Source organism: Brevibacillus sp. B_LB10_24, from assembly GCF_046036945.1.
Classification (GTDB): domain Bacteria; phylum Bacillota; class Bacilli; order Brevibacillales; family Brevibacillaceae; genus Brevibacillus_C.
In genome coordinates, this window is sequence record NZ_JBJQOQ010000006.1 from 115,344 (window position 1) to 172,092 (window position 56,749).

Sequence of the window (56,749 nt, forward strand, 5' to 3'; positions counted from 1 at the left end):
TGCTGGGAGTCGCTGCTGTGCTTGCAGTCGGCTGGCTGGCATTTAAGCTGGTAAGGTCGCGGAAACGCTGACCGATCCGGCTTTTTTTTCGGCAAAAAAGCATTTTTCAATAGACAAACACCTAATTTTCACTCGCTAATATATTGTAATTGTACGTAAAGTTGTTGGAGGTGAGCTAATGCCCCTGGTTCAAACAAATTCTGCAGGCCTTGATCTGCTGGCCAGATTGATGAGGGCTGAGGCCGAAGGAGAAGGGGAACTTGGAATGATGATGGTTGGAAACGTCGGGGTAAATCGGATTATATCCAACTGTCTTGATTTTAAAGGAATTCGCTCTATGTCCGATATGGTCTACCAGTCCCCGGGCGGGTTTGAATCTGTGACGCTGCCTTACTTTTACCAAAGGCCCCGGGATAGAGACAGACGATTGGCCAGGCGGGTCATCAACGGGGAAGCGCAGTACCCGGCAACGAACGCCCTCTGGTTCTTCAGGCCCACTGGCGGCTGTCCAGGCACCTGGTTTAACCAGCAGAACACAGGACGGTATAAAGCGCACTGCTTTTACGCTCCAACGCCGCAAGATTGCCCCCGGGTTTTTTAAACATATGCAAAAGGAGAGTATGATACATGAACGCTTACAACCCTTATTACGGAAGCCAGGGACAACCGTTTCCGCCCTTTCCTCCGAGCCCGTTCGGCGGACCGGGGCCCCAGCAGCAGATGATCCCGCCGAGCCCGTTCGGCGGGCCGGGGCCCCAGCAGCAAATGATCCCGCCGGGTCCGAGCGGCTCCCGGATACCTGGCACGCCGTTTCCACCTGTTGAGGAGTCCTATATTGAAAATATTTTGCGGATGAACCTCGGGAAGATGGCAACCGTCTATATGACGTTCGAAAACAACAGTGAATGGAACGCCAAGATCTTCAAAGGCCAATTGGAAGCGGCCGGGCGCGACCACCTGATCCTCGTCGATCCAGACACGGGAATGCGCTATCTGCTGAAGATGATCAACCTGGACTACATCACGTTTACCGAACCGCTCAACTACGTTCCCCCCACGCTGCCGAGAGGCATCCGCTAGTGTCTGTCAAAAAAAGGGCTGTACCCGAAAGCAGTCTCCTGCTGCCGGGTACAGCCCTTCCGTCTTGCAGAGAAGCGACGGCCGGGTGATGCCTATGACTCGTATCCATCGACGACCAGATCCAATTCGCCTGTATCCGGGTGGATAATCAACCCGTGCACCGGTACGCTCTTCGGAATCAGTGGATGATTGCGGATGACCTTGACGCTGTTCTCCACGTTCTCCCTGGTGCTCTTAAATCCGGACAGCCAGCGGTTCAGATCAATACCGGCGTTCTGCAAGGTATCAAACACATTGTCCGGAATCCCCCGCTCTTTCATCTTGTTCAGCATTTCATCCGAATCTACTTGGCTCATGCCGCAGTCGTGGTGGGCGATGACGTAAATCTCTTGGGCTTGGAGTGCGTATACGGCAACCACCAGACTTCGCATGATGCTCCCAAACGGATGGGAGATCATCGCACCGGCATTCTTGACAATTTTTACATCCCCGTTGCGAAGGTTCATCGCGTGCGGCAGCAGTTCTACCAGGCGCGTATCCATACAAGTCAGGATCACCATCTTCTTATTGGGAAACTTGGTTGTCTGAAAAGGCTCATATCCCTTATTTTCAACAAACTCCCGGTTGAATTGGATAATCTCGTACAGCTGTTTCAACGTCCTCACTCCCTCGTTTGTCAGTTTCGGCAATTAAAAAACATAAACTGCTTTTTTTATTAAACCAAATCCTTTGTGCTGTGTCATTATGCAGATAGGCACTGATCTGCGGCACGACCAATGAATGGATTTTTTTCCAATGGGCACACTTACATTGATTTTGCTTGAACGGGAGTGTTATGTGATGCCCTATATTCTTTCTGTCGGTACGGCCGTTCCTCCGTTTCAAGTCGACCAGGAGGAATCGATGAGGATGACCCGCCAATTATTCGGCGGAGCTTACTCCGACATCGACCGGCTGTTGACCGTGTTCGCCAACAGCAGCATCCGCAAACGCCACTTTTCCGTACCCTCGGACTGGTTTCAAACCGATCACACTGTAGGCGAGAAAAACCGGTTATACGTGGAATCCGCCTGTCGGCTCGGGACCCAAGCGATTCAAAATTGCCTCCATAAACTCCCCCTTTCCGCGGCGGAAATTGATTGTTTGATCTTTGTATCCAGTACCGGTTTTGCCACTCCCAGCATCGATGCCAGGATCGTCAACCTTCTGGATATGAAAGAACACGTCACTCGCATTCCGATTTGGGGATTGGGTTGTGCGGCTGGAGCGATGGGAGTGTCACGGGCATTTGAGTACGTCAGGGCCTTTCCCGAAACAATGGTGCTGCTGTTGGCTGTTGAGCTATGCGGCCTTACCTTTGTCAAAAACGACCTTTCCAAAAGCAACCTGGTCGCGACCTCGCTCTTCGCCGACGGGGCCGCTGCCGTACTGATCGCCGGCGACGCCTGTGTGGACAGCTTGTCCCTCAAGCCGTTGGCAAAAATCGTCGACCGCATTACCACCACCTGGAAGAATTCTCTTGACGTGATGGGCTGGGACGTCACAGATGACGGGCTCAGGGTGATCTTTTCCCGCGACATTCCCACGCTGATCAGACAGCGAATACGGGCCAATGTGGACGGCTTTCTCGAAAGAACCGGCAAGAGCCTGACCGATATCTCCCGGTACATTCCGCACCCCGGAGGTCCAAAAGTGCTGTCCGCCTACCGGGAAGTGCTCGGTTTGCGGCCCGTCCATACCAGCCTTGCGGAAGAAGTGCTGGCGGAATTCGGCAACATGTCCTCCGCCACGGTCCTGTTTGTTCTGGAAAAAAGCTTGGAGCAGCAGTGGACGCGGGGCGAATACGGACTGGTCACGGCACTCGGCCCGGGGTTTAGTTCCGAACTCATCCTGCTGGAGTCGGGGAGGTAGCCATGTCGCTATTTTTTGTCTCCATCCTGCTGATCGTCGTTGTCCAAAGGCTGTTGGAACTCTGGCTGGCCCGCCGCAATGCGGCTTTTATACGCTCGCGTGGCGGGTACGAAATAGGAGCGGACCACTACAGATACCTCGTTGGCCTGCACGTGTTGTTTTTTCTTAGTCTCACAGCCGAAGTCGGTCTCGCCGGCCGCCCGCTGGCTGACTGGTGGTGGGCGCCGTTTTCCTTCTTTGCAGCCGCCCAGCTGCTCCGTTACTGGTGTATCCGCAGTCTTGGGCCTTTTTGGAATACGCGCATTTATATCCTGCCGGGTGCCAAACGGGTGACTCGGGGCCCCTACCGTTACCTTCGCCATCCCAATTATTTGGTGGTCGGCATCGAGCTGCTTACCCTGCCGCTTACCTTTTCGGCTTACTTTACAGCCGTTCTGTTTACGCTAGCCAACTGCTGGCTGCTCCTCGCTGTCAGGATCCCCCTTGAGGAGGACGGGTTGTCCTGAACGATTTTGGCTCCGCCAATTGTCGATTTTTCCCCCTTCATGTACAATAGGGCTAATGTACAGGCAAGGGGGACGTAAAATTGGGCAGTACCTCGGTTATCGTATTGACATTGCTCATGACTGCTGCCATGATCGGCATTATGGTCGTCTTGATTACGAAAGCTTATTCCCGAAAAGACGACTGATTTTCCTGTATTCTTATCGCCTTGCTTGGCTTTTGGCTGCTTCGCCTTTTTGGGCATGCTAATGTGTGACAACCAAAAAGGAGTGGTATCATGTCAAAGCACAACGGCGTCAAAAATGAACAAGGCAGAAAGGAAAATCCCTCCCAAACACGCGCTTCCACGACCTTGAGCAAGGAAGAAGCCGCCCTAAAGAGAAAAGAGCCCTAAGCGGCTCTTTTTTAGTGAAACTCCAAATCAATTTTTCGCTTTGTCGGCGACTGCTCTTTCGGCATCCGCACTTCCAGCACGCCGTTGCGGTAAGTGGCTTTGATACCCTCTGTCGAGACACGGGCCGGCAGGGTTACCGAACGCGCAAACCGCCCAACAAAACGCTCGCTGCGATGCATCTGGTCGTCTTTTGCCTCATGGGTCCGCTCGACGGTTCCGGAGATGTGCAGGACATTGTTTTCTACGTCTATGTTGACGTCCTCTTTCTTCTCTAGCCCGGGGATTTCACAGGATGCGACTACCTCGTTCTCTGTTTCGTACAGATCCATTTTGGGTACGCCCATCTCCCGATCGTACCCAAATCCCAGCGGATAGGGAAACAACCGGTCAAATTCGCGTCTCATCGTTTCGAAATGGCGAAAAGGCTCGTACGGCACTAAAGCCATCAATATCCCTCCTGTCAAGATGTAACAAGGTTATCTTGCGCAGCCGGATACCCATTATGCACCGGGAACTCGACACTTTTCGGCAAAAAAAACACCTTTATGGATATGGGAACCAATTTCTATGTTATAATCTTCTCTGTCAGATTTTAGCCCATTTCTAGTAGGTGATTGCACGTGCCGGCGTTTGTCAAAATTCTTACAATATTATTGGCGGCTTTTGCCTTTTTGCTCTCATTTGCCGTACCCGTTTTATTGCTGTTCGGATTTCTTTGGATAGCGGGCATTCTGTTTCCAAACCTGGCCGATAATACCGAAGTACAAGACCTGATGATCCTTGCCATCTCTTCCACAATCTTTTTATTCTTTTACGAAGTGATCGGGGAACCTGTCGTCAAAAGCGTCTTGCAGCGGTTTGACATCCCGGTCCGCCTGAAATTGATCCCCGAGATCCTCTTCGGAACGATGACAATCTACAGTTCAGCCCGTCTTTGGACACCGCATCTTACCTTTGCGCTCTCTGCCGCATTGTTTGTCGGGACACTGGATGTTACAGTCGGTTATTTTCTGGAAAATCTCTACGAAAAAAAGTGACTTCGCGTGCTCTCATCATCTACTGGCTAATTGGTTGAAGGGGGGATTGAAAACGCTTTAAGGGTTTCTGACGGAATCATTCGAAGCGAGTGAAGCAACATAGTGAGAGGACACTCGCGGTTCAGCCATTGTATTTCATGAAGGAGGGAACAAATACGTGCTACTGGAATTAATCATCATTCTTATCGCTGCCAAAGTCGCGGGTAATCTTAGCCTGCGGTTTGGACAACCTTCCGTTTTAGGCCAATTGATCGCCGGAATTATCATTGGTCCCTCTTTGTTAGGTTGGGTACATAACACAGAGGTTTTGAAGGAATTGAGCAGTCTCGGTGTGATCCTGCTGATGTTCATCGCCGGGATGGAGACCAATCTCCAGGAGTTCAAAGCCAGTGCCAAAGCCTCTACCTATGTTGGACTCAGTGGAATTATCGTCCCTTTGGTGGGGGGATACTTTTCCGCGCTTCTGATGGGATTGACGCAATTTGAATCGGCGCTCTTCGGCCTGGTCCTGTCGGCAACCAGCGTCAGTATCTCCGTCCAGACGCTGCGGGAGCTGGATCGCCTGAAAACGAAGGAAGGCATGGCAATACTTGGTGCCGCCGTATTGGATGATATCGTCGTAATCGTGCTGCTCGCCTTTACGATGAGTATTCTCGGCGGTGACGTAAGCATCACGACAGTCCTGCTGAAAATGCTGGTATTCTTCGTTGTCGGTATCTTCGCAGCCTGGAAGCTTGTCCCGTGGATTTTGCGAAAATTTTCCCATACCAATATCCCTCAAGGCATGACCGTCCTGGCCGTCATCATCTGCCTTGCCTTCGCTTACTTTGCCGAAGAGACGGGCATCTCCGACATCATCGGGGCGTATCTGGCGGGAATCGCGATATCCAGAACAGAATTCCAGGAAAAGATCATGGAACGGGTGGAAGTGCTCAGTTATTCCCTCTTCGTCCCCATCTTCTTTATCAGCATTGGGCTGAGTACAGAAATCGGCGGGCTGGATTCTCTTTGGCTCATCTTGCCGTTTGGAGTGTTAGCCATCATGTCGAAATGGATCGGAGGCGGCTTGGGAGCAAAACTGGCAGGGTTCTCCTGGAGCAGTTCCTCCAGAGTGGGCGCGGGCATGATCTCCCGGGGAGAAGTCGCCCTCATCCTGGCCTCATTGGGACTGGAGAGGGGATTCTTCTCTCCTGCCTTGTTCTCGATTCTCGTCATGGTTGTGCTGATCACGACCATCGTGACGCCGCCGATCCTAAAGATCCTGTTTCAGGACAAAAAGAAATTTGCCCAGTGAATAAGACGCGAAAGAGAGCACAACAAACGTGCTCTCTTCTTTTTTTAGCGCTCAACTGAAACCGCGCAGCAGCACCCAGACGGTTAAAGCAAATGACAAACCGCCGATGATATATGCGCCAAAGGCTCCGACAGGCAGCTTTCTCTTCCCCAGCCAGCGGCCAAAATTGATTGTATAAACCAGGATTCCTAGCGGTACAAGCGCTTCGATGATAAAAATGGCAATATGCATGCTTCACACATCCTTACCTAGGCAAAACGGGGCGCAACTGACTGCCTATTCTTCTGATCTCGACCTTTACGTCCACGTCCACGATCGCGTTTTTGAGTGCGTTCCTGCGATCAAAATGTTCTATCTCCGCAAATGTGGCAAACTGTCCCCGGGAGCGCGAGAGAATCCCGAACGGCTCGCACTGGTAGGTATGGAATACCTTGTTCATCAGCTCTTCCTGCCGTTTTTCCAGCTCCTTGCCGACCTGTTTCTCCAGCAGAGACATATTTTTGGGAGTCGTGTAGTTCACTTCGCTGTGGACGCCGATCAGCGTAGCTTCCAGCTTTTCGCTGAGGTGGATCCGAATCGGATTTGCCTTTAGATCCACCTGCAGCTTTGGCGGCCTGGCGTGTTTCAACTCCAAGGAGACAAGTTCTTTTTTTCTAAGGGGGTCGGTAAAGTGAAACTTGATCGGTGGCATTTCCCCCCGAATCATTGTCAGCATTCTTGACTCTTTCGTATCCAGCATTGCTACCAGCTTGTCCGCACTGAACAAGGCAGTCCCGGCAAAATCGACGGGATTCCCTCCCTCACGTGCAATCTCTCCGGCTACAAACGCCATCTTCTTGTCCTTGGGGATGCTTTTTTCATCCTTTGCCGCCTCCTTGTTGACGGCAATGATACTGACGACGGGATCGTCGGTTGTGGTCTCCAGCATGTAGAGAAAGGTGTGCAAGGTGGCAGGAAATGCCTGTCCGGTACTCTTCATCACAGCGTTAATCGATTGGGTTAAACGGTGAACGGACTGTTCCAGTATCGGCTTGTCCATGAGCAGCAGTTCCCTTACCTGCCCTTTGGCGATGGAAACCGTAATCGTCCGGCGAAATTCACGGTAGCGGCTAAGGGGCCGCAAATGCTTGATCAACCCTTTCCTGGCCAAAGATTCGCTAAACACAAAATTGGACATGTGGCTGAAGTCGAGTCGGCGCTCGATATTCGTTTGCAGCAGGGTAATCGCTTCAATTATCGATTTGGCCCTGACGGTAACCGGCTTCGCTCCGCTTAACACTTCCTCGCCGCTTCCGCCGCTCGTTCCTTCCTGGCCTGCCAGCTTTCGCGGAATGGAAACGCGTATCGATACGTCGATCTGGTTATCCGGTGCTTCATCGATGCCGACGGCTGCGACAAACGCCACTTCTTCCAGTTCAACTTTGTCATAGCACCCGCCGAGCAATAGCGGCATCAATGCAATAACCGGGACAAGGCAAAGCACCTTTGAATTCATCTTGGAGAAGCCCTCCTCCGCCTGTAAGGCTTGCGCAGCCTGACCCACAGCAGCAAAGCGGCAGGCAGGACAATTACCGCAAACCAACTCCAATTTATGACAAAGTGAATGTACCAGCTTAACGTCTCCGGAAAGTTTTTCGGAAAAAAGGCCAGCACGTAAACCATTAGCATGATCGCCGGGATGAGCGGCCGATTTACCGGCATCTTGCACAGGATTGCGACCAGATAGGAAGTGATCCAGATGTCAATGGCCGTCTTGATCAAGGCCATGGAGATCCAGATGAAGACATACCCGGATTCCAGGCGCTGGATAAACCTCCCGATTCTCGCCAGCCTGCCCAACTGGTACATCGGATACGGGCTCTCCAAAGCAGATTCATACGGGAACACCATTAAAAAAACAAGCGTTACTAAAGCATATAAGAAGCCAATGATAATCAGGCTCCAGTACCCGACTGCTTTGCTGTCCCGCGAATCTTGCAGGAGCGGAGACAAAATCACCAGCAGCAAAATATTGTTAAATTGCCCTGTTGTGACAAGGCTGTAGCTAAGCACGTCAGGAATGCCACGGCCCCAAAGCGGCAGCAGGTAATAAGGCCGATACCAGTTCCAGTTCAGCAGCAGCAGCGAAATGACTCCGACAATAGCAACTGGAAAGAAAATCCAGGAGATGCGAGATAAGCCTTCAACCCCCTTGTACGCACAGTAAAATGTCACCAGGACAAAGGGGATGAGGACAAACGACAGCGGCGACTGCGGCAGGACCGTTGTCACCACTGTTTCCGTAAAGAGTCTGGTTTCAATCCCTGCATCTGCAACCAGAAAAATAATGATCAATAGCAGGATGGGAACCCGCAGCCAGCCTGTCTTCAGCGGTTGATTGGTGTTCGAATCGGTAAGCACCGGCGCGATGATCGCCCAGATCACCATGCAAATCAACATGGCGATGATCGGCGTCATCCAGGCAGCCGTACCGGCATGTTCCGCAAACTGCTGGGGATCGGTCAGAAAAATGTCCGCGATCCCGCTGATCGTTACCAACGCGAATAGCTCTACCTTGCCAAGATGGCCTGTCTTAATCATCCTGATCGCGCCCCTCTTCCATGTCTGACCGAGCTTCCCTGGAGTCGTGCACGGTAGGATCCCAGATACGGGTAATCGTTTTTTCCCGGCGTTCTTTTCCTGTGTAGAGCGGCCGCGGCCGATGTGTCTCCTTATACGGCTCTACCCTTACCATCGTATCGCCGACAGGCGGTTTGAACGGGGACACTGGAGACAAGATGGGAACGCCAAACGACTTGGAGCAGGCCCACTGCATCAGCAGGGCAATCACTCCCAGGGTAATGCCGTAAAATCCCCAAAAAGATGCCATGAGGACAAAGCCAAATCTAAGCACCCTGATCCCGAGGGCAAAGCCTGTATTGGGCATGGTAAATGTAGCGAGAGTGGTAATCGCTACGACGATGACCAACAACGGGGAGACAACCCTAGCCTGAACGGCAGCTTCGCCCAGAATCAACGCCCCGACGATGCCGATCGTCGGTCCAATCACGTTGGGGATCCGGATCCCCGCCTCCAGGATCAGTTCAATGGCGAACTCCATCATGATCACCTCTAGGATCAGCGGAAACGGCACCTTTTCTCTGGCGGCGGCGATGGCCAGCATCAAATCAGTCGGAATCATCTCCGGATGGTAATTGGCGATCGCGATGTACTGGGCCGGCAGCAGCAAAGCTATGATCAAGGCGAGGACGCGCCCCACCCGGATGATGCTGGCGACAGGAGAGCGCGTGTAGTAATCTTCCGACGTCTGCATCATGGACCAGATCATCGTCGGCATGATCAAGGCAAATGAACTTTGCCCGACAAACACCGCGACAAACCCTTCCGCCAAAGAGGCTGCCACCCGGTCCGGCCGCTCCGTAGAGGTCATTTTTGGGATCAGCAGGGCGGTGCGGTCTTCGATGTACTGTTCCAACACGCCGCTGTCCTGCAGGAAATCAGCCTTGATTGCGTTGATGCGCCGCTTCACTTCGCTGACCAATTTGGGATTGGCAATGCCTTTTACGTACATGATCGCCACATCGGTCGGCGCCAGCTTTCCCACCTGTGTCATTTCCGTGATCAAGTGTTCCGTCCTCAGCCGCGAACGGACAAGACCCGTATTGGTTCGCAGATTTTCCGTAAAGGCATCGTGCGGACCGCGGATGGCTGCCTCTGCCTTGGAATCGGAGACGTTGCGGTGTTCCCAGCCCTTTGTCTCAACCACAAACGCTACGTCAACGCCGTCTACAAACACTGCGGTTGAGCCCGCCAAAATATTTTTCTTCACGTCCTCCCATCTCTCGTACTGCATCACTTGATTGCCGGGCAAAAGGGTATTTTTGACCATCTGAAAACGGGACTTGTCCAGCTTTTCTTCGGGAAGCGCGGCCAGCATCATGAGCGGCTCCAGAATGTTGTTATTGATCACCTTGCTGTCTACGAGTCCTTCTGTAAAAACGATCATCGCCTCGATCGGCGGTTGAAGCGGGATCCAAAAATCGCGAACGACGATGTCCGAGTTTTTCGGCAAATAAAAGTCTCTTTCAATCCTTTTCTTGTTGAGGGCGATCTCGGAGAAGACCTGCTGGGAATCCAGGCTTCTGGTGTCCGGCTTTTTCTGCAGCTCGCGAATGGTTTTGATGCGTTTTTTGTTCCCCTGCTTTTTCTCTTCTGGAGGAACCCTGAGTTCTTCGTTCGAGTATTTCTGAGCCTCGTCATTGGAGGGCGTCAAGTAAAAATCTTCGTCCAGAATCGTATCATCAACGGTGAACAATCTGCCAATCTTCGACCAAAAAGACACTCGCCGTTCTTCCTTTCCCTCTGCTCGTTTGATTGTAGAATTTGCCAATTGTCCGTTCCTTATGCAACAAAAAAAGCAGCCGACTCCTATTGCACAAGGTCGGCTGGCTATTTCACAGACAGACAATCAATCGAGGTGGCCCTTATACTAGTCATATGAACAAAACCTGCCGAAGGGCACTGTAAATCCAGGATTGTTCAAAAAGACGCCAAGATTTCTTCACCGTTCGTTAACAAACATTCGCACATGATTAACATTTTGCCCTCATAATAGTAAGTGGAACGACAGAATGAAGAAAGGGTCGATAATATGCGTACGTACAAGTTCCTATTTGAGACCAAGTCAAAACAGTGGATTGAAACCATCAAGGCCAATAGCATGTTTGATGCAGCCTCGAAAGCAAAGGAACTGGCCATCAGCAAATCGCAGGCGTTGGCAGCCCGCATCCAATTTTCGTTCTACCACATCAAAGCTGTTTAATATAGAGCCGCCTGCCCCCTCGCTCCCATTTACGGGAGCTTTTTTCATTCTCTCATAACCTCGTGAGCAGCTTGGCGAACAGGGCCGCCCTGACCGGGAGCTGATCGATCAGCACATGCTCGTATTCCGCATGCGGTCCGTCGCCGACGGCCCCCAGTCCATCCAGCGTTGGAATTCCCAGAGCAGAAGTGAAGTTCCCGTCGCTCCCCCCTCCGACCGCCGTTTCCGTCAAAGCAAACCCCAGCTCCTTGGCCGCTTCTTGCGCCAGGTTGAACAGCCGCTCCGTACCCTCCGTTCGCTCCATCGGCGGCCGTTCGATTCCGCCTTCCACCGTCATGATGATGCCTTCTCGGTGCGGTTTGGCTGCCGTGACGAGACTGCTGATCCGCTCTGCTTCAGCCAAGCTGGTCACCCGCAGATCGACGTGCAGCTCCGCCTGTTCGGCGACGACGTTGACGCGATTTCCCCCGTGTGCGATTCCAACGTTCAGGGTCGTGCCTTTTGAGTAGTCCGTCAAGCTGTGCAAAAACAAGATTTGACGGGCCATTTCATCGACGGCGCTAATCCCGTCTTCGTGGTGGTTGCCGGCGTGCGAGGCTCTGCCTTTGAGCTTGATCGTAAAATTGCCGACGCCTTTGCGGGCGGTCTTCAGCGCTCCGGTCTCGGCGACCGCCGGTTCGGGAACCAATACAGCCCGGCTTTTTAAGGCTTCCTGTTCGATCAGCTCCCGCGATGTGCCGCTGCCGATCTCCTCGTCGCTGGTGCAGAGAAAGACAACTTTATGCTTCAACGGGATGCCCAGGTCGCGGCAAGCCTTCAGCGCCCAGAGGGATTGGATAATGCCGCCTTTCATGTCGAAGATCCCCGGCCCGTAGGCTTTGTTGCCCTCTACGCGGTAATTCAGGCGGCCGACATCCCAAACCGTATCAAAGTGGGTGGTAATCAGGATCTGCGAGTCTCCCTCGCCGTAAGCAAAGCGGAGATGATTCCCTGTCTTCGTCTGCGGGATGACCTCATCGTCCACACCGAGACGAGATTGGAAGAGAGATTGCAAGACGGTCCCGCAGCGGTCCACTTGCTCCTTGACGTTCGAAGGCGATTCCGCCTTTACCACGGTTTCCAGGTCGGCTAATATATGCTGCTGATTTTCCTGCAAATAGCTTAAAATGTCCGCCATCTTTTCCACATCCTCCTATGCTTTTTTTTGCAGCTCACCGGCGTGAAGGGCACAGTAAGCCAGCGTTTTTACTGCGATTTTCAAGACCTGCTCGTCAATGTCGAACTTTTCGTTGTGATGACCGGCAGCCAATGTCGTGCCGAAGACGAGATAAGCGGCCAGCCCGCCGTGTTCCTGTACCCGGTTGATGAAGTATGTCGCATCTTCCGAGCCGCCGGATTGATGCCGATCCACGATCGTTTGGACTTCCTCCACTTTTTCGGCTTGGGAGCGAATAAAGGGGATCAGCTGCGTGCTGGAGACGGCACTGCCCGCCTTGCCGACGATCTCCACCTTCTCTGAAACCCCGTACATGGCGGCTGCACCCCTGATCACTTGCATCGCCTGCTCCAATATGTAGTCGTTAATCTCGTCTGTGTCGCCCCGGGTCTCCAGCTTGAATGAGGCAAGATTGGGGATGACATTGCGGCCGCTGCCTGCGTTCAGCACACCGACATTGATACGGGACGCCCCTGCTCCGTGCCGGGAAATGGCGTGCAGGTTAAGCACAGCCGCTGCCGCTGCGAGCAGGGCATTTTTCCCTTCCTCCGGCTTGCTCCCGGCATGTGACGCGACACCTGTATACTCCACATCCAGTTTTGTCGTCGCCAGGTATCCTTCCGACCCGCAGACCACGCTGCCAAGAGGGATCCCGCAGCCGACGTGGGCAGCAAAGAAGATGTCCACATCCTCTGCCACTCCAGCCTCCACCATCGCCTTGGCCCCCCTGACCCCCTCCTCGGCGGGCTGAAAGATGAGTTTGATCCGGCCGCTGAGCTCATCTTTGAGCTGCATCAGCAGCCGGGCCAGCCCCAATCCGATTGCGGTATGGGCATCGTGGCCGCAGGCGTGCATCATTCTGGCATTGACCGAGCGAAATCCCTCGGCGCTCGGAACGTGGGACAGATCGGTCGACTCGACGATATCCAAGGCGTCCATGTCGACGCGAAAAGCCACCGTTGGCCCTGGCCGGCCTGTCTCCAAAGTCCCGACGACGCCGGTAAACCCGCCTGACAGGTACGGCAGCCATTCAACCTCCGCGCCCTGCGAAATAGCCCGCTGCTCCTGCTCGGCCAGGAAATCTTGCGGAGGCACACCCATCCTGGCTTCTCCCTTTACGACCTCCGCTCCTGCCTTTACATGGTACCCCCATTCGTGCAGCATTGCCGCCACTTTGCTTGCCGTGCGGAACTCCACCCATCCCGACTCCGCGTGCTTGTGAAAGTCCCGCCTCCACTCGATCAGCGCGGGATACAGCTGGTCTGTCAGTTGTTCAATGTTTCTCGACATAACGAAATACTCCTTCTTTGCCTGACGTTTTTCCATATGGGAATATTTACGGAAATGTTCTCTATATCAAAAAAAATTCGGCCATCCTTCTCCTTTTTCCTCCTCGTATTTTGCAAGAGTTGTATTTTATATTCAAATTTTCAAAATTGACATTGTTTTCAGTGTAATTTATAGTTTTGAGTAAGCCTTTCGGAATATTTCCCAAAAGGGAGGGATCCCATGCAAGACATTTTTGCTTACATCGAACAGAATCAGGAAACGTACATCAAGTGGCTGCAAGAGCTCTGCCGCCAGCCGAGCGTCGCCGCCCAGAACCGCGGAATGAAGGAGACTGCCGTCATGGTGGAGCGCATGATTCGAGATACGGGCGGCGAAGCCAGGCAGATTGAGACATCCGGTTATCCGGTCGTCTACGGCCAGTTTGCCGGAAGCGGAAAGAGGACCCTCTCTTTTTACAACCACTACGACGTACAGCCGGAAGACCCGCTTGAATTGTGGGATTCTCCCCCGTTTGCCGCCGAGATCAGAGACGGTCGGATGTACGCCCGCGGCGTCGCTGACAATAAGGGCAACCTGATCGCCCGGCTGGCGGCTGTGCACGCTTACCTGCAGGTGCGCGGCAACCTGCCGATCGACGTCAAATTTATCGTCGAAGGCGAAGAGGAAATCGGGAGTGTCTGTCTGCCGGAATTTGTGGACAACCACCGCGAGCTGCTGCAAGCTGATGGGTGCCTCTGGGAGTTCGGTTATAAAAACGCCGACGGCCGGCCGCAGGTCAGTCTCGGCGTAAAAGGGATGTGCTACGTGGAACTGGTCTGCCGCGGCGCCAACACCGATCTGCATTCCGCCAATGCGGCGATCATCGAGAACCCCGCATGGCGCCTTTTGTGGGCGTTATCCACACTGAAAACTCCAGACGAACACATCCAGATAAAAGGGTTTTACGATAAAGTGGCAGAGTTGTCCGAGCACGACAACGAACTGCTGCAAAACATGATCTACGACGAGGCGAACACGCTGGAAAAGCTTGGCCTCAAATCGTTCCTGCTGAATCTGTCCGGCATTCCGCTAAAAGAAAAGTTGATCTTCCAGCCTACCTGTACCATATGCGGCATCGAATCGGGGTATACCGGTCCCGGCTCCAAGACCGTGCTGCCATCGGAAGCCCGCGTCAAACTGGATTTCCGCCTCGTCCCGGACCAGGACCCGCACGAAATCCTGCATTTGCTGCGCCGGCATCTGGACGAGAGGGGCTTCGCTGACATTGAGCTGGAGTCCTTTTCGCTGGAACACCCTGCACGCACCCCGCTTGACAACCCGTTGACCCGGGCAGTTGTCGACACCGCCAGACAGGTTTACGGGCTGGAACCCACCATCATGCCGATGTCGCCCGGCACCGGACCCATGTACATACTCTGCCAAAGCCTCGGCATCCCCGCAGTCTCAGTCGGAGTCGGCCATTTTGCATCCAACAATCACGCTCCGAATGAAAATATCATCATCGAAGACTACATCCAGGGAATCAAGCACATCGCTGCCATCATCGAGGGCTTCGCCCATCAACCGCAGTGAACAGGGGGATGAACATTGGAGCAGATCTTGGACAAAGCGAGAGCATTAGCGGATGAAATCACCCTTTGGCGGCGCGATTTTCATCAGCATCCCGAACTTGCCTTTCAAGAGACACGCACATCGCAGATCGTCGCTGACCATCTGACTAAGCTCGGGCTGGAGGTAAAACGCGGGGTAGGGCGCACCGGCGTCGTCGGCGTACTCCGCGGATCGGCTCCCGGACCGACGATTGGCCTTCGGGCCGATATGGACGCCCTGCCGATTCAGGATCAGAAGACCGTCCCGTACAAGTCCGGCATCCCGGGCAAAATGCACGCCTGCGGCCACGACGCCCACACCAGCATCCTGATGGGAGCAGCCAAGCTGCTCACCCGCCACTTCCGCCCCGAGCAGGGAAACATCGTCTTCGTCTTCCAGCCTGCGGAGGAAGATCAGGGCGGCGCCCAGGAAATGATCAATGACGGCTTATTGCGCGACTTTCAGATCGAGGCCATGGCCGGCTTGCACGTCTTTCCCGGCGTTCCCGTCGGCCAGATCACGGCGGTGCGGGGCGTCGGCTGCGCGGCGGCTGACACGCTGCGGATCAAGGTGATCGGCAACAGCGGCCACGCCGCCCGCCCACACCAAGCGATCGATGCGATCACTGCGACAGCCGAGGTGATATCCGCCCTGCAGCACATTCCCAGCCGCTTCGTCGACCCGCTCGATCCGGTCGTGATCACGATCGGCAAGATTCACGGCGGAACCGCCTCGAACGTCATCGCTGCCGAAGTGGAACTGCTCGGAACCGTCAGAACGCTCAACCCCAAGCTTCGCGAGCAAATGCCGAAGCTGATCGAGCAGGTCGTGGGCGGCGTGACTGGAGCGCTCGGGGCTTCGTACGAACTTGCTTACGAGTTTGGCTACCCTTCTGTCATCAATGACGACCAGATGGTAGACCTGGCGCTCAGGACCGCTGATCGGCTGCTGGGCGAAGGCAGCTCCAAAATCGTCGAACCTTCCATGGGCGGCGAAGACTTCTCCTACTACACCCATCACGTGCCGGGCGTCTTCTTCCGCCTGGGAGTGGGCAATCCGGAGAAAAACGCCGTCTATCCGCTGCACCATCCCATGTTCGATCTTGACGAAGAAGCGCTTCCCATCGGCGCTGCACTGCTGTCCGCGATGGCACTTGACTTTACCAAAAGGGGGATCACATCGTGAAACGTTTGGCATCAATCGGATTGGCAGTAATTCTGGCGCTGTCCGGGCTGCTCGCCGGCTGTACGAGCACTTCGGCGCCGCAGACGACGACAGAGCAGCCGCCAGCACAGACCGGCGGCGATACGGCATCGTCAGGCGAAAAAGTACTGACAGTCGCGAGCGGGAACGACATCGAATCGTTTGACATTCACAACCACAACAACACCTCAACCGAAGCTGTCCACGTCAACATGTTCAACTACCTGGTGAAGAAAGACCGAAACCAGCAAATCCAGCCTGACCTTGCGGTTTCGTGGGAAAACACGGATCCGACCACCTGGCGCTTCAAGCTGCGGGAAGGGGTCAAATTCCACAATGGCGATCCGTTTACAGCCGCTGACGTCAAATTCACGCTGGAGCGGGCAGCCAGAGACAATACGCTCCTGGAGTACGGCAACTACAAACAGATCAAAGAGGTAAAAATCGTCGACGACCACACTGTCGACATCATAACGGACGGACCGCAGCCCGTGATGCTCAACCGGCTCTCCCGGCTCGGTTCCGGGATGCTTCCCTCCAAGTACATCCAGGAAAAAGGCTGGGATGAATTTCTGAACAAACCGGTCGGCACAGGTCCCTACAAGTTCTCTGAATGGAAGAAGGCTGACCGCTTGATCCTGGTGAAAAACGACGATTACTTCGGAGACAAGCCCAAGTGGGACAAGCTGATCTTCCGCGCTATTCCGGAGGATTCGACCCGCGTCGCCGAGCTCTTGACCGGAGGCGTCGACCTGGCTGTCAACATCCCTCCGACCGACATGCAGCGCATCGACGACAACCAAGGCACCCACACAGCATCCGGCCCGACGCAGCGGGTTATGCAGTTGACCTTGCGCTTGACCGATGGAAAGGTGACAGCCAACCCCAAGGTCAGGGAAGCCATCGAACTGGCGATCGACAAGCAGGCGATCGTCGACAACCTCCTCGGCGGCGGCGCAACCATCACCCGTACGCGCGTCACACCAGGCAACTTCGGGGCGGATCCCGACTTGTACGGAAAACAGCTGTACGATCCTGAGCGCGCCAAGCAGCTGCTGGCGGAAGCAGGCTATCCAAACGGGATTGAGGTCGCGATGAGCTCGCCGAGCGGCCGTTACCTGAAAGACAAGGAGACTGCCGAACTGATCGCGGCGATGCTGGGAGAGGTAGGCATCAAGGTAAAGCTGGAATTTTTGGAATGGAGCAAATTCAACGAGAAGTACAAGGGCAAAACCTTCGGTGAAATATTCATGATCGCGTATGCCAACTCCATGTTCGACGGTTCGCTGGCATTTGACCGGATCTACAGCGAACGGGCTAAAGGAGAGAGCGATTACACCAACCCGGAGGTAGACAAGCTGCTCGATGAAGCAGAAACCAACATGAACCCGGAAGAGCGGACGAAGCAATACCAAAAGGTACAGCAGATCGTCGCGGAAGACCGCCCGGTGATCTATCTGTTCCAGACCAACGCCAACTTCGGGGTGAGCGATCGGATCAATTTTGAACCTCGCCTGGATGAAATGCTGTTCGCCGATGAAATCACGCTAAAATAGGATTTTCTCCGAAACAAAAGGGGGTCTCTATCTCTATGGTGAGACCCCTCTTCATTCCAAGCATCCTGTGGAGGTGAAACCGTGAGGCAGTATATCGTCAAAGCGCTCCTGCAGTTTATCCCGGTCATGTTTCTGATCACCCTGATCGTCTTCTTCCTGGTACATGTGACAGGCGATCCGGTATCGTTGATGCTCTCCGACACGGCAACAGACGAGGACCGCGAAATTCTTACCAAAGCACTTGGCTTGGACCAGCCGATGTACATCCAGTACTTCAAGTTTATGGGCAATCTCCTGCAGGGAGATTTCGGCACGTCGTTTCGCTACAATCAGCCCGCACTGCCGATCGTCTTGGAGCGGCTGCCTGCCAGCTTTGAATTAGCCATCGCCGCAATGCTCGTCGCGACCGTCATCTCCATCCCTCTGGGCATTTGGTCGGCAACCAAGCGCAACTCCGTGCTGGACGTGTTTGTCACCGGCGGTGCCGTTTTGGGAAAAGCGATGCCCAGTTTCTGGCTAGGGATTATGCTGATTCTGCTGTTTGCCGTAAAATGGAAAACCCTGCCTGTGTCTGGCCACGGTTCCTTCAAGCACCTGATCCTGCCGGCCATCACTCTCGGCACCGGCATTGCCGCCGAGATGACCCGTTTAATCCGCTCCAGCCTGCTGGAGATATTGGGACAAGACTACATTCGCACTGCCCGTAGCAAGGGACTGGTGGAGATGCTGGTCATCTACAAGCACGCTTTTCGCAACTCGCTCATCCCCGTCGTCACGATCATGGCCCTGCAGACCTCCGTTTTGATCGGCGGCACGCTGATCACCGAAACGATCTTCTCCTGGCCCGGCATGGGGCAGCTGATCATTCAAGCGGTAAATACCCGCGACATGGCCATCGTCCAGGCTGCTGTCTTCGTCATCGCCCTGCTGGTCATCATCAGCAATCTGTTGGCCGATCTGCTCTACCGCTTCCTCGATCCGCGGATCAAGTACAACTAGATGCGTATCTTTTCAACAGAAGAATAATCCGGAGGTGAACCCCTATGTCTGCATCATTGGAAACGCCTGCCGCTTCCGTCCCCATGCAGCAGACGAACAGACGGGCCGGCAAGCTGCGCCGCGGGATCCGTTCCTTGCTGAAGAGCAAAACAGGTACGCTCGGCATGTTGATCATCGTGATCTTCACCTTCATGGCCCTCTTCGCCGGTCAGCTCGCCCCGCAGGATCCGGCCAAGCAGAATGTGGCCCTGCGTTTGAAGCCGCCCATGTGGCTGGAAGGGGGAAAAGCCGACTTTCCGCTCGGGACTGACAATTTGGGCCGCGATATCCTCAGCCGAATCATCTACGGCTCTCAAGTATCGCTATTGGTCGGCATCTGTTCCGTGATCATCGCCGGGCTGATCGGCGTGCTGTTGGGACTGGTCTCAGGCTACTTCGGCGGCTGGATCGACATGGTGATCATGCGAATCGTCGATGCCTTTTTGGCAATCCCCAATATTTTGTTTACCCTCGTCATACTGTCTGTACTGGGTCCCGGTCTGGTCACCCTGATCCTGGTGCTGGGCATCACCAATTGGACCAACTACGCCCGCATCGTCCGCGGGGAAGTCTTAAGCATCAAGGAGCGCGATTTCGTCCGCGCGGCCCGCTCGGTAGGAGCCCGCGATGCCCGGATTATCTTCACGCACATCCTGCCCAATGTCGCCTCCTCGTTTATCGTCATCTCGACCTTGAGCGTGGCGACCACGATCATCCTGGAGGCATCGCTGAGCTTCCTCGGCCTGGGGATTCAGCCGCCTACCGTATCGTGGGGCGGAATGCTCAGCGATGGCAGGGATTACGTCGCGACCAGCTGGTGGATTGCCACATTTCCGGGCTTGGCGATTACCCTGACCGTCCTGGGGATCATTTTCCTCGGCGACTGGCTGCGCGACGTGCTGGATCCGCGCATGAAGCAAAAGGCAAAGTAGCGAGGTGGGACAAGTGGAAGCAAAACTGCTCGAGGTAAAAAACCTGCATACCCATTTTAAGACAGAAGAAGGGGTTGTCCCATCGGTCAATGGCGTGTCCTTTTCCGTATCCCGGGGAGAGACGCTCGCAATCGTCGGGGAGTCCGGCTGCGGCAAGAGCGTCACCTCCCTGTCGATCATGGGACTGGTCTCCCCGCCGGGTGAAATCGCCCGCGGCGAGATCCTGTTTGAGGGGCAAAATCTGGTAACTCTTGGAAAAAGATCGATGCGCAAGCTGAGAGGCAACAAGATCTCGATGATTTTTCAGGAGCCGATGACGTCGCTCAATCCGGTCTTTACGATCGGCAACCAGATCGGCGAAGTATTCCGGCAGCACCAGAGTCTGAGCAAGCAGCAAGCAAGAGAGCGAAGCGTGGAAATGCTGGAGCGGGTCGGAATCCCGCGGCCGGAAAAAATCGTCGACAGCTTTCCCCATCAACTGTCCGGAGGCATGCGGCAGCGGGTGATGATCGCCATGGCCCTCGCCTGCCACCCCGCTCTGCTCATCGCCGACGAACCAACCACGGCCCTGGATGTAACGATCCAGGCGCAGATTCTGGAATTGATGAAGCAGTTGAACAAGGAACGGGACACCGGCGTGATCCTAATCACCCACGACCTGGGCGTCGTCGCGGAGATGGCCGACCGGGTAGCGGTGATGTACGCTGGCGAGATCGTGGAAGAAGCTGATGTTTTTGAACTGTTTGCCCGGCCAAAGCACCCCTACACGAGGGGGCTGCTCGGATCGCTGCCCAAGCTGGACGAACAGCGCGAGGAGCTGGACTCCATCTCCGGGACGGTGCCAAATCCGCTCGATATGCCCGCCGGCTGCTCGTTTCACCCCCGCTGCCCGCTGGCCGGCGAAGAGTGCACAAAGCAAAAGCCGCAATTGACCAAAGTGGGTTCCGGCCACTTGGCCCGCTGTTTCTATGCTGAGGAGGGAGGAATACGCTATGGAACCAACCAGAGAGTCAGCTCAGCCTCTCCTTGAAGTCAAAGGGTTAAAAAAGTACTTTCCGTACAAGCAGGGGCCTTTCTCCCGCCAGGTCGGCTACGTACGAGCGGTCGACGGGCTGGATTTTGCCGTATACCGCGGCGAGACGCTAGGCATCGTCGGGGAATCGGGCTGCGGCAAATCAACAGCAGGCCAGCTCATCATGCAGCTGTTGGAGCCGACAGAAGGGGAAATCTGGTTTGAAGGACGAAATTTGTCAGCCCTATCGAAGGAAGAGGTGCGCAGGGCCCGCCGCGATCTGCAAATCATCTTTCAGGACCCCTACTCTTCGCTCAATCCCCGCATGAGAGTGGCGGACATCATAGCGGAGCCGTTGAAAGTGCACGGCCTGCACAAGGGGGCGGAGCTGACGCAAAGAGTCGCGGAGCTGCTTCACCTCGTCGGTCTAGGCGAGCACCACCTGCATCGCCACCCCCACGAATTTTCCGGCGGCCAAAGGCAGCGGATCGGCATTGCCCGGGCGCTTGCCCTTAATCCTAAACTGATCATCTGCGACGAGCCGGTCTCTGCATTGGATGTGTCGATCCAATCGCAAATTCTCAATCTATTAAAGAAGCTGCAAAAAGAGCTTCAGCTCACCTACATCTTCATCGCCCACGGACTGCCGGCCGTCAAACATATCAGCGACCGCATCGCCGTCATGTACCTGGGCAAGATCGTAGAGCTGGCCGATCGCGACTCTCTCTTTGCAAGTCCGCTGCACCCGTACACCCGGGCCCTGCTCAACGCTGTTCCCGTACCTGATCCGACGAAGCGAAAAGAGCGGATCATCCTGCAGGGAGATTTGCCCAATCCAGCCAATCCGCCTGCCGGATGCCATTTTCACACCCGCTGCCCGCATGCCCAGGAGATCTGCCGCAGCAAACCTCCTGTTCTGCAGTCTCACGCTGACGGGCACCTGGTGTCATGCCACTTCCCATTACTTGAAAAGGCGCCTGTCGAAACCGCATAAATCTGAGACCGGGGCCAAAGGCGCCCCGTTTTTTTGACGGTTTTTGCAAAAAGAGAACTAGTTTCTTCTCTATCATTTGTGTAACATAGAACGTAAATTTATTTTCAAAGGTGGAATCATGAAATGACTCAAGCGGCAGCCACATTTGCACGACCTCAACTGGCGGATTGTATTCCTGATCTGGTAGCTTTTGCAAGAGGAGAGAAAAAAGCTACCCTCTATATCCGCAATGGCACCCTGGTAAATGTGGTATCTGGCGAAATTCTGCCCCATACCTCCGTAGCTGTAGTCGGCACCCGCATCGCTTATGTCGGTCCTGATGCCCCAGAAATGATCGGGGAGACAACGCAAGTCATAGACGCCGAAGGCAAGTACATCGCACCCGGCCTGTTGGACGGACACTGCCATATTGAAAGCAGCATGCTATCGGTTACGCAATTTGCCAATGCGGTGCTTCCGCTCGGAACGACAGGCGGCTTTTTCGATGCCCATGAGATATCCAACGTTCTCGGACTGCCCGGCCTGCGGATTATGCTGGACGAAGCCAGACAAACACCGATGGCCGCCTACATGCAAGTAGCTTCCTGCGTTCCGTCAACCAATTCCATGTTTGAAACCTCAGGGGCGGAATTCGGGCCGGCAGAGGTAGCCGAGGCGCTGACTTGGGGACCTGATATGATCGCATTGGGAGAGGTGATGAACTTCCCCGGGGTGGTATACGGCGATCCGAAAATGATTGGAGAGATTCAAGCGACGCTGCGAGCGGGTAGAGTCGTCGACGGCCACTACACCTGGCCTGTGGGTGATCCGAGACTGGCCGCCTATGCTGCTGCAGGGGTATCCGGCGACCACGAATGCGTCACAGCGGAAGATGTCGCAGCCCGCGTAAGGCTGGGGATGTATGCCAAAATGCGCCGCGGTTCGGCCTGGCACGACGTTGCCGCCACCATCAAAGCGCATACCGAGCAGGGCCTTGATTCACGCCGGATGCTGCTTGTGTCCGATGACCGGATCTGCGATTCCTTGAAAGAGGAAGGGCACATGAATTTTATCGTCAGACACGCGATTTCACAGGGAGTCAAGCCTGTGACCGCCTTCCAGATGGCGACGATCAACACCGCCGAGCGGTTCGGCGTCGCAAGAGACGTAGGTTCCGTGACACCGGGAACGATCGCCGACATCATCTTGCTGGACGGCAACCTGGCCGATGTAAACGTCGTGATGACGATTGCCCGCGGCGATGTGGTAGCGAAGAACGGCAAGATGACGATTGATCTGGCTCCTTTCCCCTACCCCGATTACGCTGTCAACTCCGTGAAGATTGCGAAGACACTTGCCCCTTCCGACTTCGAGATCAAGACGCCGATTCAGTCGGGCACGATCAAGACGCGCGTAGCTGAAGTGAGGGAAAACCACGTAGAGACGGAAGAAACATTCATCGATGTAGCTGTCCGGGAAGGCAAGCTGCAAGTAACGCCGGAAAGCACTCTGTGCAAGATGGCCCTGTTCGAGCGACACGGGAAAACAGGCGGCTCGGCTATCGGCATCGTCGGCAACGTCGGGTTCCATCAACCAGCGGCCATCGCCATGACCGTTGCCCACGACAGCCACAACCTGCTTGTCATCGGCAATGATGATGTGCTCATGGCCAAAGCGGCCAATTCGGTCATTGAGATGCAGGGCGGCATCGCCGTTGCTGCCCAGGACAGCGATCTGGTGAAACTGCCGCTGCGCCTCGCCGGCCTGATGTCGACAGAGCCTTATGAGACGGTCGTCAACCAATCACAGGAGATCAGCCAGGCCTTGGTGAAAGCGGGCTGCACGATGAACTACGCCTTTATGACGCTCTCGCTGCTGGCACTGGTCGTCATCCCGACCCTGCATATCTCTGATACGGGATTGATCCGCATTTCCGATGCCGGGTTTGAAAAGGTTTCGCTTTTTGTAGATGAAGCGTAATCGCGGTTGTTCCGGGTTACACGTCAGTTATCGGGGCTTTCCTGCAAGTCTGCATCAGACTTGTAGGAAAGCCCTTTTTCATGCAAGGATGTTACTGAACTCTTCCTCTGGCGTCGACCTTCCATTCGCCTACGACTGTTCCCTCGCGGTGCAGCACATAGCTGTCAAACAAGTTGGCAACCGTGCAGGCGTGATTGGGGATGATCTGCACCCGGTCTCCGAGAGCCAGTTCCGTGGCCGAGTTGATCGCCGTCATCCCGTGCTCCTCAGATAATCTGGACAGGAACAGCTCAGGATGCCCTACGATGTGCCCAAAGCCTTTAACAGTCGCATTGCCGTGAGCCCCCTGCTCCAGTGAGAGAGACTTGCTGCCGGTGTCGAGGACCAGTCTGTCGTTTCCGTGCATGCTGACCACGCTGCCAAGGACGCTTAAGGCACACTGCTCAAACGTCGCTATGCCAAGTCCGACCTGGACCGCATCGAAAAAGACAGCATTGCCCGGCCTTATCTCCGTGATCCCCGGCACTTTACCGCAAAAGCGAAACGTCGGCGTGGAACCTGCGCTGCGGTGCTTGATCTCCAATCCTTCCCTCTCGCACCAGGCCGCACTCTCCGCTACTGCCTGCCCTTCCAGCCGGCCGATCTCCTCGATCTTCGCGATGGAATCAGCGGCATAAGAGTGGCCGGCATGGGTAAACAGGCCCGTCAACCGCAGGTTAGGGTGCTTCGAGACAGCCTTTGCCAAATCTACGGTCTCCCGGCCAGGCTCTACCCCGCAGCGCCGCAAGCCGGAATCAATCTTGATCCAGACGTCGAGAACCACAGAAGATTCTGCCAAATACTGTTGAATCCACTCCGCTTGCTGAGGATGGTCGACGGCTACCGTCACTTTGGCCAGCGGCAGCAGCGCGACTGCTTTTTTCAGCTTGATCGGGGAAAACAGGGGGTAGGCGATCAGGATGTCCGCAATCCCACCCCTGGCCATCACCTCCGCCTCCGATACCTTCGCCACGGTGACACCTACGGCGCCAAGGGCGATTTGTCTTTTGGCGATCTCTACGCATTTATGCGTTTTGATATGGGGACGCCAGTGAATCTGCTGCTCGTTAGCAAATGAAGCGATCTGCTGCAGATTTTTTTCCATGATGTCCAGATCAAGCAACAGTGAGGGAGTGTCCACCTGTTCCAACAATGACGATCGTTTTTTATTCATGCCTTTTCACTCCGAATTATTGGAATATGGTAACCTAATATAATGTTACGAACCTAGTCATCATCGGTCAACGACCGTTCATTAACGTTGCTTTTGCTGAATTGTCCTACAGAGAATGGTTTCCGTTGACTGTCTATGCACGCCATTGTATTGTGAAAATAAAGATAGCATGCCGGGAGTGGGATGTATGCAAAATGTATACCTATTTGTCCTGATGTCCATTTTACTCATCATTTTGCCTGGTCCGGACACCGGATTGGTCACCCAAAACACGATCTCCCACGGAAGGGCCGGCGGGATCAAAACGATTCTCGGCATTTCTTCCGGACTGACGATTCATACGTTAGCGGCTGTTTTCGGGCTTTCGGCGATGATCGTGAAATCAGCGGTCGTGTTCTCGATTTTTAAGTATCTGGGGGCTGTATATCTCATTTACCTTGGCGTGACTTCGCTTCGGTCCCTGCGGAAGGAAAAAGCCGTTTCGACGGAACATGATCGGCTTGTCTATTCGAAATACCAGACCGCCTCCACCTTTCGCCAAGGCTTTCTTACCGACCTCCTCAATCCGAAGGTGGCCGTCTTTTTCCTTACATTTCTTCCGCAGTTTTTGAAGCTGGGAAGCGACCCCCTTCTGCCATTTCTGATCATGGGCATGACGTATACCCTTTTGACGGTCATTTGGCTCATCCTGTATGTGTATTTAATTGATTACTTTAGCAAGTGGATGAAACAACCATCCACGCAGCGTGCCATTCAAAAAATCACGGGATTGGTTCTTGTGGCTTTTGGAATCAAGCTTGCCCTGGAACACAGGCCTTAGGTCGAACAGGTGCGCCGTTACGCCAACTCACCACGCCTCTTAACAATGCGTACCAGGGTGAGGTTTTACTATTTTTGGAGGGCAACGATTCACTCCGGCTGCAAAATAACTCCTGCATCTTTGTTTTTACATAATCTCTAAGGGATAATAGCTCATTTACCTCAAAAACCACGGCTTCTTGACGATCTGCATAACCTTTTAGGGCTTTTTGAATCGTCCCATGCATCTCCTTTGGCAGTGATGCCAAGCCCCAGTTGCCTGCTTCCCGTTTGGATGAAATCATGCCTTCTTTTAGATACCAGTACACTCTGATTGCATTCAATGTACAATAAACCGGATTCTGGTTCATATTCTCCAAGCATTCTTCAAAATCGCCCATGATAGCCGACATATAATCCGAGCGAGGAACGGAAGGAAATACGTCATGTACAGGCCTTCCTTCCACACATATCCCCCGATGATACAAAACGGTAACATGTGCCGCCAAATCAGGATCCTTCAGTTGATCGTCGTTTAGGTATTGATTCGCCCCTTTGCATAAATCCATTTCATACCGTTCCCTCCAAAATTCACTATAATGAAAGTCAAAGGGACAGGGGTGCTGCCAGTTTTTTAATTGCTCTTCATTGAGAAAGCTGATTTCCACAGGGAACGGTTTACTTGAAATCTCCAAAAAAAATAGTGCGAATTCCCTTTTGTCATCAACAGTCACAGGACTTTTTGTGACAACGATCGCATCTATATCACTGCTTTTAGGATTAAATCCACCATCGCCAACGAACCATGAATGTAGAAACCAATAAAGTCTTCTTTTGTAATTTCCTTGGTTTTTTCCAATATCGTAAACACAAAATCTTTCGTAGAAGGGAAGCAGGTATTCCAATCCATATCTATATAGGCCCTCCGATTATGCAATTTCGTTATACCTTTTGAGGAAAACCGGAAAACCGGCAAACTGATAATCTGAACTTACCATAGAGTACCCTGATTGTGGAAAGCTGTCTTAAAAATTATCGCATATGGAAGTGAAAGAAATGAGATTTGTTCAAATTACAAAAAGTAATATCGAAACGGAACACATATGCTATGCATTAGGGGCAAAACAATATGAAAGTGCAGTAAATGAGAAGAAGCAATGGCTAACAGAACGAATGGAAGAAGGATTAGTTTTTTACCGTTTAGATGAACGAGCAAAAGTATTTATAGAATACTTGCCTGCTGAAATGGCGTGGATTCCTATTGAAGCACCAAATTATATGTATTTTAACTGTTTATGGGTTTCAGGTAGACATAAAAATAACGGGTATGCAAAACAATTGTTAAAACATTGCAAAGAAGATGCAATCAATCGTGGAATGGATGGGATTGTACATATTGTAGGTAAGAATAAGTACCCGTTTTTAAGTGATAAACGTTTCTTTGAACACATGGGGTTTGAGTTAGTAGACCAAGCAGAACCTTATTTTCAATTAGCAGCATTGAAGTGGAATAAACAAGCTGTTGTGCCTTCATTTAAAAAACAGGTAAAGACTTATTCAGATGATGAAGGTATATCTATTTATTACACCGTTCAGTGTCCATATGCTGTTGGTGTATTAGAAGAACTAAGAAAAATAGCAGAAAACAAAAGTGTCCCTTTTAAAACTTTTAGGATAACAACGAAAGAAGAAGCACAAAATTCTCCGACAATATGGACCACTTTTGGTTTGTTTTATAACGGGGAATTCATTACACACGAAATAATCAGTCCAAACAAATTTGACAAATTACTAACAAAACGATTGGCAAAAGAATAATACTTTTTGTTTGAAAAAGCATTTAAAGTCCTTATAGGTATATTGTCAACAATATTAGGCAACATAGTTTTTTTAAAAAAAGCGGTTGACCTTCACGTTGCGTAAAGGAGTACGATTTTCTTGTCAGGAGGTGAACAGATGGAATACACCGTGCAGAAGCTGGGGCAATTGGCCGGAGTCAGCACCAGAACGCTCCGCTACTACGATGAGATTGGCATCCTTAAGCCGGCAAGGATCAACTCGTCAGGGTACCGGATCTACGGTCAGGCGGAAGTGGATCGGCTGCAGCAAATCCTGTTCTACAGAGAACTGGGCGTCAGTCTGGACCGGATCAAAAAGATCATCACCGACCCTTCCTTTGACAAGGCCAAAGCCCTTGCAGAGCATCGGGCTCAACTCCTCGACAAAAGAAGGCAATTGGATTTGCTGATCGTAAATGTAGAAAAAACCATCTCTATGACAGAAGGGAGAGCGACCATGACCGATAAAGAGAAATTCGAAGGGTTCAAGCAGCGGTTGATCGAAGAGAACGAGCAAAAGTACGGGAAAGAAATTCGCGAAAAATATGGCGATGACACCGTTGACCAGTCTAATGAAAAGCTGAAGAACATGACCCAAGAGGAGTATGAAGAAGTGACTGCGCTTGAGAAAAGGATACTCGACACGTTAGCGGAAGCCCTCAAAGACGGCGATCCAGCCAGCGAAACCGCGCAAAGGGCGGCAGACTTGCACAAGCAGTGGCTGACCTATTACTGGAAGGAGTACAGCAAAGAAGCGCATGCGGGCCTGGCCCAAATGTACGTAGATGACGAACGCTTCAAGGCCTACTACGACAAACAGCAGCCGGGTACGGCAGAATTTCTCAGGGATGCCGTTTACATCTACACGGAGCAGAAGAGATAAGCAGTTCATGGCAAATGGGGCTGTACCGCGGTCATTCGACCCGGTGCAGCCCCTTTTTTGACCAGCCTACAAAGATGCCTTGTCATCAACCGGATTGGGGGCGGTAAGCCATGTGCCAATCAGCATGGTAATGCCGGAAGCAGCCACGCCCAGTACAATGGCATTGAGCGAAGACAAGCCCTCGATGACCAAATCGGCGATCACCACAATGGAACTGACCGTCATCGACAGAAGTGCTACCCGGGCGGTTACCCTTTTCCAGAAAAAGGCGGCGAGAATTGGGATAAAGACGCTGCCTGACAGCAAGGCGTACGCCACATCCAGAGCGACCACGATATTCTTCAGCCAGGCGGCGATGAGGATCGCGGCCGCTCCGGCTGCCAGCAGCACCAGCCGGGTCATGTTCAGTTTCTCTTTGTCGCTGTAGGCTCTCTTCGCATAGGGCAAAAACAGGTCGTTGACGATCACCGTAGCCGAGGCTATGATCGTTCCCGAAGCGGTCGACATCACCGCGGAAGCCACCGCTGCCAGCACCAGCCCGAACAGCCCTGCGGGGAGGTACTTCATCGCTAGTTGGGGAATGGCCTGCTGGGGGTCGGCCAATCCCGGCATCAGCACGCTTGCCGTCATCCCGATGAGCGCGCCCGAGACGGCGTAGATGATGCAGTACACCCCGGCATAGATCGTCCCTTTCGTTAAAACGCTTTCATTTTTAGCCGTAAACGCCCGCTGCCAGATGTCCTGCCCGATCATCATACCCAAAAAGTACAGGAGGAAGTAGGAAAAAATCCGCGACGGGCCGAGATTAGTGATGCTCAAAAAGGACGGATCCACCTTTTCCATCAAGCCGCCGATGCCGCCCACGTTGTACAGCCCGATGGGCAGGAGCAGGCAGATCAATCCGATGGTCATGACCCAAAACTGGATCACATCCGTCAAGGTGACGGCCCACATGCCGCCGAGAACCGTGTACAGAAGGACGATACAGCCGCCGACAATGATCGCTGCCGTGTCGTTGAAGCCAAACAGCGTAGATAAAATGATTCCCATAGCGATAATCCCGGTAACGCAGACCATCAAATCGTAAACCGCCATGACCACGGCGCTGATCGCCCTGCTGCCGGCGCCAAACCGCTTGCCCAGCAGCTCGCTGACACTGTAGACATTGGCCCGACTAAGATGCTTGGAAAACAAGAGGCCCATGCCGATGATCCCAAGGCCAATCATCACCACCAGCCACATGCCGGAAATGCCATAGGTGTACCCTAATCCCGAACCGCCAAGCGTGGACGCGCCGCCCAGAACCACGGCCGCCATGGCGGGTACGTACAGTCCGTAGCCCAGCCGGCTGCCAGCGATTAAGAAATCGCGGTGGTTTTTGACGGACCGGATGCTGGCAAATCCGATCGCCGCCAACACGGCCAAATACAGCACCATTACAAACATATCAATCCCGCTTGCCATCTCGCTCCCCCCTCAAAATATCAACTTGGAATCAAAGCCCGCCGTTTGCCCGCTTCCCCCACGCGACAAGTGAAATGAATTCGTATGCGATATTTGCGGCGGCGAGACTGGTTACCCGGGCCGGGTCCCGGTCGGGGAGAACTTCTACGACGTCAAAACCGACAATGTTGAGTCCGGTCAGATTCCTGACAAATTGCTGCGCCTCAAATGTGGTAAAACCGCCGACCTCCGGAGTTCCTGTGCCCGGAGCGTAAACCGGATCCAAAAAGTCCACGTCGAACGAGACAAACACGGGATTGTCGCCAACGCGCTGCAAGATCGTCTCCCGCAGCTCTTTTGGCGTAAGCTGCCTGAGCTGGTCTGTCGTGATGATCTTGTAGCCCAGGGCTTCTCCGTCTTTCAGATCGCTCGGACCGTACAGACTTCCCCTCATTCCGATCTGAATGGAGCGGTTTGGGTCGACCAGTTCTTCTTCTGCGGCCCGCCGGAAAACGGTGCCATGGGTGTACTTTTTGCCGAAGTAGGAGTCCCAGGTGTCGCCATGGGAATCGAAGTGAACCAGACTTACCTTGCCGTACTGTCTGGCCATCGCTCTAAGGTGCGGCAGCGTGACAGAGTGATCGCCCCCGATGAGAATCGGTACGACCTTGTGCTGCAGGAGTTTGGCCAGCTGCTCTTCAATCAGTTGGTATGATTCCTCGATATAACCGGGGTTGACGGCAAAATCCCCGTAATCTACGCCAGAGCAATACGCGAAGATATCGATATCCAGTCCCGGATTGTACGGACGCAGCAGCGAAGACATGGAGCGCACAGCTTCCGGTCCAAACCGGGTGCCGATGGCAAAGCTTCCGCCCGTATCAAACGGGACGCCGACGACGGCAAAGTCGATATCCTCCTCTGTTCTGACGTGGGGAAGCCGCATAAACGTCTTGACGCCGGTAAAACGGGGTGATTGCTGTGAATCGACAGGTGCATACTTTCGAACCATTACGTTCCCTCCTTCGTGAATGTACGGCAGTAAGTAAGCAATCGTCGTGCCAATCCGGAATACCGGCGAAAATCGCTGATGAGCTAGTCATTTTTGACTAGGCGATTTTTGACGTACTTGTTGATTTTGCGGTTTGCCGTCGACTGGCTGATCCCCAGCTGCTTGGCGAGCATGACGCTGCTCGGATACTTATGGTACATCCGGGTGATAAACTCTTTTTCGACCGCTTCCATGTAACGGTCAAATCCGATCGCTTCCCCCTCTTGCATCACGTGTTTTTCTTCGATCAGTTCCTGATTCAGTTCGATCAACAGATCGTTCGAGGTGATCATCGCCTTTTCGATAAAATTGCGAAGTTCCCTGACGTTTCCCGGCCACTCCTGCTGACTCATCCAGGCGACAAAGCTCGGGGCAAACTGTTTGTTCATCTTGTATTTGGCATTGAACTCCTCGGTTAGCTGATAGATGAGCGAGACGATCTCCTCCCTTCGTTCCCGGAGCGGCGGAATCGCGATCTTGATTACGTTGATCCGGTAGTAGAGATCCTCTCTGAATCTCCGCTCTTTGACCAACTGCTCCAAATTTTGATTGGTGGCGCAGATAATCCGGCAATGCAGCCTGATCCTGGCGTTTCCGCCCACCCGGGTAACCGTTTGGTTTTGCAGGACGGAGAGAAATTTTACCTGCAGGTTTAGCGGCAGTTCAGCGATCTCGTCGAGGAACAGCGTGCCATGCCCGGCCGATTCGAAATACCCCATTCTCCCGCCTTTTTTGGCACCGGTAAAGGAGCCCTCTTCATACCCGAACAGCTCCGATTCAATCAGTGACTCCGGGATGGCCCCGCAGTTCACTTCGATAAACGGTTCTTCTCTGCGCTCCGATATCTCGTGGATCATGTGGGCCAGCCGGTTTTTCCCCACGCCCGACTCGCCCGTAAGCAGCAGCGTTACGTCAAGATCGGCCACTTTTGAGACGAGGTCCAGCACTTTTTTCATCTTGCCGTTTGACAAGTACAGCCCCTGCACATTCTTGCTCTTTAATTCGGCGATCTCCTTCTGAAACAGCAGGATGGTTTTGGCGACCTGATCATTTCTCTTTTTCAACTGCTCCAGCTCCGTAATGTCCCGGGAAAAACTTAACGTTCCGAGCAGTTGACCGTCTTCAGCAAAGATCGGAAAAGCTGATACGACCACTGTCCGCCCCGTCCTGGTCTGCTGTACGAGGGTCTCCCGGTCCCTGCTCTTCAACACCAGCGCGGTCACCGAAGGGCGGAGCACGCCGGCCTCTTCCAGAGCGAACACATTCTGCTCCAGGATCTCCTTCGCCTCGATCCCGTACAGATCACTGCAGGAAGGGCTGACGGCCCGCACGTTTCCCAAGTGGTCCGTGATGAATATCTCGTCAAACGTATGCTGAATGATCAGCCGCAGCAGCAGCTCTGCATGTTCGTGCAGCATGCTCGTCCCCCCTAGTCATTTATGAACACATAATATTCAAAAATGACTAAATAGTAAAGTTATTCGTCTCAAAAACGGCGAAAGGGACAGCCGATAACAGCTGCCCCTGGATATACCTGGTTCATATTCTCTCTTAGATCACGCTGACGAGGACAACGAGCGTGATCAGAAGCGTACCGCCCACAATCAGTGCTGTATTGCTCGTACTCATACCTTTCCCTCCCCCATGGCTCCTTTGCCGCTTACAACATCTGCTCCCGCTTGGCCTGCCGCGACCTCGCTTCGATCAGCGACCATATCCTGGCGGTTGCGACGGTGATCGCAAACGCCCCGACCACCCTCAACAGCAGCAAGTACAGCACGTTGATTCCCAATGGGACGAACAGCAGCGTATCTTCGATTACGGCATGGCAAGCGACCAAAAAAATCGCCGTCAGATACAAGTCCTTTTTGGACAGGTTGTCTTCCTTTGCCGCCTGGATGATCACGCCCGCGCCGTAGGCGATCCCAAAGGTCAGGCCGGCGATAAACGTCACACCGGTGTTTTCCGACACGCCGAGCAGCCGCGTAAACGGGGTGAGCTTGCGAGCCAGGTAAGGCAAAACTTTCAAATCCTTTAACAGTTGAATGCCCATCATCAGCGGGATGACAATGATCGCCAACTGAACGATCGCCAGGCATGCCGTCTTTACTCCCAGCAGGCAAATGCTGAGCCAGCCGTCCACCGCCTCCTGCTGGGGAACCATCCCGTACTGGGCCATCTCTCCCCCGCCATTCCAAAACAGGTGAATCAGCAGTCCCGACACAATGGCAAGACCGAGCCGGACCGTGATGAAAATCCAGCTTTTGACCCCGATTTTGCTGGCGATCGCTGTCTCGATCGGCAAACTGTGTGAAAAACTTAACATGATCGATAAAATAAAGACCTGTTTTACTTCCAGCGCCATCGTAAACATCGCGCCGATCGCCGCGTACAAATTGAGCACATTCCCCAACACGAGGACTACCGCCGCATCTCCTGGCAGTCCGAACATCCCCATCATCGGTTCAAACAAACGGACAATCCAACCGAGCAGCGGGGTGTGCTGCAAGATTGTGACGAGCAAAGTAATGGGAAAAATAACTTTTCCCAGTTTGTAGGTTGTGGCAACACCGGTGCGAATCCCTTGCCGCCACGTCTCTCTGGTAACCATCCGGCTCCCTCTCTCCATTTTTTCTCTGCGGTTGCGTTTGACAACCAAAAGCAGGGTGCCTGGAGGTAAGACAACCTGTTCCAGGAATCACCCTGCTTTTTTCTGTCTATTATAACCATTTTGAATTTGTCAATCAACAAAAAAGGGACGAATCACGTCCCTTCCCATTAGATCATTTCCGACACCAATTTTCCGATCAGTGCATTTGACAGGATCACCGGCAAACCGGAAGCCCTCGATACCAGCTCTCTCGCTTCTTCCGTATACCCCATGCAGTCCAGCAAAATGAGATCCGCCTTTTCCTTTAATTCATCGGCCGCCTGCTCCATTTTTTCCCGGTCGTTGTGATAGGGAGAAGCGACGGCAAAGGCGGGAGTCATCCCGTAGGGGAGATACTTTGGCTTCAGGTTTTCCTTTTGCTCGGGCAGCGGCACCAATACGCCAAGCCGCCGTTCCCCCGCCAATGCTTTGACTGTCGGCGGGATGATGTGATCCGGCTCGATCAGGTAAGACTGCCTGGTGGCCAGTCCCGGAAAGACGCCGGTGCAGAGCAGCAGGATTTGTTTGATGCCCATCTCTTCCAACTGGTAGATTTTCTCTTGCAGGATGGGCTGGATTTTCTCGCGTGACATCACGACATTGTCGCCGTTGGTCAAACGGGAGGTGAGGACGTAATCCCCGGGCTCAGGGGCCAAATTTTGTTCGATCCATTCCTTCGTCAAACCGTCCAGCACCCCTGATTGGACGAGTTCCGCCCGTCCGTCCATATACTTCTCGATAATCGGCGCCACGTCTGTGCGCGGTGCCTGCCCAATCGTTATCATGCCCAGTTTTTTCATCATGCTTCTTCTCCCTCGCTTTCCTTCAAAGTTGATCTCACCAGCAAGTGAATGGCTTCGTCCAACGCTTGGGAAAAGCCTTCCGGGTCCATCGCCCGCCAGCGGTTCTCCCGAATCACTGTCAGAGTCTCATCTAATTCCTCATCCGCAAGCCCCAGTTCCCGCATCAGTGCTACGGATTTCTCCATGGCATCCACCATCCGCATGGGACCGTAGGAGGCCGGCTCGCGGTACAAGCCTCTGGCACTTGTCAAAACATAGGCGACATAATCCCGAAGCAGCCTGCGCAGTTCCTCCTTAGTCGCGGTATTCTCCATACCGGTCATACGAGATCACCTCCCTCGCCGCTTTGCTGTTCTTCGGTCTCGGCGGCTGGTCCGCATATCCCAGGCTGATCAGCAGCTCCGGTTCTACATCCTGCGGAAGACCGAGGATTTCCTTGATCGCCTGTTGGTGAAACGAACGTACCGGGCAGCTGCCGAGCCCCAGAGACTGGGTTGCCAGCAGCACATACGCTGCCGTAATGCCCAAATTGACAAACCGCAGCACTTCGGCCGTGTCGATACCGCCCCGCTGCAGCGCTTCCGTCTGGTTGGAGCACAGGACCAGCACAGCGGCAGGCTGCCCGGACAAGCCTTGGGCAAACCGTTTCATTCGCCGCAGCTGCAGAGGATCCTGTACGACCACAAAGTGGGATTCCTGGGCATTGCTCCCCGACGGGCTGTGCAGAATGGCGTCTTTGATCGCATCGATTGCTTCCGGCGGGAGCGCCTGAGGTTTGAACGAACGGGTACTTCTCCTGGTTCGGATCGCTTCTCGTACATCCACATTTGACCCCTCGCTTTCACTCATCATCTTCGCTGACACTTCTAGGGCCCGAAGATTTACACGATATTTCAAAATAATTTTATCCCTTTTTGAGATGCTCCTGCCATATGCATGCCGGACAAAAATAGCAGACGCGTTTTGTGCCGCCTCACAAAAAGGAAACAGCCCTCCGCGGTAAACCATGCCGTCCTGACCCGAAAAGAAATCCGGAAATATGTCAGAAAAAACCATTTGCAAACAAAAATCCTGATTCCCGACGACGGGGAAACATTATTCTTTTAGCCTCATTCCCTCCTGGAAACTGGTTACGCTATAGCCAGGAGGTGACCAATTTCCATGAGCGACAAAGAAACAGGGAATCCATCTGCCAGAGAGGAAGCGGTATACGCCAGGGAAGATACGCTGCCCGTCGGCTCGACCGACAAATCGCGGGCACACGCCGGAGAACCTGACGAACAGTACCCGATTCCAGCCGCCCGGCCGATCCCCTGGCAGGAAAATCCGTCCGGATGAAGGACAAAGCCGTGACCTCGAGGTTGCGGCTTTTATATGAAGATCGGCGGCTGCCGCTTACCTTTCCAAATCACTTGCGGGGTTCACCGGCAGACATACGGTAAAGGAAGTACCTTGCCCCAGGCTGCTTTGGACATAAATCTCTCCCTTGTGCATCTCGACAATCTTCTTTGCGATCGACAGACCCAAGCCGCTCCCGCCGACCGTGCGATTCCGCGACTTATCCGCCTTGTAAAACCGCTCAAAAATATGCTCCTGATCCTCCGGGGCAATCCCGCTCCCGGTATCGCTGATCCGCACGATAGCCTCGCTGCCGCTTCTCGCCAATTGAATGCTGATCTCTCCGCCGTTTGGCGTAAATTTAATGCTGTTGCTGATCAGGTTGACCCACACCTGGCTCAACAGTTCTTCGTCGGCAGTTACGGTGATTTCAGCAAGAGAAATATCCATCTCCAGCGCTTTTTCGGTCCACTGCGGTTCACATGCCAGCACGAGCTTTCGCAGCTGTCTGTCCAGGCGGTACGGCTTCGGCTCGAACGGGTGGTGTTCCGATTCGAGCGAGGTAAGCTTGAGCAGATTCTCGCTGAGCTTGGACAGCCGCTTGCACTCGGTCTCGATGATGCCAAGATAGTGTTTTCGCTCTTCGGGTGTAAGCTCATCATTTTGCAGGGCAAGTGCAAAGCCGCTGATCGAAGTCAATGGGGACTGAATTTCGTGGGAGACATTGGAGATGAATTCCTGGCGCATCTGCTCCAGCTCGCTCAACTGGACCGCCATGTGGTTGATGCTTTCCGCCAGCTGGCTAAACGGATCGTTCCTGCCCTGGTCGACTTGTACCTTGACGTTAAAATCTCCCTTGGCGATCCGCCGCAGCGCGTCGATGAATATCATGAAAAAGGCCGTCTGCCGCGGACGCATGATCGTGCCGATAATCCAAATAGACAGCATGAAGAAAACAGATCCGAGAACGGAGGTAGACAACTGCTTGGAGAAGTCGGACGGATGGAAGCCAAATCGGGCGATGATGTAGGTGGTGAGAAAATAAGCGGCCGCCAAACAGAGAACGCTGTACAGGATGATAGAGATGATGCCCGCTGTTCGCTTGACTCTTTCCAACCTTTTCAAGCCAGTACCTCCAGGCGGTATCCTAATCCGCGAACCGTCCTGATTTTAAACGAATGCTCGGATTCCGGAAACTTCTCCCGCAGCCGCTTGATATGGACATCGACCGTCCGTTCATCGCCCTCGTAGTCATACCCCCAGATCTGCTCGATCAACTGTTCCCGCGACAAGGTCTTGCCCGGATTGCCGGCCAGCTTGAACAGGAGCTCAAACTCTTTTCGCGGCAGCGCCAAGCTTTTTCCCCGGACGGAGATTTCATAGGTTTTGCGGTCGAGCAGCAGCTCGTTGATCTGCACAGTCTGGGACGCCGCGATCCGGTAGCGCTTCAGCAGCGCCTTCACGCGGGCGACGAGCTCCAACGGTTCAAACGGCTTGACCAGATAGTCGTCCGTGCCAAGCTCAAACCCTTTTACCTTTTGCATGGTCTCCCCTTTGGCCGTCAGCATGAGCAGAGGAAGGTCGTAATGCGCCCTCAGCTCGCGGCACAGCTGCCAGCCGTCCATATTGGGCATCATCACGTCGAGGATGACCAGGTCTGCTTTAACCGACTCGAGCGTGGAGAGGGCCTCCACGCCGTCGGAGGCCTCATACGTGTCAAAGCCTTCTTGCTGCAGAAAATGACTGACCAATTCCCGGATATGCGGATCGTCGTCGACTACCAGTATTTTCGTCATATCTCCTGCACCAGCTCCTTTTCACTCATCCGCAATTGCTGCTGGGCAAATTCACGGTACATCTCGTGAGAGCGCAGCAGTTCTTCGTGTGTTCCCACTCCGGTGATCCGCCCCTTGTCTAAAAACAGGATCTGATCGGCGTCCACAACCGTGGAGAGGCGATGGGCAATCACAAGAGTCGTCCGTCCTCGCATCAGGTTGTTCAACGCCTTCTGCACGACGAATTCCGATTTGCTGTCAAGGCTTGACGTCGCTTCATCCAGCATGAGGATTTTCGGGTCGCGCAAGAGCGCCCGGGCGATGGCGATCCGCTGGCGCTGCCCGCCTGACAGCTTGATTCCGCGTTCTCCGACTTCCGTATCATATCCATCGGGAAGATCATCAATAAATTGATCAGCGTAAGCCATCTTGGCTGCCTGCTTCAATTCATCGTCACTGACGGTGCGCTCCATGCCGTAACAGATATTCTCGCGGATCGTACCGGCGACCAGCGGGCTCTCCTGTGACACGTAACCGATCTGGCTTCGCCACGACTGCAGTGAAAAATTCGCGATCGGTTCTCTTCCCAAGTGTATCACGCCCTCTGCCGGTTGATAGTACCTTTCCAGCAGGGAAAACAAGGATGTCTTTCCGCTCCCGCTCGGGCCTACGATCGCCGTCACTTTCCCCGGCTCTACGGCGAAGCTGACCCCTTGTAAAATGACTTCACCCGGTTTATAGGCGAACGTTACGCCATCCAGTACGATCGGTTGGCTGGTGTCCTCCAGCGTGCGTCCGGTCGTGTAATCTTCTTCCGGAGCGTTCAGCGTCTCGATGATCCGCGTCGTCGCGCCCATCGCTTTTTGAAACTCGGTAAAGAAAGCGGTCAATTGCGTCATGGGAATGACGATCTGAAACAGGTAGAGGATAAACGCAACCAGATCGCCTGCCGTCATCGCCCCGGAGGAGACCCTCATCCCGCCGTACCCGATGATCACGACCAACAGCATCATCAGGACGAACATGATCACTGGGCCAATCAGCGCCTGGACTTTCGCTTCTTTCAAACCGAATCGAAACAGATTGGTGATCCCCTGCTTTCCGCGCTTGTACTCCACCGGTTCGGCGTTTGACGCCTTGACGAGGCGGATCTCCGACAACACCTGTGTCAGGATTGCTGTAAACTTCGCTGTTTCATCCTGCATCTGGATGGAAATGCTGTGCATTCTTTTTCCCAAAGGACCCAGGATCAGCATCGACAGCGGCACGGCTGTCAGCATCAGCAAAGTCATTCTCCAGTCGAGCGCAAGCAGAATGATGACGGATCCTACGATCGAGATGATCCCGGTAAAAAAGTTCGTCAAGTGGTCGGTGATCAGTCCCTTGACCACGCCCGTGTCGTTCGTCATCCGGCTGATCGTCTCCCCTGTATGGTGATCGTCCGAATAAGACACAGGCAGTGCGAGCAGCTTCTTCCACAGCCGGTCCCTGAGGCCAGCGACGATCTTTTGTCCGAAGTGATTTAACAGGTAAATTGACAGCCCCCCGGAAATCGCCTGGGCGATAAAGGCTATGATCAGGATCGTAATCTGCCCGCTGCCGATTGAAGACAAGGAAAAACTGTTCACCAGATTTTTTGTAAACAGCGGAACGGCAAGTCCGGCTGCGGTAGCCACGAGACTCAGGAACAGCGCCACATACATCGGCAGCACCGGAGGCTTCGTCTGCTTGATCAAATGTAAAAATTGACGCCAGTCACCCGTCTTTTGCACATTCTTCCGATTTATTTTCATTTCGCTTCTCCCCAAACCATCTATTTTTATCAGCCAGCCGGCGAAAACAATCATACGACATGTTTGTGAACCAAATATGAACTTTTGCGCCGTTGAAAAGAAAAAGAGCTTGGACAAGAAGATCCAAACTCGGAATGGATAACAACGAATCGCGCTTATACCGAGTCGCGTTTGTGCGTCTCCGGCTGGAAAACGGGGTCGCTGGTATCAGGCAAATACCACCAATTGGGCAGTGTGATATCGTTTTCCGCCAGCAGGCTTTGAAATTCCTCCATAAAGACGCCTTTGCCGGGATCACACGAAGGACTGGAACCAATCCCGACGGTGCCGATCAATTCATACCCGCTGTTCTTGTAGGCGAGGAGCTGGTCGACTACCGGCTGGAGAATCCTGCGGCAGTGGCTGCGGTACTCTTGGGTATCGTACTGCTGATAAGTCATCGGAGGCCGGTCCAGGCCCAGATAGGTAAACTCCGGGCAGGGAAGCTGAACAATCCCGTACCCCTGGTCAAGCGCCCAGTCCGTCACAGAGGGGATCATCCCCATTGCCCTTGCTTCTGCTTCGATAACGGTATTCTGATTGAGGATGCAGTGTGAGACGACGAGGATTTTACGGCTTCTGCGCAATGATCTTATCTCCCTTCAACATAAACTGCTGAAACAGCGGCACTCTCCAGAGCAAAAACAGGACGAAGAGACAAGTGCCGATTTTATCGACGATATTTCCCGCTATGCGCGACAGAAAGGTGGAAGCAAATATCCCTTCTCCGGTCGCGCGCAGCCACAGTACGAGCAGGTCGGTGCCGCTGCCGGTCAATCCTCCGTACACAGCGACGGCAATCGGCGTCCCGATCAGCGGGGCCACGATGGAGAGCAGGATTCCCGTCCCGACCGCCACATACCACTTGCGAAAATCGAATTTTCTCGCGATGAAACCGACCAAGAGCCCGACGACGACACTGACGATGACGAAGGGCACTCCCTTTGGATTGGATAAGCCTTGCAGCAGGTTCGTTAGCATGCCGGCAGCCGCTCCCCACCAGGGTCCGAACAGTACGGCGACCAGGACGGTGCCAATCGTATCGAGGAACAGCAGCGGAATTTTAAAGGTCTGAACGAAGAAAGCCAAGACAAGATTGATGGCAACGCCCAGCGCGGTAAAATTTACCGCCATGGTTTTTGTTTTCATGTTTCCATTCCTTTCACCATTTATTTCCATTTCAGAAAGCCCCTGTCCCTCCGTCTCCACCTCCTCCTCCGGAATCCCCAGAGATGTAGCCTCCGCTATCCGATCCCGCTCCCGATGAGGAATAAAGATGATTCATTCTAGCCGGCGGATGGCTTTGCATATACAGGAAGGCTGAGATTCCGGCGCTGCCAAGCAAAGGCGACAATTCGCTGTCCGCCTCATAGCCCTCCTGACTTTCGCGGCGAAGAGAGGACGGCACAGCTTCCAGCAGAAGCGACAGCTCCGTCAGCCGTTCCAAACGGTTTGGCTCGCTCTCTGTCGTCCATTTTCCAGCTTTTAATCGGCGGCGGAAAGCACAGATGGCGCAGCGAAGACGGGCCGCTTCCCATGAAAGTGTCGAATCGGGAATCGCAGCTGCGAACACAAAACTGCAAGCGAGGAACCCGGTATAAGCACCGAAGGCCAAGTCGTACTGAAGCAAAGCGGCTGCAAAAAAGCACCCGAGCAAATAGACGAACATCCGCCATCTGCGCGCTCCTCGAAAGCCAGCCCAGATAGCACCTGCGGCCAGCAATCCGCCTGCTGTGACAAGTCCGCCCCTTGAAGCCACATCCATGTAGTACAGGCAGAGGATCGTCACTGCATGGACCCAGGCCAACCCGCGGATCAACAGGCGGGGTGGGAAGCTGTCCCTGGCATAATGGACATATGGTTCACTCTCGGCGAGAGCTAAGTACCACTCTTCATGGAAGCTTTTCAACTGCTGCCACCGTTTGTGGTATGCTCCGAGACCTTTCCCCGCCTTCCTCTCCTTGTCCGTAGGCCCGGTATACTTATCGATCGTATAGGAGTAGATTCGGCCATGCTGGGTAAACAGCCGCTTGACCATCATGCGGTCGGGGCCGGGCAATTGCTCCGGACTGCCCCGGAAGACGAACTTGAGATTCACTTTTGGCGCTTTTGGGTCACCCAAAAACCGTTTGGCGGGCGCAGCTTCCTCCAGGGTAAGCTGGCCCCGCCGGCGAAGGGAGAACAGCCCGGCCAGAATATCCTTTTCCTTCAATTTTCCTCTACGGTACAAATAAGTGGCCGCCAGTGGATCGATCTGTTCGACTTCCTCTTGGGCGATGGACTTGCGGCCGAACCAAGCCGGGATTTTCCTCCACCAGATCAGGACGGCCGCTGTCGCGAAGAGGAGAACAATGCTTAGACCATGCAGAAGTGTTGCGGCCAGCCCGAATGTAACTTGCCTTTCCGCCAATTTCTGTGCATACTTCTCTTCCCGATTCAGGATTTCGGTCAGGGAAACATTCGCGGGATTGATCGGCATATCTGCCAGGAATGACGACGGAAACAGCACGTGAATCTCCGCATTCCCGTTTGCCGCCAGTACCTCGTTCTTATAGTGAACCACAGGCGACTCTATGTCCGTCAGCGTTCCGCCGGTTCTGTCCTTCAGAAACGCATGAACCTCCCCTTCTTTGAACCCTTCGGGAAGCACGATGTCGATGGAGACGTGATGAATGTCCTGGACATTATTCTCAAAAAACTTCCAATCCAGCTCGCCGGTCTCGGAGTACCGCGAGGCAGCACGATCGATCCGATAGCGGTAATAAACCCGCTTCGTTTCATCTTTGGCCGAATTGAAAATATAGTACGTATCATTGCTGTCGTCCCTCGTCACTTCAAGCCGCGGAAGACCTTCGTACGAAAACGTGCCAAGCGGTTTGCCCTCCGGCGGTATGTACGCTTCAAAGAATTCGATTCCTTCCTGTCCGGAATCGATATACCTTTTCATGCCGTTGAACTGCCCTTTGAAGGTATACGCCATGATTTCTTCCACGTATAAATCGCCGTCCGGCATCACATATGCCTTCACATCCGCCCGATCCATCGAGTATTCCTTGTCGCCTGAGCACCCGCTGCCAAGCACGGCCAGCAGAAGCAGCGAAAGCACTATCAGCCATTTTCTCATTTCATCACCTTGGGTCTTTCGTAGACAATGATGTCTGTTTACGGGATTTTCCCTGTACCTTATAATTACGTTGGACAACCGTTTCCGTTTCGTACAGGAGAGCTGCGCTCTTCCTATCCATACTGTATCATTCGGGGATTAGAATTTTCAATTTTTTGTAAGAGAGCTGAAACACCATTATAATAGAAAAAAGAAAGGGGGGAAAATTGTGATGCAACCGAATCTTACCCAAGATCAACACCCTGCCCGCTCTGCCTGGACAGCTCGCACCTGGGCCGGGATTCTCCTCTTTTTTGCCCTGGCTGCGGCCGGTTTGTTCTGGGCCAAGTGGCAGCCGTATTTTTACAAAACGCTCACGGCGGCAAAAGAGCATTCCATCGGCAAATCGATTCTTCTGGATGGCAGCTCCGGCATTCCCGCTCCTTCATGGGAAGCGGCCTGGAGTTATTCCGTTACGTATTTTCTCGCGGTGTGGAAAGCGCTCCTGGTAGCGGCGATCCTCGCTTCACTCGTACAGGTGCTGATACCGCGCGATTGGATTTCACGGCTGCTCGGATCAACCCGTTTCGCCAGCACGTTACGGGGCGGTTTGCTCTCGCTGCCCGGCATGATGTGCACCTGCTGTGCTGCTCCGATCGTCTCCGGGCTGCGCAAGTGCTCCAGCTCGGTGGGTTCCGCGGCAGCCTTCTGGTTTGGCAATACCGCGCTTAATCCGGCCGTCCTCATCTTTATGTTTTTTGTCCTGGGCTGGAAGTTCACCCTGCTGCGCTTCGTTCTCGGCGTTGTTCTGGTGTTTGGGGTCACCACCCTGGCCAATCGGCTGGCAAAAGACCAGTCTGTCGCAGAACCGCTGCCGACCTCGTTCCAACCGGAGGCACTGCCTGACGAGGGCAGCTTCCTGACTCGTTGGCTCAAGGCTTTAGGCAAGATGGTCTTCAGCATGACCCCGCTGTACATCTTGACCGTGCTGGCCCTTGGCGCCGCCCGCGCCTGGCTGTTCCCGGCGATGGACGTGAATCTGGCGGACAGCTTCTGGCTGATCGTAGTGATGGCAGTCGCCGGTACGCTGTTTGTGATCCCGACTGCCGCGGAAATTCCGATTGTACAGAGCATGATTGCCATGGGGCTGGGCACCGGCCCGGCCGCGGCGCTGATGATCACCCTGCCGGTTATCAGTCTGCCTTCGATTTTGCTGGTGCGAAAGGCTTTTCCGGCGAAAGTACTTGCTTTCTTCGCGGTCAGCGTCATTGTCCTGGGAATTGTCGCAGGGCTGATCGGCAGCTTATTTTAGAGCGAAATGGTGAACAGGGTGAGCGGCATGCTCACTCTGTTCACTATTTCGTAAAACATTCGACGTCAGCCTGTAACAATTACCTGTTTCCTCTCTCTTCCATTCTTGTTACTTTAGTAGATGGCAAAGGAGGAAAGAAAGGAAATGAAAACCATTATTCGGCTAAGTCAGGTAAACGCTCATGACTTTCAGGAACTGCTGATATTGACCCATTTTTCCAAGTTTTATATTCGTCCGCAGTTGGATGGAAAGGTAGAATTCGTCTTTTCTGCTCTATCCGACTACCAGGAAAAGCTGCTGAGCCACCTGTTGCGGGAGTACACCCCTTATTTGGTTACTTTGGAAAATTAGTTCAGCTTCGACTATTTCTATATGACATCGCTTCGTTCTTGCTACCTTCCCTCCACCACTCTTCCAACTCTTCCATTCCCAGCGATTCATGCTAACTCACCCTGTTTGCAAAACCTTAAACCGCCAAGAGCATGTGTAGGTTATAATGAGAGTATCAAATTGACAGGAGAATTCCGACATGATGGTCTTGGTTTTGTTGGCGATTTGGGCACTCGGATTGCTGGTGCTCTTCACCGATCCGAAAAGAACCTCTACCCGCTTTGCGAGTGCCACGGCATTTGTGGGAGGCGGCGGCTTTTTCTCCGCCGTGATTGATGAGACCCTGTTTCCCCACATGCAGCATTACGCCGCGCAGCATCCATCACTTGCGGCGGCGCTGGAGATTTGCAGCCGCTTGGCCTCCTTTATCTGTCAGGTCGGGCTTCCGTACTGCTTTCTGATGTTTGCCGTTCACTCCAGCGAAACGTTCACCCGGACGTCGAAGCGAATCATCCAGTACGCCGCTCTGGTACCGCCGCTGATCATGCTGATGATTACCCCGATCTATCCCGTGCTGCAGTTCAACTACTGGATCATGATCGCGTGGGTCATCCCGTATTTCCTCGCGGCCTGCTGGATCCTCGTTCAGCTGTACCGGAATGAAAAAGACCCGCTGGTCAAACGGAACCGCTTGTACACCAACATCCTGATCATCGTTCCGCTGGTCTTCGTCTTCACGCTGATCTACATCATGCGGACGCAAAACAACTATGACGCCTGGCGCTACAACAGCCTGATCGTCGGAATCCAGTTTCTGCTGATTTTATTCATTAGTGTGAAATACGGTTTCCTGGGTGTGAAGCTGCGCGTAGAAAAGCGCCGTCTGGACAGCACGCTGCGGGCAATGACCTCGGGAGCGCAAATCGTCAACCACACGATTAAAAATGAAGTGGGCAAAATCTCGCTGTATGCAGACCGCATCGACTCCTACGCCGAAGAAACGAACCAGGTGGCATTGCGGGAAGATGTCCGGGTCCTGATGAATTCAGCCCAGCATCTCCTCGATATGATGAACCGGATTCAGGGGCAGCTGCGGGAGGTGGCGCTGCAGGAGTCCGTCGTCAACCCGAGCGATGTCGCCCGGCTGGTGCTGCACGATCTTCAGCCGTACATCGACGCGCAGCATATCGATGTCGTCACCGAGCTGGATGATGCGCTATGGTTGAAGTGCGATGCCGTACAGCTCAGGGAGATTCTTACCAACCTCTGCCACAATTCCCTCGAAGCGATGAAGACAGGCGGAACTCTCACGCTTCAGGTGTTTTTGTCCAAGAAGCACCTGGCCATCGCCGTATCGGACACAGGAGTCGGCATAGCCAAAGAGAACCTGCCCCACGTGCTTGACCCATTTTTTTCGACCAAGAAGACCGGTCAAAACTTCGGACTGGGACTGTCCTACTGCTACAACGCGATGCAAAAACACCAGGGCTCATTAGAAATATACAGTCTCCCCGGCGAAGGAACGACGATCTTCCTGTACTTTCCGCGCAAGCGCGTCGTCTCGCCGGAGAGCTTCGCTGCCAAGGAGGCGCTTCATGGAGAAAATACGCGTATTTATTGTTGAGGACGACCCGGACTGGCTAAAGGGTCTGGCGGACTATCTGGAAAAGCAGGTGGATCTCGCCGTCGTCGGCACCGCCCCGACCAAGGAAGCGGCCCTGGCGTGGTTCCGTCAGATGGATGCCGATGTCGTCCTGATGGACATCAATCTGACCGAGAACAATCTCGACGGCATCGAAGCGGCACTGGAGCTGACCGAACTTCGCTCCGACTGCAAGCTGATCATGCTCACCTCCCTGACAGCGGATGATGTGATCATCGAGGCCTTTTCCGCAGGGGCCGTCAATTACATCGGAAAGTCCGACTTCAAGGAGATTCCCGAGGCGATTCGCACCGCCCACAGCCGTCAATCGTCGATCCATCCTACAGCTGCCGCCGTTTTGCGCCAGGAATTTCTGCGGCTGAAAAACGAGGAAGACCAGAAGCTGCTGTCTCCGGCGGAAAAGGAGCTGCTGCAGCTCATTCACCAGGGGCAGACCCAATCGCAAATCGAAAAAACCCTGCACATCACCAAGCGGACGATCAAAAACCACATCAACCGGATTCTAAAAAAAATGGGCGTCAAAACGAGCAAAGAAGCGGCCGCCAAAGCCAAGCAAAAACGGCTGTTCTGAATTTGGTCCCAAGACTTTTGACCCCGGTACTATGCAAAGTTGGTACTTTTTTTACTTTTGCCACACCTTAGAATGAAAGCTATAAGCAATCATTCTTTTCTAAAGGGTGTGGTTTTTTATGTTTCTCCTGCATGCAATGCTGAAGTACGTCTTGCTTCTCTGGTTTCGCCCCCGGATCAAGGGGCTTTCCAACATCGATTTTTCCCGGCCCGCGATCATCATCCCCAACCACGTTTCTCTGGTGGATGCAGTTCTGTTGTCCTTTTCCCTGCCCGCCCAGGTGACGTTTGTGGCCAACACGGAAATCGCGAAAAAGTTTTCGTTTTTTCTGCGCTTTCGCAAGCACATTACCGTTGACCCGCTGAATCCCTACTCGATCCGGCAGATGATCCGGGTCGTCAAGAGCGGCGAATCGCTGGTCATTTTCCCGGAAGGGCGGATCACGACGACCGGCGGCCTGATGAAAATCTACAGCGGCGTAGGCTACCTCGCCCTGCGAACAGGCGCTGCCGTCTATCCCGTCGCGATCGAGGGTTTGGAACGTTCCGTCTTCTCCTATCTGAAAGGCAAGCTGCGGCTCTCCTGGTTCCCGAAAGTGACATTCTCCATCGGGACACCGTTCACGCTGGAAAAGCGGGAAAACGTGCCGATGAGAGAGCAAAAGGCGGCCGCGAGCGACTTTATCCTGCGCACGATGCAATCCGCTCTGTTTCAGGCCCGGACGAAGCAGGAGGTCAACCTGTTCGATGAAGTGCTTCTGGCAGCCAAGATGGCCGGACGTAAGCAAGTCATCGCCCGTGACCTGACCGCTGCCGTCTCGTATCGCACCTTGCTGATCGGCAGCTACCTGCTCGGCGGCAAGCTGAAGACACGGCTCGCCGGCAGAGCAAACGTCGGCGTGCTTCTGCCCAATTCGATCGGCCAGCTGATCACCCTGCTGTCCCTTTTTAGGATCGGGACGACTCCGGCGATCCTGAACTTTTCGCTGGGGATTCGCTCTCTCCTGGATTGCTGTGAGACGGCAGAGATCAAGACGATTCTGACCTCACGGGCGTTCATTGAAAAAGGCAAGCTGGAGCATGTGATCACAGGCCTGCAGGAGCAGGTCGAAATCATCTACCTGGAGGACGTCAAAGCTTCCGCTTCTTTCCTGGATAAACTGGCAGCCTTCTGCCGCTATCTGACAAGGCAGCGGGCGCAGGCGGGCAATCGTGAACTGATTCTCTTCACCTCGGGGAGCGAGAGCAAGCCAAAAGGCGTCGTGCTGACACATGACAACTTGTACGCCAATATCCAGCAAGTCAGAAGCGTAATCGACCTGACGCAAAAAGACAAAATGTTAAACGCGCTCCCGATGTTCCACAGCTTCGGACTGACGGCCGGCACGCTCCTGCCGGTGGTCACGGGCATTCCGGTCTACCTTTATCCTAGTCCGCTCCACTTCAAGATCATCTCGGAGCTTTGCTACGACCAGAACATTACGCTCCTGTTCGGCACGTCCACGTTTCTTTCGGCCTACGGCAAGATGGCTCACCCCTACAACTTTTACTCGCTTCGCTACGTCTTTGCCGGAGCGGAAAAGCTGAAAGACGACGTGCGGCAGATGTGGATGGACAAATTCGGCGTGCGGATTTTTGAAGGGTATGGAGCGACGGAGACTTCCCCGATCCTCTCGCTCAACACTCCGCTGGCAAACAAGCGGGGGACGGTCGGACGCCTGCTGCCGGGGGTCGAAGCCCGGGTAGAAGCGGTAGAGGGCATCACAGCAGGCGGCCAACTGTTGGTCAAAGGGCCGAATGTGATGAAGGGCTACCTCATCCACGGAAAAGGTTTCGTTCCGGCCGATGAGTGGTATCCGACCGGCGATTTGGTTTCGCTCGATGCCGACGACTACCTCGCCATCCAATCCCGGCTGAAGCGCTTCGCCAAAATCGCCGGGGAGATGGTCTCGCTCAACCTGGTCGAAGAATTGGCCGCCCAATGCTACGGTCACTCGGATTTCGCGGCCATCGCGATTCAAGATCAGCGCAAAGGAGAGCGGATCCTGCTCTACACCTCGGACGATACCGCCCAGATTGGGGCGCTGCGGGCTTACGTGGCCGAAAAGCAATTTTCTCCCTTGCTGCTTCCAGCCGCGATCCGGGTTGTGGAAAAGCTGCCCCTGCTCGGCAGCGGAAAGACGGATTACGTCAGCCTGAAACAATGGGCGGAACAAGGAGGAAAAGCATCGTGATCAAACCGCTTCGCGCGTTGAATTTTACCCAGTTTTTATCTGCTTTTGCCGACAATATGATCATCCTGGTCGCCATCGCGATCATTCACGACCAGCACATGCCCTTGAAGTACATCGGCTTCGTCCAGGCTGCCTTCCTCGTCGCCTACATCGTCCTCGCCCCCGTGGTCGGGACCTTCGCCGAGCGGAACCCGAAGTCGAAAGTTCTCTTGCTTGGAAATCTGCTGAAGGCGTTGTCCGTTGTCTGCTTCCTGGCCGGGCTGCATCCGGTGCTGAGCTACGCCGTGACGGGGATAGCCTGCGCCTTTTACGGACCGGCGAAGTACGGCATCCTGCCGGATCTGACGAACAGCGAAGAAGAGCTGCTGAAAGCCAACGCCAAGCTGGAAGGCTACACGATCGTGGCGATTCTGGCCGGAACACTGGCCGGCGGCTTGTCGGTCAATTCCTTCGGGATCGCCACATCGCTTTGCATCTGTCTCGGCCTTTACCTCGTCTCGTTCGCTGTGACCTTCGCCATTCCCCGGTTTGAGGGGAACCGCAGGCTGCACTACGCCCGAGAGGCCGCCCGCTTTTTCACGGTGGACTGCGGCACATTATTCCGGCATCCGGTCACGAGATTTGCGCTGATCGGCACAGGAGCGTTCTGGATGGCAGCCGTTGTGCTGCGGACAGCCGCCTTTGCTTGGATTCCGCTGGCCTACAGCTCCTTCTTGATTGCCGGAAAAGAGGAGACGCAGATCTCCATGATCATCGCCTCGACTGCGATTGGCATCATGATCGGCGCCCTTTCGGCTCCGTACCTCGTGTCCGCCAGGAATTATTTTCGCTCTTATTGGTTCGGTCTGTTGATGATCCCGATCCTGCTGGCGTTTCCTTATGTACACAACCTGTATGTGACCGTGGTCTTCCTCTTGGTGGTCGGATTCTTCGGCGGCGTGTTCGTGGTTCCGATGAACTCCGTGCTGCAGGACCGCGGGAAACCGATGATCGGCACAGGCAAGGTCATCGCTGTACAGAATTTTGTCGAAAATTCACTGATGGCCGTGGGAACCGGATTATACGTGCTGACCACGAGCATCGTTCCCGGATGGGTCGGGGCAGACAGCTCCGGGGCCAACCTCGATTTTATTTCCTACGCCATTTTTGGAATGGGCCTCATTCTGGCCGGGTTTGTGGCTGTCCTCCGCTGGCATGTCCCCCGGCTGCGAAATGAGGGAAAACAGACGGACAGCAGCCTTTGAAAATTTTTGTCGTAAATTTAATTTTTTTGTAACCAATTCCGATTCGATGCGTCCTATAGTAGAGGTATCAAAACGAACGGAAAGGGAGTACTCTCCATGAAGTAAAAGCAACGATCCACAGCCGCCGAAATAAAACGAAGTTACCAAAAAGAACGCCTATGACCGCCAAGCGAAAAACACATCACGATGACGGGCGATACGGATCAAAAACCAAGGGACATGGGATTCTCGCAAGGATCCCGGCTCCCTTCGCCACCCCGTTTTCTGCATAGAAAGCTGGGGTTTTTGTATGGAGACGCCTCGAATGTGGGCAAGTTTGGCGGCAACCCCTCTGTTGGGGGAAAACATAGAATTTACTGTAATGGAGAGGGCAGAGTACAGATGAAACAAGATCAGAATCACAAGCGGTTGACACAAGGGCGCATCAAAACGGGCAGAGGGGGCAACCGATATGCCTGAACCGATCAAAGGACGCGGACGCTACATGGCCGGCTTGGACGGACTGCGGGCATTGGCGGTATTGGCCGTCATCGCCTACCACCTCAATCTGGATCTGGCCCCTGGCGGACTCTTGGGCGTTGGCGTGTTCTTCGTGCTGTCCGGTTACCTCATCACGGACCTGCTCGTCGCCGAATGGACCAAAAGCAGGCGGCTCGACCTGAAAGACTTCTGGCTCCGGCGATTCCGCCGGCTGCTGCCCGCGCTGTTCGTCATGCTTTTCGCAGTGACCCTCTGGCTGGCGCTTTTTACCCCCGCCCGGCTCATAGCGCTGCAGGGAGACCTCCTGTCAGGGGTGCTGTACGTCAGCAATTGGTGGTACATCTTCCACCAAGTATCGTACTTTGAACAGTTTGGCCCGCCCTCCCCATTCGGCCACCTCTGGTCGCTGGCAGTGGAAGAACAGTTCTACCTGCTGTGGCCGCTCTTCCTGTACGTCGGGCTGCGGTTCGCTCCCAAGCGAGGACCGTTGGCCGGGCTGATCCTCCTGGGAGCGGCCGTCTCGGCGCTGGCGATGGCCCTGATCTATCAGCCGGGCAGCGATCCCAGCCGGGTCTACTACGGCACAGACACCAGGGCCTTCGGTCTGCTCATCGGATCCGCGCTGGCGCTGATCTGGCCCAGCCGTAAGCTCTCCGCCAATGTCTCCGCTGCGACCCGGGTGACGCTGGACCTGGCCGGCGGTGCCGGACTCATGATCATCCTGCTGATGATTTGGCAGACCAATCAGTACGACCCGCTTCTCTACCCTGCCGGACTCGTCATGCTGTCGATCGCGGCTGCGGTCGTCGTTGCTGTACTCGCCCACCCGGCGAGCCTGCTTGGCCGCACGCTGGGCTGGACGCCGCTGCGTTGGCTCGGGGTGCGTTCCTACGGCATCTACCTCTGGCACTACCCCGTCATCGCACTGACCAGCCCTGTGGTGAACACTGACGGGATCGATGTCCCGCGAGCCATCCTCCAACTGGCAGCCAGCATCGGGCTTGCCGCTCTGTCGTGGCGGTTTGTCGAAGATCCGATTCGCCGCGGCGCATTGGGAAGACTCTGGTCAGAGAGAAAATACCGTGATCGGCAGGCACGCGGGCCGATCATCCGTTGGGTTGCATCTGCTGCTGCAGTGTGTGGGCTGCTCGCACTCGGTTTGTCCGTCATCAGTGTAGCAAACCCGGCGGTAACCGCTACAGCGAGCGGCTCTCAAGACCCTGCCGGCAGCGGCGGGCATCAGGCGAAAACGCCGCCAAATCCCCGTCCTGACCAGCAGCAGCCCGACCGCACGAATGCCAGCAGCCAAGCGAAGCCCGGCAGCCCAGCAGAACCGGCCGGCAAGCCTTCGTCCACTGACACTCCGAAACAGGCTGACCAAGCGAACCACGATCGTTCCACGCAGAACAGCAGCCAGACGAAACAAGGCGGCTCCGCACAGAAAAGCAACCAGGCGAAGCAGGATGGCTCCTCCAGGCAGAACGGCGGCCAGGCAAAGCAGGATGGCTCCGCGCAGAACGGCGGTCAGGCGAAGCAAGATGGCACCGTGCAAAACGGCGGAAAGTCAGCCGGCGAGCCGAAACAGACGGATGGCCATTCGGGACAGACCGGTTCGCCAGACTCCATCCCGCCAAAATCGGGTGAAGGCGTCACGGCTTTTGGCGACTCCGTCATGCTCGACGTCGCTCCCTATCTGGAAAAACTTCTGCCGGGCATCGTGGTCGACGCCAAGATCGGCCGGCAAATGTCGCAAGCCCCGGAAGTCGTGGCAAAGCTAAAGGCTGAAGGCAAATTGGGCAATCGAGTGATTATTGAACTTGGCACGAACGGCTCCTTTACCAAGAACCAGCTGATGTCGCTGCTGCACTCGCTCGGCGATCCAGAGCAGATCATACTGGTCAACACCCGTGTTCCCCGTCCGTGGGAGGGCGTCGTCAACTCGACCATCACCGAGGTAGCTGCTCTCTTCCCCCACATTACGCTTGTCGATTGGTATGCGGCGAGTGCCGGCAAAAGCTCGTTTTTCGAACCCGATGGCGTCCACCTCAACCACGAAGGCGCCCAGTTCTACGCCTCGCTCTTGGCCAAGGCAATCGCGCCGGAACCAGGTCATGGCAAGACTGCCGCAGCAGGCGCAACGGAAGAGATAAAACAGTAAATGAAAGGAAGGAAGCCGTGACTCTTTTTAAGTCACGGCTTCCTTGTACCCGTTCTGCAGCGGATCAAGTCATGGCGTCCAGCATGTATTTGATCACCGGGTAGGAAATGAGATGTCGATCCCGGTAAGTCGAGAAGACAGCCTCCGGTTTTTCGCCGACGATTCCTCTTTGCAGAATAGCGGCTTTGAATCCCCGTTCCACAGCCCCATTAGCGGTGAAGGTGACACAGTATTCTGCGGCAAACCCGGCTACGACGACGAATTCAACACCAGCCTGGCGAAGGACTTGCTCCAGATCGGTTTGCCAGAAAGCATTTGAGAATTGCTTTGTCACCCGGATGTCCTTATGTCCGACAGTGATCCGGGGGATGATCTCTCTCGCCTGAGGATCGGCATCTCCTTCCGAGCCTTCCATGTCTTGAATATGAATAACCCTTTGATCTTTCGCCCGCAAGAGTCCTGCTACGTAATTGATGTACTCGCATGCTTCTGCCACGTCTGCATTGTCTATCCGATCCCGTAAGAAGATCTGCTGCATATCAACGATAAGAAGCCCGAATTTCAAAGGATTCCTCTCCTTTTCTGTTTGCCAGAATAAGACCTTCGCCTGATCATGAAGCAGGACCGCTCTTTGCCAGGGTTAACTGCCACGAAACACCGTACTTGTCTGCGACCCAGCCGAACTTTTCGCTGAATGGGTACGCTCCCAGCGGCATGAGAACAGAACCGTCTTGAGCCAAGCGCTGAAAGACGCGATCGACCTCCTCTTCTGTGTCGCACGTGACATAAAGAGACATGGCAGGTGTAAAGGTAAAGTCATGCTTTATGTTGCTGTCGATACACATGAAGACTTGTCCTTTCAAGGAAAAGGCAGCAAGCATCACGGTCCCCTCGTCCCCCGTTTCATTCGGGCCGTAGCGAGTGATGCTGATGATTTCCGACTGGTCGAAGAGAGAGGTGTAAAAATTCATGGCTTCTTCGGCCTGGCCTGAGAACATCAAAAATGTGGTGATCTTTGGGATGGAATGACTCATATCTTTCACCCTCCGTCTGTAGCAATATAGGTTTCGTAACTCATTTTGATCATCTCAACAGAATTTTATGATTTCTACTATTGTAACTTATGCTAGTGGAGGTTTGTTTCTCATTGATTGCGCTTTTGCTTTTTCCTTCTGAACAAATAATTCTCGAATAAATGCCCCTGCGCCCATAGATAACGCTATGATTACGATCAAATTGATAATTTTAACGAAAAGATAAGGGGCTATAACAACGTGGATACAAGATACAATGATAATAGCTGAATTAAAAATAATACCAAAATATAGCTGTTTGATCATTCATAAACTTTCCTTCCCATACTTGTTTCCCCCCCGCTCCTACTCTTTATTTATCGGTTTTCATTTCAAAACCTCACCGTCTTTGGAAATCCCTTTCGCGTGAAACCCTTTTGCCCCTATGGAAACTGCCTCTCCTTCCCTTGGCGTTCCTTTGTGTTCCCAGCGCAGGTCATCCAGGCTATATACTCTATAAAAGTATCGAATGCCGTCCGCTTCAAATAGGTTTGCCTGTATGTACCCGGTCTCTTCGTTTCCTACATCTACTGTTGCGATGTCGGGATTGTGAATCCGTCCGAACATCACGGCGATGTCTTTTGTCTCTTGATTTTCTTGATAATGGATCGTGCTGTCGTAAACCTCCATGTCGTCATCCGTATAATGATTCCATCCTTTAGCACCAAGGAATTCCCAGCCTTCCTCCGGATTACCCTTAAAAATCGCTGCGTTTAAGATATCATCTATTTTTCTGCCGATATCGCCATAGTTTACTTCAGCGTTTAACGTGTAAAAAACCAAGCGTTTATTCCCTTCGAGCTGTATTTGCTTGATCAGTTTATTGACCTGAAAAGGAACGTCCCGCTCCATCGCCTGTTCAATTGTTTTTGGCTTGCATGCGGTACCTATCATTAGCGCAAATACAAAAACCAATACCAATCCTGCTCGCTTCAAATGTTCTCTCCCCTCCCTTTTATTTGAACGACTGCCCCTCCATGCACGTGTTACGGTACTGCACAGCGGTGGGCAGACCAGCGTAAAATTCCTTTTTCTTACAACATTATACGACGGGATTCCAGACATTCCCAGACTAAAAACCGAAACTCTCCTCCCCTTTTTTCGTCTGGAGCTCTGGACATGAAAACACACAAAAAAAGGCCAGCACCTGTCCGTGTTGACGACAGGCGCTGACCTGCAGCTGCGTGTTTTACTGAACGGCCGTCTTGACCGCTTTCACTTCATACAAACCGCCCTCGGAGCTGATGATGTACTCCGGCTTAGGCTTGCCAAGGTTTGCCTTATGGGCGGCGATATGGGCGTCGCTCTTTTCCCACTGCTTCCAGTGCTCCTCCGATTCCCAGCGGATCAGGACCATGACCTCTTCTTCACCGCGTCTGACCTTTTTCACCATGACCGTCGAATCGACAAATCCTTCCTGTTGTTCGATGATGCCGGCACCGCTGAAGCGCTGTACCACTTGATCTGCATTGCCTTCGGTGACTGTTATTTTTCTTACCTGGACAAACATCTGACCATCTCCCGTGATCCAATCTCGTTTCAATCATTATAATTGATAATGATTTTCAGTGTCAACAAATCAGCTGCTTTCTGCCAACCCTTATCAGCCCGGTCATCCCGGAGTGTTTCCTCCAGGCAAATTCTTTTCCATTCCACTACATACCTGCTTCTCTTTAAAACTGTTTCTCTAGACCCACACGAATTTCATTTGTTATGATGAAAATCGCTTGAAATGGTCTTGGGGGATTGAAAAAATGGAAAGCTACCGCGACTATAAAAATGGGGAAACTGGGGCCTGTGTCAGTATTGTCACCTTTGTCGTTTTATCGGCAGGCAAACTTTTCATTGGCTATTTTTATCATTCCAAAGCGCTGTACGCTGACGGATTTAACAATGCCACGGATATTATCGCTTCCCTGGCTATCCTGATTGGACTTCGGATCTCGCAAAAGCCCGCGGACCACGACCACCCCTACGGCCATTTTCGCGCCGAGACGGTGTCCTCGCTGGTCGCGTCCTTCATCATGCTTGCTGTCGGTCTGCAGGTTTTTTATCAAGGCGTGACGGCGTTTAATCGGCCCCAGACGACCGCGCCTGACAGCATCACGGCATGGGTTGCCGCTTTTTCTGCTGTCGTAATGTACCTGGTGTACCGTTACAATACGAGGCTGGCGAAAAAAATAAACAGCGGCGCCCTCGCAGCGGCGGCCAAGGATAGCCTGTCGGATGCCCTGGTGAGTGTCGGTGCGCTGGTCGCGATTGTGGGCTCAAGGTACGGCATGCCGTGGCTGGACGCCGTAACAGCCATTCTGATCGGTCTGTTCATCTGCAAAACCGCGTGGGACATCTTCCGGGATGCCACCCACTCGCTCACAGATGGATTTGACTCCGCAAAGCTGCTCCTGCTCAAAAAGACAATTGCGTCTACTCCCGGCGTTTCCGCGATTCGCGATATAAAAGCCCGGCAGCTCGGCAACCGCGTCCTGGTAGATGTCGTCATTCTGGTAGAGGATCGCCTGACTGTATGGGAGAGCCACCTCATCACCGAAGAAATCGAGGAGAGAATGCTGAAGAAACATCAAATCAGGTATACCCACATTCACATTGAACCCGCAGTGAATACTTCTTCCACTTCCACCTGCAGCTAATGCTGATAGGTGTTTTTTTTCCTATCGAGGAAGTAAAGTCCCAGATTATCCGCGAATTTTGTTATCATGATGATACCAATAGAAATGCGAGGTGGTCATGATGAAGACAATCGGCCTGATCGGCGGGATGAGCTGGGAGTCATCGGCGATCTACTATCAACTGATCAACCAGAAAGTGAAAGAAAGGTTGGGCGGGCATCACTCGGCCAAAAGTCTGCTGTATTCGGTAGACTTCCACGAGATCAAAAACCTGCAGCACGAAGGCAAGTGGGAACAGGCGACTGAGATCATGATCGATGCGGCCAAAAGACTGGAGCGCGGCGGAGCGGACTTCGTCGTCATCTGCACGAACACGATGCACAAAATGGCCAGTGAAGTAGAAGCGGCGATCACCATCCCGCTTTTGCACATTGCCGACGCCACAGCCGGCGAAATACAGCGGCAGAACATCGAAAAGGTGGGGCTGTTAGCTACCGCG

At 53.7% G+C, this 56,749-nt stretch carries 57 protein-coding genes (2 of these 57 only partly in view); 29 read left to right on the plus strand and 28 right to left on the minus strand.

Going from position 1 to position 56,749, the window contains the following annotated elements; genetic code table 11:
- The 3 genes from ACI7RC_RS08185 to gerQ form a co-directional block, all read left to right on the plus strand.
- On the plus strand, nucleotides 1-71 hold the final stretch of the coding sequence (locus tag ACI7RC_RS08185; protein WP_408107747.1) for a YqaA family protein. It extends 496 nt beyond the left edge of the window; 71 of the gene's 567 nt are visible here — the last part of the coding sequence; its start codon lies beyond the left edge, outside the window; its stop codon occupies nucleotides 69-71.
- Between the two features lie 107 nt (nucleotides 72-178).
- On the plus strand, nucleotides 179-601 hold the full coding sequence (locus ACI7RC_RS08190) for a cell wall hydrolase (protein WP_408107748.1): 423 nt from the start codon (nucleotides 179-181) through the stop codon (nucleotides 599-601).
- Nucleotides 602-627: 26 nt separating this feature from the next.
- Nucleotides 628-1,080: a spore coat protein GerQ gene (gene gerQ, locus ACI7RC_RS08195; RefSeq protein ID WP_408107749.1), complete on the plus strand. Its 453-nt coding sequence runs from the start codon at nucleotides 628-630 to the stop codon at nucleotides 1,078-1,080.
- 92 nt (nucleotides 1,081-1,172) lie between these two features.
- On the opposite strand, the gene ACI7RC_RS08200 is transcribed toward gerQ, so the two are convergent.
- The gene (locus ACI7RC_RS08200) at nucleotides 1,173-1,736 is read right to left on the minus strand and encodes a beta-class carbonic anhydrase (protein ID WP_408107750.1); all 564 of its coding nucleotides are present in this window, start codon (nucleotides 1,734-1,736) and stop codon (nucleotides 1,173-1,175) included.
- A gap of 139 nt (nucleotides 1,737-1,875) precedes the next feature.
- On the opposite strand from ACI7RC_RS08200, the gene ACI7RC_RS08205 reads away from it, so the two are divergent.
- Together ACI7RC_RS08205 and ACI7RC_RS08210 are read left to right on the plus strand one after the other, a co-directional pair.
- Nucleotides 1,876-2,991 carry a type III polyketide synthase gene (locus ACI7RC_RS08205; protein ID WP_408107751.1) on the plus strand — a complete coding sequence of 372 codons (1,116 nt, stop codon included), beginning with the start codon at nucleotides 1,876-1,878 and terminating at the stop codon, nucleotides 2,989-2,991.
- A 2-nt stretch (nucleotides 2,992-2,993) separates the two neighbouring features.
- On the plus strand, nucleotides 2,994-3,497 hold the full coding sequence (locus tag ACI7RC_RS08210; protein ID WP_408107752.1) for an isoprenylcysteine carboxyl methyltransferase family protein: 504 nt from the start codon (nucleotides 2,994-2,996) through the stop codon (nucleotides 3,495-3,497).
- Between the two features lie 403 nt (nucleotides 3,498-3,900).
- Here ACI7RC_RS08210 and ACI7RC_RS08215 read toward each other — a convergent pair whose 3' ends face one another.
- Nucleotides 3,901-4,335 carry an Hsp20/alpha crystallin family protein gene (locus ACI7RC_RS08215; protein ID WP_408107753.1) on the minus strand — a complete coding sequence of 145 codons (435 nt, stop codon included), beginning with the start codon at nucleotides 4,333-4,335 and terminating at the stop codon, nucleotides 3,901-3,903.
- A gap of 174 nt (nucleotides 4,336-4,509) precedes the next feature.
- Between ACI7RC_RS08215 and ACI7RC_RS08220 the strand changes: the two genes are divergently transcribed.
- Together ACI7RC_RS08220 and ACI7RC_RS08225 are read left to right on the plus strand one after the other, a co-directional pair.
- A complete protein-coding gene (locus tag ACI7RC_RS08220) occupies nucleotides 4,510-4,926 on the plus strand; it encodes a hypothetical protein (RefSeq protein WP_408107754.1) in 417 nt (138 codons plus the stop codon).
- 157 nt (nucleotides 4,927-5,083) lie between these two features.
- The gene (locus ACI7RC_RS08225; protein ID WP_408107755.1) at nucleotides 5,084-6,220 is read left to right on the plus strand and encodes a cation:proton antiporter; all 1,137 of its coding nucleotides are present in this window, start codon (nucleotides 5,084-5,086) and stop codon (nucleotides 6,218-6,220) included.
- Nucleotides 6,221-6,271: 51 nt separating this feature from the next.
- Here the strand turns inward: ACI7RC_RS08225 and ACI7RC_RS08230 are convergent, their stop codons facing one another.
- From ACI7RC_RS08230 to ACI7RC_RS08245, 4 genes are read right to left on the minus strand one after another with little or no spacing between them, the layout of a single operon-like run.
- Nucleotides 6,272-6,451 carry a hypothetical protein gene (locus ACI7RC_RS08230; RefSeq protein WP_408107756.1) on the minus strand — a complete coding sequence of 60 codons (180 nt, stop codon included), beginning with the start codon at nucleotides 6,449-6,451 and terminating at the stop codon, nucleotides 6,272-6,274.
- 13 nt (nucleotides 6,452-6,464) lie between these two features.
- The gene (locus ACI7RC_RS08235; RefSeq protein WP_408107757.1) at nucleotides 6,465-7,715 is read right to left on the minus strand and encodes a Ger(x)C family spore germination protein; all 1,251 of its coding nucleotides are present in this window, start codon (nucleotides 7,713-7,715) and stop codon (nucleotides 6,465-6,467) included.
- Nucleotides 7,712-8,800 (minus strand): GerAB/ArcD/ProY family transporter, encoded by a 1,089-nt coding sequence (locus tag ACI7RC_RS08240; RefSeq protein ID WP_408107758.1) that lies wholly within the window; start codon nucleotides 8,798-8,800, stop codon nucleotides 7,712-7,714. Before ACI7RC_RS08240 ends, ACI7RC_RS08235 begins: the two co-directional genes overlap by 4 nt.
- Entirely contained in the window at nucleotides 8,793-10,562 is a 1,770-nt protein-coding gene (locus tag ACI7RC_RS08245) for a spore germination protein (RefSeq protein WP_408107759.1), read from the minus strand. Before ACI7RC_RS08245 ends, ACI7RC_RS08240 begins: the two co-directional genes overlap by 8 nt.
- Nucleotides 10,563-10,871: 309 nt before the next feature.
- Between ACI7RC_RS08245 and ACI7RC_RS08250 the strand changes: the two genes are divergently transcribed.
- The gene (locus tag ACI7RC_RS08250) at nucleotides 10,872-11,042 is read left to right on the plus strand and encodes a hypothetical protein (RefSeq protein WP_408107760.1); all 171 of its coding nucleotides are present in this window, start codon (nucleotides 10,872-10,874) and stop codon (nucleotides 11,040-11,042) included.
- A gap of 52 nt (nucleotides 11,043-11,094) precedes the next feature.
- On the opposite strand, the gene ACI7RC_RS08255 is transcribed toward ACI7RC_RS08250, so the two are convergent.
- Nucleotides 11,095-12,219, minus strand: a complete 1,125-nt coding sequence (locus tag ACI7RC_RS08255; protein WP_408107761.1) for a M20 family metallopeptidase — start codon at nucleotides 12,217-12,219, stop codon at nucleotides 11,095-11,097.
- A gap of 15 nt (nucleotides 12,220-12,234) precedes the next feature.
- On the minus strand, nucleotides 12,235-13,548 hold the full coding sequence (locus tag ACI7RC_RS08260) for an amidohydrolase (protein ID WP_408107762.1): 1,314 nt from the start codon (nucleotides 13,546-13,548) through the stop codon (nucleotides 12,235-12,237).
- 219 nt (nucleotides 13,549-13,767) lie between these two features.
- Between ACI7RC_RS08260 and ACI7RC_RS08265 the strand changes: the two genes are divergently transcribed.
- From ACI7RC_RS08265 to ACI7RC_RS08300, 8 genes are all read left to right on the plus strand, one after another.
- Nucleotides 13,768-15,120, plus strand: coding sequence for a M20 family metallopeptidase (locus tag ACI7RC_RS08265; RefSeq protein ID WP_408107763.1), 1,353 nt, complete (start codon nucleotides 13,768-13,770; stop codon nucleotides 15,118-15,120).
- A 15-nt stretch (nucleotides 15,121-15,135) separates the two neighbouring features.
- Nucleotides 15,136-16,323, plus strand: a complete 1,188-nt coding sequence (locus ACI7RC_RS08270; RefSeq protein ID WP_408107764.1) for a M20 metallopeptidase family protein — start codon at nucleotides 15,136-15,138, stop codon at nucleotides 16,321-16,323.
- Complete coding sequence (locus ACI7RC_RS08275; protein ID WP_408107765.1) at nucleotides 16,320-17,897, plus strand: ABC transporter substrate-binding protein; 1,578 nt, start codon at nucleotides 16,320-16,322, stop codon at nucleotides 17,895-17,897. The genes ACI7RC_RS08270 and ACI7RC_RS08275 overlap by 4 nt, the downstream gene beginning before the upstream one ends.
- An 81-nt stretch (nucleotides 17,898-17,978) precedes the next feature.
- A complete protein-coding gene (locus ACI7RC_RS08280; protein ID WP_408107766.1) occupies nucleotides 17,979-18,896 on the plus strand; it encodes an ABC transporter permease in 918 nt (305 codons plus the stop codon).
- Between the two features lie 44 nt (nucleotides 18,897-18,940).
- Entirely contained in the window at nucleotides 18,941-19,867 is a 927-nt protein-coding gene (locus ACI7RC_RS08285) for an ABC transporter permease (protein WP_408107767.1), read from the plus strand.
- Between the two features lie 13 nt (nucleotides 19,868-19,880).
- Nucleotides 19,881-20,897 (plus strand): ABC transporter ATP-binding protein, encoded by a 1,017-nt coding sequence (locus ACI7RC_RS08290; protein ID WP_408107768.1) that lies wholly within the window; start codon nucleotides 19,881-19,883, stop codon nucleotides 20,895-20,897.
- Nucleotides 20,860-21,873: an ABC transporter ATP-binding protein gene (locus ACI7RC_RS08295; RefSeq protein ID WP_408107769.1), complete on the plus strand. Its 1,014-nt coding sequence runs from the start codon at nucleotides 20,860-20,862 to the stop codon at nucleotides 21,871-21,873. Before ACI7RC_RS08290 ends, ACI7RC_RS08295 begins: the two co-directional genes overlap by 38 nt.
- A gap of 123 nt (nucleotides 21,874-21,996) precedes the next feature.
- Complete coding sequence (locus ACI7RC_RS08300) at nucleotides 21,997-23,832, plus strand: adenine deaminase (protein WP_408107770.1); 1,836 nt, start codon at nucleotides 21,997-21,999, stop codon at nucleotides 23,830-23,832.
- Nucleotides 23,833-23,923: 91 nt separating this feature from the next.
- Here the strand turns inward: ACI7RC_RS08300 and ACI7RC_RS08305 are convergent, their stop codons facing one another.
- On the minus strand, nucleotides 23,924-25,045 hold the full coding sequence (locus ACI7RC_RS08305) for an alanine racemase (RefSeq protein ID WP_408107771.1): 1,122 nt from the start codon (nucleotides 25,043-25,045) through the stop codon (nucleotides 23,924-23,926).
- 187 nt (nucleotides 25,046-25,232) lie between these two features.
- On the opposite strand from ACI7RC_RS08305, the gene ACI7RC_RS08310 reads away from it, so the two are divergent.
- Nucleotides 25,233-25,865: a LysE family translocator gene (locus tag ACI7RC_RS08310; protein ID WP_408107772.1), complete on the plus strand. Its 633-nt coding sequence runs from the start codon at nucleotides 25,233-25,235 to the stop codon at nucleotides 25,863-25,865.
- Here ACI7RC_RS08310 and ACI7RC_RS08315 read toward each other — a convergent pair.
- Nucleotides 25,837-26,748: an aminoglycoside adenylyltransferase domain-containing protein gene (locus tag ACI7RC_RS08315; protein ID WP_408107773.1), complete on the minus strand. Its 912-nt coding sequence runs from the start codon at nucleotides 26,746-26,748 to the stop codon at nucleotides 25,837-25,839. The two genes, ACI7RC_RS08310 and ACI7RC_RS08315, sit on opposite strands and share 29 nt — an antisense overlap.
- A gap of 151 nt (nucleotides 26,749-26,899) precedes the next feature.
- Here ACI7RC_RS08315 and ACI7RC_RS08320 point away from each other — a divergent pair, with 151 nt between their 5' ends.
- Both ACI7RC_RS08320 and ACI7RC_RS08325 read left to right on the plus strand, forming a co-directional pair.
- On the plus strand, nucleotides 26,900-27,661 hold the full coding sequence (locus ACI7RC_RS08320; protein WP_408107774.1) for a GNAT family N-acetyltransferase: 762 nt from the start codon (nucleotides 26,900-26,902) through the stop codon (nucleotides 27,659-27,661).
- Nucleotides 27,662-27,799: 138 nt separating this feature from the next.
- Nucleotides 27,800-28,564 (plus strand): MerR family transcriptional regulator, encoded by a 765-nt coding sequence (locus tag ACI7RC_RS08325; protein WP_408107775.1) that lies wholly within the window; start codon nucleotides 27,800-27,802, stop codon nucleotides 28,562-28,564.
- A 66-nt stretch (nucleotides 28,565-28,630) separates the two neighbouring features.
- Here ACI7RC_RS08325 and ACI7RC_RS08330 read toward each other — a convergent pair whose 3' ends face one another.
- The 7 genes from ACI7RC_RS08330 to ACI7RC_RS08360 form a co-directional block, all read right to left on the minus strand.
- Nucleotides 28,631-30,028 (minus strand): sodium:solute symporter family transporter, encoded by a 1,398-nt coding sequence (locus ACI7RC_RS08330; RefSeq protein WP_408107776.1) that lies wholly within the window; start codon nucleotides 30,026-30,028, stop codon nucleotides 28,631-28,633.
- Between the two features lie 31 nt (nucleotides 30,029-30,059).
- Nucleotides 30,060-31,019 (minus strand): agmatinase, encoded by a 960-nt coding sequence (gene speB, locus ACI7RC_RS08335; RefSeq protein WP_408107777.1) that lies wholly within the window; start codon nucleotides 31,017-31,019, stop codon nucleotides 30,060-30,062.
- An 83-nt stretch (nucleotides 31,020-31,102) separates the two neighbouring features.
- The gene (locus ACI7RC_RS08340; RefSeq protein WP_408107778.1) at nucleotides 31,103-32,476 is read right to left on the minus strand and encodes a sigma-54 interaction domain-containing protein; all 1,374 of its coding nucleotides are present in this window, start codon (nucleotides 32,474-32,476) and stop codon (nucleotides 31,103-31,105) included.
- Nucleotides 32,477-32,718: 242 nt separating this feature from the next.
- Entirely contained in the window at nucleotides 32,719-33,669 is a 951-nt protein-coding gene (locus ACI7RC_RS08345) for a nucleoside recognition domain-containing protein (protein WP_408107779.1), read from the minus strand.
- Nucleotides 33,670-33,836: 167 nt separating this feature from the next.
- Nucleotides 33,837-34,508: an AroM family protein gene (locus ACI7RC_RS08350; protein ID WP_408107828.1), complete on the minus strand. Its 672-nt coding sequence runs from the start codon at nucleotides 34,506-34,508 to the stop codon at nucleotides 33,837-33,839.
- Complete coding sequence (locus ACI7RC_RS08355; protein ID WP_408107780.1) at nucleotides 34,508-34,834, minus strand: DUF6092 family protein; 327 nt, start codon at nucleotides 34,832-34,834, stop codon at nucleotides 34,508-34,510. Before ACI7RC_RS08355 ends, ACI7RC_RS08350 begins: the two co-directional genes overlap by 1 nt.
- Nucleotides 34,806-35,336: a nitroreductase family protein gene (locus ACI7RC_RS08360; protein ID WP_408107781.1), complete on the minus strand. Its 531-nt coding sequence runs from the start codon at nucleotides 35,334-35,336 to the stop codon at nucleotides 34,806-34,808. The genes ACI7RC_RS08355 and ACI7RC_RS08360 overlap by 29 nt, the downstream gene beginning before the upstream one ends.
- A 336-nt stretch (nucleotides 35,337-35,672) precedes the next feature.
- Between ACI7RC_RS08360 and ACI7RC_RS08365 the strand changes: the two genes are divergently transcribed.
- On the plus strand, nucleotides 35,673-35,849 hold the full coding sequence (locus ACI7RC_RS08365) for a hypothetical protein (protein WP_408107782.1): 177 nt from the start codon (nucleotides 35,673-35,675) through the stop codon (nucleotides 35,847-35,849).
- Between the two features lie 57 nt (nucleotides 35,850-35,906).
- Here the strand turns inward: ACI7RC_RS08365 and ACI7RC_RS08370 are convergent, their stop codons facing one another.
- From ACI7RC_RS08370 to ACI7RC_RS08395, 6 genes are all read right to left on the minus strand, one after another.
- On the minus strand, nucleotides 35,907-36,974 hold the full coding sequence (locus ACI7RC_RS08370; RefSeq protein ID WP_408107783.1) for a sensor histidine kinase: 1,068 nt from the start codon (nucleotides 36,972-36,974) through the stop codon (nucleotides 35,907-35,909).
- Nucleotides 36,971-37,645 (minus strand): response regulator transcription factor, encoded by a 675-nt coding sequence (locus ACI7RC_RS08375; RefSeq protein ID WP_408107784.1) that lies wholly within the window; start codon nucleotides 37,643-37,645, stop codon nucleotides 36,971-36,973. Before ACI7RC_RS08375 ends, ACI7RC_RS08370 begins: the two co-directional genes overlap by 4 nt.
- Nucleotides 37,642-39,417 (minus strand): ABC transporter ATP-binding protein, encoded by a 1,776-nt coding sequence (locus ACI7RC_RS08380; protein WP_408107785.1) that lies wholly within the window; start codon nucleotides 39,415-39,417, stop codon nucleotides 37,642-37,644. The genes ACI7RC_RS08375 and ACI7RC_RS08380 overlap by 4 nt, the downstream gene beginning before the upstream one ends.
- A 155-nt stretch (nucleotides 39,418-39,572) precedes the next feature.
- Nucleotides 39,573-40,043 carry a CD3072 family TudS-related putative desulfidase gene (locus tag ACI7RC_RS08385; protein WP_408107786.1) on the minus strand — a complete coding sequence of 157 codons (471 nt, stop codon included), beginning with the start codon at nucleotides 40,041-40,043 and terminating at the stop codon, nucleotides 39,573-39,575.
- Complete coding sequence (locus tag ACI7RC_RS08390) at nucleotides 40,027-40,605, minus strand: CD3073 family putative ECF transporter S component (RefSeq protein WP_408107787.1); 579 nt, start codon at nucleotides 40,603-40,605, stop codon at nucleotides 40,027-40,029. The genes ACI7RC_RS08385 and ACI7RC_RS08390 overlap by 17 nt, the downstream gene beginning before the upstream one ends.
- 31 nt (nucleotides 40,606-40,636) lie before the next feature.
- A complete protein-coding gene (locus ACI7RC_RS08395; protein ID WP_408107788.1) occupies nucleotides 40,637-42,580 on the minus strand; it encodes a DUF2207 domain-containing protein in 1,944 nt (647 codons plus the stop codon).
- A gap of 211 nt (nucleotides 42,581-42,791) precedes the next feature.
- On the opposite strand from ACI7RC_RS08395, the gene ACI7RC_RS08400 reads away from it, so the two are divergent.
- The 7 genes from ACI7RC_RS08400 to ACI7RC_RS08430 all read left to right on the plus strand — a co-directional run bounded on the left by ACI7RC_RS08400 (nucleotide 42,792) and on the right by ACI7RC_RS08430 (nucleotide 52,550).
- Nucleotides 42,792-43,871 (plus strand): permease, encoded by a 1,080-nt coding sequence (locus tag ACI7RC_RS08400; protein WP_408107829.1) that lies wholly within the window; start codon nucleotides 42,792-42,794, stop codon nucleotides 43,869-43,871.
- A 144-nt stretch (nucleotides 43,872-44,015) separates the two neighbouring features.
- Complete coding sequence (locus ACI7RC_RS08405) at nucleotides 44,016-44,222, plus strand: hypothetical protein (RefSeq protein ID WP_408107789.1); 207 nt, start codon at nucleotides 44,016-44,018, stop codon at nucleotides 44,220-44,222.
- A 178-nt stretch (nucleotides 44,223-44,400) separates the two neighbouring features.
- Entirely contained in the window at nucleotides 44,401-45,825 is a 1,425-nt protein-coding gene (locus ACI7RC_RS08410) for a sensor histidine kinase (protein ID WP_408107790.1), read from the plus strand.
- Nucleotides 45,797-46,435 carry a response regulator gene (locus ACI7RC_RS08415; protein ID WP_408107791.1) on the plus strand — a complete coding sequence of 213 codons (639 nt, stop codon included), beginning with the start codon at nucleotides 45,797-45,799 and terminating at the stop codon, nucleotides 46,433-46,435. Before ACI7RC_RS08410 ends, ACI7RC_RS08415 begins: the two co-directional genes overlap by 29 nt.
- A 118-nt stretch (nucleotides 46,436-46,553) precedes the next feature.
- On the plus strand, nucleotides 46,554-48,668 hold the full coding sequence (locus ACI7RC_RS08420; RefSeq protein WP_408107792.1) for an AMP-binding protein: 2,115 nt from the start codon (nucleotides 46,554-46,556) through the stop codon (nucleotides 48,666-48,668).
- Complete coding sequence (lplT, locus tag ACI7RC_RS08425) at nucleotides 48,665-49,912, plus strand: lysophospholipid transporter LplT (protein ID WP_408107793.1); 1,248 nt, start codon at nucleotides 48,665-48,667, stop codon at nucleotides 49,910-49,912. Before ACI7RC_RS08420 ends, lplT begins: the two co-directional genes overlap by 4 nt.
- A 451-nt stretch (nucleotides 49,913-50,363) precedes the next feature.
- Nucleotides 50,364-52,550 (plus strand): acyltransferase family protein, encoded by a 2,187-nt coding sequence (locus ACI7RC_RS08430; protein WP_408107794.1) that lies wholly within the window; start codon nucleotides 50,364-50,366, stop codon nucleotides 52,548-52,550.
- Between the two features lie 64 nt (nucleotides 52,551-52,614).
- Here the strand turns inward: ACI7RC_RS08430 and ACI7RC_RS08435 are convergent, their stop codons facing one another.
- The 5 genes from ACI7RC_RS08435 to ACI7RC_RS08455 form a co-directional block, all read right to left on the minus strand.
- Nucleotides 52,615-53,115 carry an isochorismatase family protein gene (locus tag ACI7RC_RS08435; protein WP_408107795.1) on the minus strand — a complete coding sequence of 167 codons (501 nt, stop codon included), beginning with the start codon at nucleotides 53,113-53,115 and terminating at the stop codon, nucleotides 52,615-52,617.
- A 46-nt stretch (nucleotides 53,116-53,161) separates the two neighbouring features.
- Complete coding sequence (locus ACI7RC_RS08440; protein WP_408107796.1) at nucleotides 53,162-53,584, minus strand: VOC family protein; 423 nt, start codon at nucleotides 53,582-53,584, stop codon at nucleotides 53,162-53,164.
- An 87-nt stretch (nucleotides 53,585-53,671) separates the two neighbouring features.
- A complete protein-coding gene (locus ACI7RC_RS08445) occupies nucleotides 53,672-53,890 on the minus strand; it encodes a hypothetical protein (RefSeq protein WP_408107797.1) in 219 nt (72 codons plus the stop codon).
- Nucleotides 53,891-53,950: 60 nt separating this feature from the next.
- Nucleotides 53,951-54,559, minus strand: coding sequence for a hypothetical protein (locus tag ACI7RC_RS08450; protein WP_408107798.1), 609 nt, complete (start codon nucleotides 54,557-54,559; stop codon nucleotides 53,951-53,953).
- Nucleotides 54,560-54,812: 253 nt separating this feature from the next.
- Complete coding sequence (locus ACI7RC_RS08455) at nucleotides 54,813-55,133, minus strand: antibiotic biosynthesis monooxygenase family protein (protein ID WP_408107799.1); 321 nt, start codon at nucleotides 55,131-55,133, stop codon at nucleotides 54,813-54,815.
- Between the two features lie 244 nt (nucleotides 55,134-55,377).
- On the opposite strand from ACI7RC_RS08455, the gene ACI7RC_RS08460 reads away from it, so the two are divergent.
- Nucleotides 55,378-56,271, plus strand: a complete 894-nt coding sequence (locus ACI7RC_RS08460) for a cation diffusion facilitator family transporter (protein WP_408107800.1) — start codon at nucleotides 55,378-55,380, stop codon at nucleotides 56,269-56,271.
- Nucleotides 56,272-56,371: 100 nt separating this feature from the next.
- Nucleotides 56,372-56,749: the 5' portion of an aspartate/glutamate racemase family protein gene (locus ACI7RC_RS08465; protein WP_408107801.1), read on the plus strand. It continues 318 nt past the right edge of the window; 378 of the gene's 696 nt are visible here — the first part of the coding sequence; the start codon lies at nucleotides 56,372-56,374; the stop codon falls past the right edge of the window.

Coding starts and splice junctions, on each gene's coding strand:
- ACI7RC_RS08190 (WP_408107748.1), top strand. CDS start 179: ATGCCCCTGGTTCAAACAAATTCTGCAGGCCTTGATCTGCTGGCCAGA.
- gerQ (WP_408107749.1), top strand. CDS start 628: ATGAACGCTTACAACCCTTATTACGGAAGCCAGGGACAACCGTTTCCG.
- ACI7RC_RS08205 (WP_408107751.1), top strand. CDS start 1,876: ATGGGCACACTTACATTGATTTTGCTTGAACGGGAGTGTTATGTGATG.
- ACI7RC_RS08210 (WP_408107752.1), top strand. CDS start 2,994: ATGTCGCTATTTTTTGTCTCCATCCTGCTGATCGTCGTTGTCCAAAGG.
- ACI7RC_RS08215 (WP_408107753.1), bottom strand. CDS start 4,335: ATGGCTTTAGTGCCGTACGAGCCTTTTCGCCATTTCGAAACGATGAGA.
- ACI7RC_RS08230 (WP_408107756.1), bottom strand. CDS start 6,451: ATGCATATTGCCATTTTTATCATCGAAGCGCTTGTACCGCTAGGAATC.
- ACI7RC_RS08235 (WP_408107757.1), bottom strand. CDS start 7,715: ATGAATTCAAAGGTGCTTTGCCTTGTCCCGGTTATTGCATTGATGCCG.
- ACI7RC_RS08240 (WP_408107758.1), bottom strand. CDS start 8,800: ATGATTAAGACAGGCCATCTTGGCAAGGTAGAGCTATTCGCGTTGGTA.
- ACI7RC_RS08250 (WP_408107760.1), top strand. CDS start 10,872: ATGCGTACGTACAAGTTCCTATTTGAGACCAAGTCAAAACAGTGGATT.
- ACI7RC_RS08255 (WP_408107761.1), bottom strand. CDS start 12,219: ATGGCGGACATTTTAAGCTATTTGCAGGAAAATCAGCAGCATATATTA.
- ACI7RC_RS08260 (WP_408107762.1), bottom strand. CDS start 13,548: ATGTCGAGAAACATTGAACAACTGACAGACCAGCTGTATCCCGCGCTG.
- ACI7RC_RS08265 (WP_408107763.1), top strand. CDS start 13,768: ATGCAAGACATTTTTGCTTACATCGAACAGAATCAGGAAACGTACATC.
- ACI7RC_RS08285 (WP_408107767.1), top strand. CDS start 18,941: ATGTCTGCATCATTGGAAACGCCTGCCGCTTCCGTCCCCATGCAGCAG.
- ACI7RC_RS08295 (WP_408107769.1), top strand. CDS start 20,860: ATGGAACCAACCAGAGAGTCAGCTCAGCCTCTCCTTGAAGTCAAAGGG.
- ACI7RC_RS08300 (WP_408107770.1), top strand. CDS start 21,997: ATGACTCAAGCGGCAGCCACATTTGCACGACCTCAACTGGCGGATTGT.
- ACI7RC_RS08305 (WP_408107771.1), bottom strand. CDS start 25,045: ATGAATAAAAAACGATCGTCATTGTTGGAACAGGTGGACACTCCCTCA.
- ACI7RC_RS08310 (WP_408107772.1), top strand. CDS start 25,233: ATGCAAAATGTATACCTATTTGTCCTGATGTCCATTTTACTCATCATT.
- ACI7RC_RS08320 (WP_408107774.1), top strand. CDS start 26,900: ATGAGATTTGTTCAAATTACAAAAAGTAATATCGAAACGGAACACATA.
- ACI7RC_RS08325 (WP_408107775.1), top strand. CDS start 27,800: ATGGAATACACCGTGCAGAAGCTGGGGCAATTGGCCGGAGTCAGCACC.
- ACI7RC_RS08330 (WP_408107776.1), bottom strand. CDS start 30,028: ATGGCAAGCGGGATTGATATGTTTGTAATGGTGCTGTATTTGGCCGTG.
- speB (WP_408107777.1), bottom strand. CDS start 31,019: ATGGTTCGAAAGTATGCACCTGTCGATTCACAGCAATCACCCCGTTTT.
- ACI7RC_RS08340 (WP_408107778.1), bottom strand. CDS start 32,476: ATGCTGCACGAACATGCAGAGCTGCTGCTGCGGCTGATCATTCAGCAT.
- ACI7RC_RS08345 (WP_408107779.1), bottom strand. CDS start 33,669: ATGGTTACCAGAGAGACGTGGCGGCAAGGGATTCGCACCGGTGTTGCC.
- ACI7RC_RS08350 (WP_408107828.1), bottom strand. CDS start 34,508: ATGAAAAAACTGGGCATGATAACGATTGGGCAGGCACCGCGCACAGAC.
- ACI7RC_RS08355 (WP_408107780.1), bottom strand. CDS start 34,834: ATGACCGGTATGGAGAATACCGCGACTAAGGAGGAACTGCGCAGGCTG.
- ACI7RC_RS08365 (WP_408107782.1), top strand. CDS start 35,673: ATGAGCGACAAAGAAACAGGGAATCCATCTGCCAGAGAGGAAGCGGTA.
- ACI7RC_RS08375 (WP_408107784.1), bottom strand. CDS start 37,645: ATGACGAAAATACTGGTAGTCGACGACGATCCGCATATCCGGGAATTG.
- ACI7RC_RS08380 (WP_408107785.1), bottom strand. CDS start 39,417: ATGAAAATAAATCGGAAGAATGTGCAAAAGACGGGTGACTGGCGTCAA.
- ACI7RC_RS08390 (WP_408107787.1), bottom strand. CDS start 40,605: ATGAAAACAAAAACCATGGCGGTAAATTTTACCGCGCTGGGCGTTGCC.
- ACI7RC_RS08395 (WP_408107788.1), bottom strand. CDS start 42,580: ATGAGAAAATGGCTGATAGTGCTTTCGCTGCTTCTGCTGGCCGTGCTT.
- ACI7RC_RS08400 (WP_408107829.1), top strand. CDS start 42,792: ATGCAACCGAATCTTACCCAAGATCAACACCCTGCCCGCTCTGCCTGG.
- ACI7RC_RS08405 (WP_408107789.1), top strand. CDS start 44,016: ATGAAAACCATTATTCGGCTAAGTCAGGTAAACGCTCATGACTTTCAG.
- ACI7RC_RS08410 (WP_408107790.1), top strand. CDS start 44,401: ATGATGGTCTTGGTTTTGTTGGCGATTTGGGCACTCGGATTGCTGGTG.
- ACI7RC_RS08415 (WP_408107791.1), top strand. CDS start 45,797: ATGGAGAAAATACGCGTATTTATTGTTGAGGACGACCCGGACTGGCTA.
- ACI7RC_RS08420 (WP_408107792.1), top strand. CDS start 46,554: ATGTTTCTCCTGCATGCAATGCTGAAGTACGTCTTGCTTCTCTGGTTT.
- ACI7RC_RS08430 (WP_408107794.1), top strand. CDS start 50,364: ATGCCTGAACCGATCAAAGGACGCGGACGCTACATGGCCGGCTTGGAC.
- ACI7RC_RS08440 (WP_408107796.1), bottom strand. CDS start 53,584: ATGAGTCATTCCATCCCAAAGATCACCACATTTTTGATGTTCTCAGGC.
- ACI7RC_RS08445 (WP_408107797.1), bottom strand. CDS start 53,890: ATGATCAAACAGCTATATTTTGGTATTATTTTTAATTCAGCTATTATC.
- ACI7RC_RS08455 (WP_408107799.1), bottom strand. CDS start 55,133: ATGTTTGTCCAGGTAAGAAAAATAACAGTCACCGAAGGCAATGCAGAT.
- ACI7RC_RS08460 (WP_408107800.1), top strand. CDS start 55,378: ATGGAAAGCTACCGCGACTATAAAAATGGGGAAACTGGGGCCTGTGTC.